Annotated in this window: 35 protein-coding genes and 5 pseudogenes; 7 read left to right on the top strand and 33 right to left on the bottom strand. The window is 55.1% G+C overall.

All coding sequences use genetic code 11. The features are described from left to right. Positions 1-80: 80 nt before the first annotated feature. The 10 genes and pseudogenes from J2X66_RS29405 to J2X66_RS29360 form a co-directional block, all read right to left on the bottom strand. Positions 81-1,079 (bottom strand): tetratricopeptide repeat protein, encoded by a 999-nt coding sequence (locus J2X66_RS29405; protein ID WP_310272012.1) that lies wholly within the window; start codon positions 1,077-1,079, stop codon positions 81-83. A gap of 150 nt (positions 1,080-1,229) precedes the next feature. Then, positions 1,230-1,664 carry a hypothetical protein gene (locus tag J2X66_RS29400; protein WP_310272009.1) on the bottom strand — a complete coding sequence of 145 codons (435 nt, stop codon included), beginning with the start codon at positions 1,662-1,664 and terminating at the stop codon, positions 1,230-1,232. A gap of 429 nt (positions 1,665-2,093) precedes the next feature. Beyond that, positions 2,094-2,408: a hypothetical protein gene (locus tag J2X66_RS29395; protein ID WP_310272005.1), complete on the bottom strand. Its 315-nt coding sequence runs from the start codon at positions 2,406-2,408 to the stop codon at positions 2,094-2,096. Between the two features lie 127 nt (positions 2,409-2,535). Further along, positions 2,536-2,781 carry a hypothetical protein gene (locus tag J2X66_RS29390; RefSeq protein WP_310272002.1) on the bottom strand — a complete coding sequence of 82 codons (246 nt, stop codon included), beginning with the start codon at positions 2,779-2,781 and terminating at the stop codon, positions 2,536-2,538. A 44-nt stretch (positions 2,782-2,825) separates the two neighbouring features. Continuing rightward, positions 2,826-3,635 (bottom strand): DUF2135 domain-containing protein, encoded by an 810-nt coding sequence (locus J2X66_RS29385; RefSeq protein WP_310271998.1) that lies wholly within the window; start codon positions 3,633-3,635, stop codon positions 2,826-2,828. 3 nt (positions 3,636-3,638) lie between these two features. Then, entirely contained in the window at positions 3,639-5,258 is a 1,620-nt protein-coding gene (locus J2X66_RS29380; RefSeq protein WP_310271994.1) for a DUF2300 domain-containing protein, read from the bottom strand. 1 nt (position 5,259) lies between these two features. Continuing rightward, positions 5,260-9,834, bottom strand: coding sequence for an alpha-2-macroglobulin (locus J2X66_RS29375; protein ID WP_310271991.1), 4,575 nt, complete (start codon positions 9,832-9,834; stop codon positions 5,260-5,262). Then, on the bottom strand, positions 9,831-10,481 hold the full coding sequence (locus tag J2X66_RS29370) for a DUF1175 domain-containing protein (protein ID WP_405046821.1): 651 nt from the start codon (positions 10,479-10,481) through the stop codon (positions 9,831-9,833). The genes J2X66_RS29375 and J2X66_RS29370 overlap by 4 nt, the downstream gene beginning before the upstream one ends. After that, positions 10,466-12,187 carry a DUF2138 domain-containing protein gene (locus J2X66_RS29365; protein WP_310271988.1) on the bottom strand — a complete coding sequence of 574 codons (1,722 nt, stop codon included), beginning with the start codon at positions 12,185-12,187 and terminating at the stop codon, positions 10,466-10,468. The genes J2X66_RS29370 and J2X66_RS29365 overlap by 16 nt, the downstream gene beginning before the upstream one ends. A 1,598-nt stretch (positions 12,188-13,785) precedes the next feature. Continuing rightward, a pseudogene (locus J2X66_RS29360) lies at positions 13,786-14,298 on the bottom strand (transposase); the annotation flags it as partial. 203 nt (positions 14,299-14,501) lie between these two features. Here J2X66_RS29360 and J2X66_RS29355 point away from each other — a divergent pair. Continuing rightward, positions 14,502-14,978, top strand: a complete 477-nt coding sequence (locus J2X66_RS29355; protein WP_310271985.1) for a hypothetical protein — start codon at positions 14,502-14,504, stop codon at positions 14,976-14,978. 279 nt (positions 14,979-15,257) lie between these two features. Beyond that, positions 15,258-16,268, top strand: a complete 1,011-nt coding sequence (locus J2X66_RS29350) for an AraC family transcriptional regulator ligand-binding domain-containing protein (RefSeq protein WP_310271982.1) — start codon at positions 15,258-15,260, stop codon at positions 16,266-16,268. 163 nt (positions 16,269-16,431) lie between these two features. Here J2X66_RS29350 and J2X66_RS29345 read toward each other — a convergent pair whose 3' ends face one another. The 19 genes and pseudogenes from J2X66_RS29345 to J2X66_RS29255 all read right to left on the bottom strand — a co-directional run bounded on the left by J2X66_RS29345 (position 16,432) and on the right by J2X66_RS29255 (position 38,353). Beyond that, positions 16,432-17,439, bottom strand: a complete 1,008-nt coding sequence (locus tag J2X66_RS29345) for a fimbrial protein (protein WP_310271979.1) — start codon at positions 17,437-17,439, stop codon at positions 16,432-16,434. A 20-nt stretch (positions 17,440-17,459) separates the two neighbouring features. Further along, positions 17,460-20,021 carry a fimbria/pilus outer membrane usher protein gene (locus J2X66_RS29340; RefSeq protein ID WP_310271976.1) on the bottom strand — a complete coding sequence of 854 codons (2,562 nt, stop codon included), beginning with the start codon at positions 20,019-20,021 and terminating at the stop codon, positions 17,460-17,462. Between the two features lie 115 nt (positions 20,022-20,136). After that, positions 20,137-20,880 carry a fimbria/pilus periplasmic chaperone gene (locus J2X66_RS29335; protein WP_310271973.1) on the bottom strand — a complete coding sequence of 248 codons (744 nt, stop codon included), beginning with the start codon at positions 20,878-20,880 and terminating at the stop codon, positions 20,137-20,139. 77 nt (positions 20,881-20,957) lie between these two features. Next, on the bottom strand, positions 20,958-21,497 hold the full coding sequence (locus J2X66_RS29330) for a fimbrial protein (protein ID WP_310271970.1): 540 nt from the start codon (positions 21,495-21,497) through the stop codon (positions 20,958-20,960). A gap of 157 nt (positions 21,498-21,654) precedes the next feature. Further along, positions 21,655-22,361, bottom strand: a pseudogene (locus J2X66_RS29325) (IS30 family transposase). A 168-nt stretch (positions 22,362-22,529) separates the two neighbouring features. Next, a complete protein-coding gene (locus J2X66_RS29320; RefSeq protein ID WP_310271967.1) occupies positions 22,530-23,297 on the bottom strand; it encodes a hypothetical protein in 768 nt (255 codons plus the stop codon). A gap of 573 nt (positions 23,298-23,870) precedes the next feature. After that, complete coding sequence (locus J2X66_RS29315; protein ID WP_310271962.1) at positions 23,871-25,931, bottom strand: DUF2207 domain-containing protein; 2,061 nt, start codon at positions 25,929-25,931, stop codon at positions 23,871-23,873. Between the two features lies 1 nt (position 25,932). Then, positions 25,933-26,208 (bottom strand): LemA family protein, encoded by a 276-nt coding sequence (locus J2X66_RS29310; RefSeq protein WP_310271959.1) that lies wholly within the window; start codon positions 26,206-26,208, stop codon positions 25,933-25,935. A 107-nt stretch (positions 26,209-26,315) separates the two neighbouring features. Continuing rightward, positions 26,316-26,474 (bottom strand): annotated as a pseudogene (locus tag J2X66_RS29305) (LemA family protein); the annotation flags it as partial. Positions 26,475-27,102: 628 nt separating this feature from the next. Continuing rightward, positions 27,103-27,714, bottom strand: coding sequence for a hypothetical protein (locus J2X66_RS29300; RefSeq protein WP_310271956.1), 612 nt, complete (start codon positions 27,712-27,714; stop codon positions 27,103-27,105). A 260-nt stretch (positions 27,715-27,974) separates the two neighbouring features. Further along, positions 27,975-30,185 (bottom strand): WG repeat-containing protein, encoded by a 2,211-nt coding sequence (locus tag J2X66_RS29295; RefSeq protein ID WP_310271952.1) that lies wholly within the window; start codon positions 30,183-30,185, stop codon positions 27,975-27,977. Positions 30,186-30,202: 17 nt separating this feature from the next. Next, positions 30,203-31,402, bottom strand: a complete 1,200-nt coding sequence (locus J2X66_RS29290; RefSeq protein WP_310271949.1) for an acyl-CoA desaturase — start codon at positions 31,400-31,402, stop codon at positions 30,203-30,205. Beyond that, positions 31,399-32,508 (bottom strand): acyl-CoA desaturase, encoded by a 1,110-nt coding sequence (locus J2X66_RS29285; protein ID WP_310271946.1) that lies wholly within the window; start codon positions 32,506-32,508, stop codon positions 31,399-31,401. The genes J2X66_RS29290 and J2X66_RS29285 overlap by 4 nt, the downstream gene beginning before the upstream one ends. Continuing rightward, positions 32,501-33,640, bottom strand: coding sequence for a sterol desaturase family protein (locus J2X66_RS29280; RefSeq protein WP_310271943.1), 1,140 nt, complete (start codon positions 33,638-33,640; stop codon positions 32,501-32,503). The genes J2X66_RS29285 and J2X66_RS29280 overlap by 8 nt, the downstream gene beginning before the upstream one ends. Next, positions 33,640-34,257 carry a phosphatase PAP2 family protein gene (locus J2X66_RS29275; protein WP_310271940.1) on the bottom strand — a complete coding sequence of 206 codons (618 nt, stop codon included), beginning with the start codon at positions 34,255-34,257 and terminating at the stop codon, positions 33,640-33,642. Before J2X66_RS29275 ends, J2X66_RS29280 begins: the two co-directional genes overlap by 1 nt. After that, entirely contained in the window at positions 34,254-35,537 is a 1,284-nt protein-coding gene (locus tag J2X66_RS29270) for a F390 synthetase-related protein (protein ID WP_310271937.1), read from the bottom strand. The genes J2X66_RS29275 and J2X66_RS29270 overlap by 4 nt, the downstream gene beginning before the upstream one ends. After that, positions 35,534-36,340, bottom strand: coding sequence for an MBL fold metallo-hydrolase (locus J2X66_RS29265; protein WP_310271933.1), 807 nt, complete (start codon positions 36,338-36,340; stop codon positions 35,534-35,536). Before J2X66_RS29265 ends, J2X66_RS29270 begins: the two co-directional genes overlap by 4 nt. Then, the gene (locus J2X66_RS29260; RefSeq protein ID WP_310271930.1) at positions 36,333-37,349 is read right to left on the bottom strand and encodes an NAD(P)-dependent oxidoreductase; all 1,017 of its coding nucleotides are present in this window, start codon (positions 37,347-37,349) and stop codon (positions 36,333-36,335) included. Before J2X66_RS29260 ends, J2X66_RS29265 begins: the two co-directional genes overlap by 8 nt. Then, positions 37,346-38,353, bottom strand: a complete 1,008-nt coding sequence (locus J2X66_RS29255) for a 3-oxoacyl-[acyl-carrier-protein] synthase III C-terminal domain-containing protein (protein ID WP_310271927.1) — start codon at positions 38,351-38,353, stop codon at positions 37,346-37,348. The genes J2X66_RS29260 and J2X66_RS29255 overlap by 4 nt, the downstream gene beginning before the upstream one ends. 295 nt (positions 38,354-38,648) lie before the next feature. On the opposite strand from J2X66_RS29255, the gene J2X66_RS29250 reads away from it, so the two are divergent. Continuing rightward, complete coding sequence (locus J2X66_RS29250; RefSeq protein ID WP_310271924.1) at positions 38,649-38,930, top strand: hypothetical protein; 282 nt, start codon at positions 38,649-38,651, stop codon at positions 38,928-38,930. Between the two features lie 54 nt (positions 38,931-38,984). Beyond that, a pseudogene (locus J2X66_RS29245) lies at positions 38,985-39,754 on the top strand (IS5 family transposase); the annotation flags it as partial. Between the two features lie 94 nt (positions 39,755-39,848). On the opposite strand, the gene J2X66_RS29240 reads toward J2X66_RS29245, so the two are convergent. Genes J2X66_RS29240 through tnpB (J2X66_RS29230) form a run of 3 tightly spaced genes read right to left on the bottom strand, consistent with a single transcriptional unit; the run spans position 39,849 to position 42,040 of the window. Then, positions 39,849-40,163, bottom strand: a complete 315-nt coding sequence (locus tag J2X66_RS29240) for a hypothetical protein (RefSeq protein ID WP_310271922.1) — start codon at positions 40,161-40,163, stop codon at positions 39,849-39,851. Continuing rightward, a complete protein-coding gene (tnpC, locus tag J2X66_RS29235) occupies positions 40,160-41,662 on the bottom strand; it encodes an IS66 family transposase (RefSeq protein ID WP_310271919.1) in 1,503 nt (500 codons plus the stop codon). Before tnpC (J2X66_RS29235) ends, J2X66_RS29240 begins: the two co-directional genes overlap by 4 nt. 18 nt (positions 41,663-41,680) lie before the next feature. Continuing rightward, positions 41,681-42,040, bottom strand: coding sequence for an IS66 family insertion sequence element accessory protein TnpB (tnpB, locus tag J2X66_RS29230; protein WP_310271916.1), 360 nt, complete (start codon positions 42,038-42,040; stop codon positions 41,681-41,683). A 171-nt stretch (positions 42,041-42,211) separates the two neighbouring features. Between tnpB (J2X66_RS29230) and tnpB (J2X66_RS29225) the strand changes: the two genes are divergently transcribed. From tnpB (J2X66_RS29225) to J2X66_RS29215, 3 genes and pseudogenes are all read left to right on the top strand, one after another. Continuing rightward, complete coding sequence (gene tnpB / locus J2X66_RS29225; protein WP_310271914.1) at positions 42,212-42,571, top strand: IS66 family insertion sequence element accessory protein TnpB; 360 nt, start codon at positions 42,212-42,214, stop codon at positions 42,569-42,571. Between the two features lie 18 nt (positions 42,572-42,589). Then, positions 42,590-44,122, top strand: a complete 1,533-nt coding sequence (gene tnpC, locus J2X66_RS29220; protein ID WP_310271912.1) for an IS66 family transposase — start codon at positions 42,590-42,592, stop codon at positions 44,120-44,122. 52 nt (positions 44,123-44,174) lie between these two features. Next, positions 44,175-44,393 (top strand): annotated as a pseudogene (locus J2X66_RS29215) (transposase); the annotation flags it as partial. A 628-nt stretch (positions 44,394-45,021) separates the two neighbouring features. Here J2X66_RS29215 and J2X66_RS29210 read toward each other — a convergent pair. After that, on the bottom strand, positions 45,022-47,865 hold a 2,844-nt coding region (locus tag J2X66_RS29210; RefSeq protein WP_310271910.1), incomplete at its 5' end, for an Ig-like domain-containing protein.

Genomic DNA, 47,865 nt, shown 5'->3' with positions numbered 1-47,865 from the left:
GGCGAAGGATATTTGCTTCATCGGGGCTCAACCGTTCAGTTCGTGGGGCAAGCGTATTTCAGCAGACTTGGGAGTCTTTTTCAGAGTTTCCCTAGAGCAAGCTGCGCCTCTCCATAGTATTGAAAAATCGCCTGACAGAGCCAATACAGCGCCTTGTGATTTTCAGCTACTAGTGCCACATCCCCCTCATTTATCCTGCCGTAAGCCTTCATCTGGGCCTGCTCGATTCCACGGGAACTCTCCCCGTACAACGTACCTAATGTAAATTGTGCTTTCGCATTACCGGTTTTGGCAGCTTGTTCATACCAATACTTCGCTTTTTTCACATCGTGTGCAATATCGGTTCCTTGAAGATAACTGGCAGCGAGTTCCATTTGGGCTAGATCCATACCCATTTGAGCTGCTTTCTGTAGGTAAAAAATCATTTTTTTTCGGTCCCGAAAACCTATATCACCATCGCGGCAAAGGTTTGCTATTTCAAGCGCAATACCCGCGTCACCCAATCCGGCGGCTTCGTCGAACCAGCGCAACGCGTTCGCGTAGTTCTGTTCCGAGTAAAATGTGTAACCTAAATCAAAAGCTGCGCGGGCATTGCCTTGGCCTGCCTTTTTAATCAATGCCCGCTTTTCTATAGGTACCAAGTTATTGTCGCTTATTTGTATCCACACGCGCCCATCCGTGGTTCGATATTTGCCACCTTCAGAGCAACAGGCTCCGGCTCCAAAAGACCACTCGCCAAGAATGACAGATACCGAGTCTTTTTCTGCGTTGAGATACTGCCTATGACAAGCGGAGATTAAATTAAACTCTGGCCTAACCACCATTACTGCCCTCATTCCTTCAGTCTGCCCGTCTATTCGATAGATTCTGCAGCCTTGAACGACAAAATGAACAAATGTCCCTTTAAGTTCGCCCTCGAAAGTGAGCTCTGGCGGAGTATCGCGAACCATAATTTGTGCTCGATTGAGTTCGGGCAACTCAACCCAAGAATACCCATACATTAAAACTGAACAACCAAATATCACACCCACGATAACAATTAATGCGCACCGTAAGGCAGTGCAAGCAACAAGCTTCATTCAAGACCCCCAATGCATCACATTGCCCCCTGTGATCTGTGGCCGATGCCAAACCTGATCGCGCTTATGAGCGCGGAGGGAGTTATTTTTCCACCCTATCCAACACCGCCCCAAAATGTACCGCGCGAGGTCGTACATTTATTTTAAAAATTAACGTGGCAAATCCAAAGCGATAATATCCACCATTGTTTTAATTAGAGGATTCGGATTATCAGCCACGGCAGAAGAATAGCGAATCTCCGTCACCACCAAGCCGACTTTCCTTGGTGCAATACCTGTGTGAGTGAAGTTAAAGTAATGTGAACTGCCCTCACAAGGCCTATCTTCGTATCCACAGTCTCCGGAATTCTCTGCGTCTTCGACGGCATACAGCGTCTTCACATTCCAACCGTCGAAAGCAACTACAGAATGCGAACGCTCCGACGTTCCACCGCCGGAGGCCACCTCGCTAATAATCACTATGCTGCTTGGCTCACCAAAGGGTACAACTTTGTTAGTTTGGCCACCAAAACCCTCAAGAACCCGAGCCGCCGCCCGTTTAGGGCCGAACCAAAATATAACCTCCCCATAGGTGAACCCCTGCATTCGCGTACCTTACGGCAGCTAAATACGCCTCTTCTCCATCAACAAGGATTACCGGATAGACTTTCTCAATTTGAATGTTCCGTTTATCGACATCTTCGTTTTCGATCCATTGGGAAATTTCCATGTTGGATGGGGCGAGAGCCTGTGCCGCAGTAGTAGAAAGCTGATTACAAGGATAACACTCAGAAATTTAAATACCCTCTTCATATATAAGCTCATTCGAAAATCCATTCAATTTATTTATCTTGCTAGTTACATCGACCAAACTTACTTGAGACCACATAAAACCCTGACACACATCCAAAAAAAATGCCAATCCAAAAAAAACCGGGAAATCCATTAAAAATCTGTATGTCGCATAGAGGAACGGACAATAGATATAACTATCCTCCACCACCAGCACCTCACCCTCAAACCACGAATTAGAGTTCACCGTATAATAATAACAATCCCGCCAAGCATTGCCACTCCTGAAGCAATAGAAAAAACTGCGATTTTGATGTTGTTTCGTAATGACAGCCATGAAGATAACACCACAGACAACCATACGCACAAGGCAATCAGAAAAAAGAACAGGGCCGCATATACGATCAAAACGTAATAATTAAAATTCGCATTAAAATGATTGATAATACGATCACAAAACCCAGAAAAATAGTAAACACCAAGAGCAAGCAAAACATTTGCAACCAGGATCCCGGGGATCATTATATACCATTCTAACTTTATATTTTTTACACTCACGACCCACTCTCCACTGAAAATTTCGCCAAGTTATATTCTGGCGAACTCGTAAAATCTAAGCTGGCTATTTGCGGCAAACTTTCGGTATACAACGAATATTCTCTCTTAGGCTCCGTTCCAGCTTCAATTACCGGCGGTTTGTCCGGCAATCCGGACGGAAGGAGTAGGAGGCTGCAAGAGCGACCGCTGAAATCCCCTTGTGCTTGTGTGTGGAAACGCTCAATGAGTTAATACCCACCGACCGCCCTTTAGTCGGCACAGAATTCGTATTGGCATAGAGCTCAAGTAAGGTGTGCAACCGTTCAATCAGTCCTAAGACAAACACACTCAACGTCAACCATTGGGCAGTCAAAAAAGGGATGGAGGCTTCCATGTTTACCCATCCCTTTCTGCTCAATCCCTTTCTCAATACAATTTTTAGGGGTAACTAAATGCTTTGACCAACGTCAACTCTCCGGCCGCGCGCATCGGTATCAGAAATGTCTCCACTTTCTCATTAGCTGTGCCTTCCTCCGAAATCACCGTCACCTGCGCCGTCGTCAGCGGCTGAACCGCATCCTCCTGCCCTTCCTCATCGCTGCTATACCCACCGCCAAAGTAATTCACATACACCAGATACTGCCCTTTGATCGGCGCCGGCATGGCAAAGATCTCCGGGCCATACCCCGTCGTCACATCCACATCCAGCGCTGCACCATTGGGCGCAACCCGATCGCCGTACCAGATGTGCGCCCCGTCCGGCGTAATCAAATGCAGGTCCAGGTCCGTGCCGTCACTGTCCCACGACAACAACACCCGCAACTTGGCCGGTGTCGCGCCACCACTGGCATTTAGGAACTGTGTGCGATGCCGCTGTTGCCCATCTGGGCTGCGTACTTCGACGCTGTTGCTGCCATTGGGAAACGAGAACGGGCGATCAAAGCGGCCTGCCGGATCGATCTTCAGCGGCATGCTCACGCCGTTGACGATCAAACGACCCGGCTCCGTCGACTTGGGCGTGGCTTTGATCTGGCCGCTGATGCGTGCGGTGTTGGCCTGTCCTACCGGTGTGTTAACCGATGAAGCGGGATAGTTGACAGTCTGGCGGAAGCTTTCGCCTTCGCCTTCAACCGCGCCCGTGCGCCAACCGCCGATAGGGGTGTCGATTTTAATGCCTTGCGCGCTAGCCAGCGGCAACGCGGTGAAGGACCAAAGCATCAGTAAAACTTGGGGATAACGGAGTTTCATGGCCTATTCCAGCAAGAGGTGGCGGGCGAGCCCTTCGATGTAGGTTTCATCCTGGCCGTTGGGGTGTGCTTCGAAAGCCAGGTGCAGGTATTCGTGGGTCAGGTCGAGGCGGTCCTGGAGGGACAGCACGCCGCGCACGTAGATGCGCTGGCGTTCGCGGTCGACATAGGGGCGGCCGAAGGCCAGGCGGCAGACGGCGAAGGTGTTGACTTCGTTGTAGCCGACTTCGTTTTCGAGGCGTTGGCGCCAGCCGCGGCGTTGGGTTTGCAGCCAGTCTTGGGCGGCGGGCAACGCTTCGCAGGAGGCGACGGGGTTGTCCCAGCGGCTGAGGCTGGCGCGCGGGTAGGCGTGCAGCAGGATGGCGTCGTAACGTTGGCCGGCGTTGGCTTGTTTGACGGCTTGTTGCCAGGAGAGTTTGTCCGGGCCGGATTGATCGGAGTGGTAGGTGACGGTGCTGCCGGCCAGGACCAGGTCGCTGGTCCACGCGGCAATGTTGCGCGATTCAGCGGTGGCCGGGCGTGGCGAAACGCGCTGACGGCTGCTGCTGTCGTCGATGCTCAGGCAATCACCGTGGCGCGTGGCGTTTTGCAGCAGGTAGGTGCGGATGGCGATGGCCAGGGCTTTGGCAGCTTCGGCGGGTTCGGGTTTGGCTTCGCGCTGGAGGACGCGGGCGACGTATTCTTCGCGGTCCAGGCGGGCGACGAGTTGGTCCTTGAGCAAGAAGAGTTCACCGTCGCTGTGGATATCGAGTTGGTTACCGTTGCTGAATTCGACACGATAGTCGCCCTGCAATGGCCCGGAAGAAACAACACGTTCCCCCGCCAGAACCCGCTCAATCGGATAGCGAGAAAACAGTCCGACTTCGACACAACGCCCTGAATCCGCTGGCCAATCAACCGGCAGCACTGTGGCCAATGCCTCAGCGTAATGACGCAGCACCATCTGACTGGTCCCGCGCCCACCTGCCCAGATCGGCGTGCCATCCGCCGTCCAACCGGCAAAACCGCCCTGACGTGACGACGGATCCTGATCCCCCAACCAGCTCCAGGTTTTCACCCGCAACCGGCCACCGAGTTCGCCCACCACGTTGCCATCGGCGGCATTGAGCACCACATCGAGCAACACCCGCCGCGCCTGATCCTGTGCTGGCATCACAGCCAACACCTTGAGCAATTCAGCAACGGACACTCGCGCAGAAGGTTTTAACGACGACAAATCCAGCAACCACTCCGGCGCCTGTCGCGCTTGCCAATACGTGCGCCAGCCATCGCCGGAAATGCCCAAACGCGCAGGCTCAAAATACAAACCGCACGATTTTACCAATGCCTGATCGCGCTCGATCTTGCCGCCAGCCGTGCAGCAATAAACCTCTTCCTTCGACTGCCCGCGACATTCATACGCAGGTTCTCGGGCGCCGGTATCCACCAGCCAACCGTACACAAACAACTTCCACAAACTGCCCAACGGCGCCTGTACATCAGCAGGCAACGGCTCGCGTGAAATCACCTGAGTCCGGTTCAACGAAATCAGTTCACCCTTGAAGCCCAGCCGCAGCGGTTCGTCCTGCGCTGTCGCCAGCGCAGGAATCAAACACAGCAGCAACCAGACCAGACGCCGGGTCATGTCAGTTGACCGTAACCTGACCGAGGGCCGGTTTCTGTTCCTGCGCTTGATGTTGCGGCGCATAAACCTGCGTGAAACGTACCGGCGGCAGATTGAACTGACCTTTCTGCGAGAAGCGCACCAGATGACGCAAGCGCAACTCACCGCTCAAGGCGTCCACCGGAATCGCGTAAGCCATCTGACCCGGCTCAAAACGCGCCTTCTCCAGCGCGGTCGGTTCGGTGCCGGCCTTGCCCATCAACTTTATGCCCCACGTCGTGCGTTCGACATCGGCGCCCGGCGGCAGCGGCACTTCGAGCATGCCGTAGCGCAGCGGTTTCGCGGCTTTGCTGGTGATGATTACTTCGTCCAGATACAGGCTGTCGCTGGACAACGGCTGGGTGCCGACCGCTTCGAGTTTGAAGGTGAAGGCTTCGTCACCCGGCACCAATCGAGACAAGCGACGTGTGATGGTCACGGCCATCGGATCAACCGCCGGTTGCCGGGTCTGGAAGCTCAGCGCGGCGCGCAATGGCCGCTCTTGCGTCCCGGCCAGTGACAACACCGCTGGCACCGACGGAGAACCCTGCCACGTCCAGTACATCTCACCGGTATCGCCGTACTGTTTCTTCCAGCCTTCACCCGGCGCCAGCGCGATGGTTGGCGAAGCTTGTTCGATGCTGCGCTGCAACCAGGTCAGCGCCAAAGCGCGTTCCAGCGTCGATTGCTGTGGGAGCAAGCGTTGCAGCAAGGCTTGAGCGTGGGCCTGATCGAAGGGTTGCAGCGACAGGTTCAGCGCTTCGGCGAACGGCTGCGAGCTGACCGCCAGACGCTGTTGCGCATCCGCCAGTTGACGAGTGAAAGCCTCCGGCAACGCCACCTTGGACTGACGCGCCAGCGATGCGGTCAACACGCGGGCAGCGGCCAGACCGAGCGCCGAATCCGGATCGCTCATGACGATGCTGTCTTCGCCATCCTCCATCAGGTTCGCGGCATTACCCTCGCCTGCTTTCGCCAGGTCGTCCATCAAGCCGCTGAGCAAGGTGTTCACCGGCAATTGCATCTGTTTGGCGAAGGACAGGATCAAGGCGCGCTGCAACAGCGGCGTGTTCTGGGCCTGCTTCGAATACACCTCCAGCACCCGCTGCCAATGCTCCGGCGGCAAGTTCAGCTCCAGCACTTTGCTGGCGTTCCAGTCGGCGTAGTAGACGTAAGCCGTGAGGAAGGCATCCGGCTCGCCGTCCATGCCCCACCAGGTGAAACTCGCGGAAGGCCCGGCCATTTGCACCAGGCGCAGACGGCTGTTTTGCATGATCAGGCGCAAGCGATCGCGGATTTGCGGGTTCGAGGCCAGCGTCGGATAGGCGATGCTCAGCGGCAGCAAACGACTGGCGGTCTGCTCGACGCCGCCGTACGGATAGCTCAGCAGATCATCCAGTGCCGAACGGAACAGCGCTTGCGGACTGTCATCCAGACGCAGGCGGATATCCGTCGCATCGGCCGGCAAGCTCAGCGGCGTATCGCCACTGGCCACGTCCAGACTTTGGCTTTGCGTGACCTGCCAACCTTCGCCGGTGGCAGTCAGGCGCACGGCCAGCGCGTCAGCGGTTTTGCCGTCCTGCACCAGTTCGGCGGTCCACTCGCCACTGGCCAACGAGAACTCAGGCAACGCGATGTAGTTGATGCCGTTGTTCAGGGTCACTGGCACACGCTGATCGGCGCCGCCGACATGAATCACCAGCTCCGCCTTGACCGGTTTCTCGGCCTGACTGAAGGCGAACACCCCGAGACTCGGCTTGTCGCCGCTGCGGAATTTGCTCGGGCCGCTCCACTTCAAGTACAGCGGTTTTTCCGAACGCACGAACTGCTTCTTCTGCCCGACCTGCCCGTCATCGGCGATGGCCCGGGCGGTGATGCGCCAGCGGGTCAGCGAGTCGGGCATCTTGAAGGTGAAGCGGGTTTTGCCGTTGGCATCAGTCACCAGTTCCGGCTGCCACGCGGCGGTATCGACGTCTTCACGACGCGGCCGCTCCAGCACTTTCACTCCACGCTCGCTGCGGTTGGCTTTGCCCGGCGCGCCAGGGCTGCCCGGCAGTGCCACGTCGTAGCTGATGAACGACAGGCTCGCGCTGGTGCGCACGTTGTTGCGGCGCGGGTGGTAGAAGAACTGGTCGATGCTCGGCGCGACTTCCGGTTGCAGCGCGTAGACCATTTCGTCAACGACGCTGACGGTCAGGTGCGCCGGAATCGGCTTGCCGGCGAACTGCGTGGTCAAGTCGACCGACACGGTTTCACCGGGTTGATACGTCTCTTTATCGGTGGCAATGGCCACGTCGATTTGCGGCGCGACGACCTTGATCCCGGCGTTCTGGAAGCTGTATTGACCACCCTTGGTGTAGAGCACGGAGAAGGTCAGGTTCGGCGCGAAATTGTCTTTCACCGGGATGCGCGCGCGGTATTGGGTGTCACTGAGTTTTTCCATCTTCAGCCAGTCACCACCCTTGGACAGCAGCGCGGTGGCCTCGACCTTGTCGCGTTCAAGCGACAGCAGTGCATCGCTGATCGGCTCCGGAAAAGTGATCAGGGCCAGTGCTTCATCACCGGCCTTGTACTCGGGTTTATCGAGGACGATTTCCACGGTGCCCGGCACGGCTTTGACGCCATCACCAGTGACCGAATGACCGGTCGCACCGACCACGCGACCATGGTCATCTTTCAAGGTCAGGTTGTAAGTGCCGGGACGCTCGAAGGCGACGGTGAAGCCTTTATCTTTGGCGGCCAGTTTGCCGTCGCCGGTGGTCTGATCTTCAAGACGCACCCAGCTGTAGCTGCTTGGTGTCACGGTTTTGCTCTGCTCGTTGGCGCCTTCATTGATGTAGCTGAACGCAACCTTGTCGCCCACCGCACTGAACCGCTGCGGCGCGCTCAAACTGAAACTCGCCGCGCCACGGTCGATCAGGATTTCCTTGGTGGTCTTGACCCGATACGCCGCGCCATCGCTGGCAAACACGGTGAGCATGTAGCGGCTCGGTTTCTCGGCGGCCGGCAGCTCGAGGGTCGCGTTGCCCTTGGCGTCGGTGGTCAATTCGGTGCTGGTCAGCTCGACCGGGAATTGCCCGAGGTATTGCAGTTCGTTGTCGACCATCGACAGTTGCTGGGCGCGCAGGCTCAGGCTCAACTTGGCGTTGGCCACCGGTTTGCCGTCCGGGTACAGCAGCACCAGGCTACCTTTAACCGGTTCACCGGTGCGGTAATCCTGCTTGGCCAGGTTCAGCGAAATTTCGAAGTGCGGCTTGATGTATTCGGCCACGCGGAACGCACTGCTGTAGGCCTGATCCTTGTAGCTGAAACGCAGTTCATAACCGCCCGCTACCGCGTTATCCGGCAACTGGAATCGGCCTTGGGTACCGGCCTTGGAGTCCAGCTTCAGCGCCAGCGATTGCAGCGCCGTGCCGGTGGCATCGAGCACGGTTACGTTGACGTCGGCCGCAGTCGGTGCGACGGAATCCCGGGCGTTCTTGAACTCGCGCCCGACGATTTTCAACGACACCCAATCGCCCGGCCGGTACAGCGGCCGGTCGGTGAAGGCGTAGAGTTTGGTGTCGTAGATTTCGCTGTCGTAGTAGAAGTTCTCGGAGACAAACACCCCGCCCTCTTCGTCCTCGCCAATCACGAACGAACGTTCCGGGCTGACGTGTTTCAGGCGCAGCAACCCATCGCTATCGGTAGCGCCGCTGCTCATCACGCCGAGGCCATCGGTCCACAGCACATTCACTTTCGGCACCGAACTGCCTTCGTGTTTGTGCGCGGCCCAGACCACCAGTTCATCACCGGCGATTTTGCTCACGGCCACGGTGTTCGAAACGAAGACCATGGTCGTCGCGCGGTACTTGCCGATCAACGCTTCCACCAGGTACAGACCCGGTTTCAGGTTACCCAACGGAATGTAGACGTTACCCGGCGCGACGCTGACGAATTCGCTGGAAGAACCGGCCAGGTTCACACCCTCAGGCGGCTGGATCGGTTTGGCTTGCCACAGCGGATAGCGGAATTGACTGACCACCGGCAGGCCCGGGATCAGGGCGAATTGCGGCTGTGCATCGTAAGGCGTTGGCGCGGCGATGGCGGTGCCCATCTTCAGTTCCGGCACTTCCTCGGTGACTTGTTGACGGGACTCGTAGGAAAACGCCCGTTGCATCACGCGACGGGATTTTCGGTACCAGTTGTCCCACAGGTACGCGAGGGTATTCGACAGGCCTTCGCCCTTGAACTGGCCATCGCTGACCACGCGATGCAGGTTCTTCTGACGCTTGAGGAAATCCAGTGGCTTGTCGATGCGGTACACGCGAATGTCGGCGCCGCCATAAGGCTCCATGCGGAACCGGCGATAGTCACGGCCCGGCGCTTCGAGGCGCACCATCGCCTGTTCGTCACTGGCGAAACTGCTGTCGGCCAGCAGGAAAAAACTTTCTCCGGCCAATGGTGTGTAATCACTGGACGGCACCGAGTCTTCAGCATTGACTGCGGTAATAGGTATCAAAAGGGCCAGCAACAGAGGGATTTGAAAACGAATGCGCAACATACGAGCACCGGTCATTGGGTGAGAAAATTCAGTCGATAAACACCGATGAAATTGGGGTTGGTTGCATCGGGGACCCATCGGGTGTCCTTCCATGTCATGAGTTGCTGCAGGCTCGCGGATCGCATGCCGTTGTCAGTGGGGGTGGTGGTGCCGGTGTGATAGGCGATGTAGCGGCCCATCCAGATCATCAGGTGCTGGTCGTCGCCCTGATCGAAAAACATCAGGTCGCCGGGCCGGGCTTGCGCCACGTCCCGACTCACCAGATGGCTGTTGAACTGAATCAGTTTGATCGCGTTGACATACGGCCCGACCTTGCCGCCGCCCTGCTGCCATTGCTGGGCGAGACCGCGTTGCGCCTCGCTCAATGGCAGTTCCGGTGGCAGGTAGCGATTGGACAGGCCGTTGCTGCGCAGCCATTTATCGTCATGGACTTTCAACGCTTCGTTGGCGGCGAACCGCACCAGTCCCGCGCAGTCCTGTTGATACCAGCGCGGGCTCGGGCCTTGGGTCAGTTGTTCCTGGGCCATGCGCACGAACCAGGCGCGGAACACCTGGGATTGCTGCGGATCCAGCGGCGCTGCCTCAGTGGCAAAGGCGCGACTGCCCAGCAACATCGCCAGCAGGCCGAGGCTGCGGATGAGTGCGGTCACAGGGCTTTCCATTCCAGCGGCAGCCATTGCCAATGGCCGTCGGGTTCGCTGCCTTCGGGCAAGGTCAGGGCGTACTTGCCATAACCGCTAAGCTTGCGCAGTTTTGGGACAAGGAAAGCTTGTGCGGCGTTGTAAAACACCGGTTCCATGTCTTGGGGTAGGCTGTCGAAAGTTTCCTTTCGCATGAGTTGCGCCATGGAATCTGGACCGAAATAGATCGGCATCAGGCGGTCATTCGGCACCACCTCGGCCATCGGTGGAAAGCGCTTGTCGAGAGTGCCGAGCGCCTTGTCCACGAGTTTGTCGTCAAGAGAGAACAGCAGCGTCGAGCCGTGACGCGCAAGGCTGACTTTCATGAAGGCCTTGCCGGAGATCGCGTCCGGACTTTCAGCCTCCGTGGCTTTATAGGGACCGAAGTTGGAGCTGACCTGACGCTGCCACTGGTGAGTCGGGCCATCCTGTTTCTCGATCACCGGGAACGCGTGTTCTTCGACATTGGGCTCATAGGCGCCGACCATCGATCCGAACAAGCTGCCGAGGTCGCCATCGAGTTTCGCGCTGTCCTTGTCGTTCAGGCTGGCCACCAGCAACGGTGTGTACAGACGCGAATCGGCGTACCAGCACAGGCCCGCCGCGCCGGCCATGTGTTCGGTCAACGCCTGGGCCACCGGCTCTTCGGCGCCGAGTTTCACCAGTAACGGCTTCTGCTGTTCAGCCGCCAGCGGCAAGGCCACGCAACCACTAGCCCCCATGGGCATGGCTTGCCAGATTGGCTTGAAATCGAAGTCCCGCTGATTGTCCAGTTCATCCATGGCGAGGAAGCTGTGCCAGCCCTTGTCGTCCATGTCAAAACGCAGCCCGGCAAAGTTCGGAATGAAACGCTGATACCCCATGGCCAACACACTGGAATTGACCGACAGGCGTTGCTTCACTTCCGGTGTGCGCGGTGGCAGGCCGAAGGCTTCGGGGAGCAGTTTGTCACCGTTGAGCAACGCGGCGATGGCCGTAGTCGAGACACTCCCGCGCTCATCGCTCGGGCCGCTGCTCGGGTCGTAGAGTTTGGCGGGATTGGACAGCACCACCAATTTGTCGCCATGGGAGGCGAACACCAGCGCTTTGCTGTTGTTGTAGGTGAGTTGATACAGCGGCACGTCGTCGGCACCGACTTTCACATCACTGAGGTGGGTCAACTGCGAATCGTCCAGCGCCACTTTGGCCAGTGGCTCCAACATTTTGGCCAAACCACCCCGATCCATCACCAACAGGAAATCCTTGAGCCGACCGTCCGCCCCGCGCCACAGTGCCACGTCGCCCGGCTGATCGAACAACTGCTCGATCAGGCTGTCCTGTAACTTGAGATCATGCTCGTAGATAATCCGCCGGAGACTACCGACCAACCCAAGCCGATCGGCATGGGACTCATAATAAAAAATAAAATCTTCGGTTAGAGTATCTTTAAGGAATGGCACCGCGAGCAAGTCTTTAGGCAATTGACTCAAGGAATGAGTTTCCAGCAGGCCATCGGGCCGACTCATGCCCAGTTTGTCACTGACAAGTACGACAGGGGGCATCTTGGGCTGATGAATAAGCCAGCCCACACCACCCGCCACAGTCGTGACGCCCACCACCAGGCACGCCCCCCAAAAAACCGCTGACCAACGACGAGAAGTGTTGGGAACAAGCGCTTGACCGTTAGCAGAAACAAAATTGCCGCTCATATTCTTCAATGCGTAATCAACCAAGATACAAAAAACATCGAATGTTTTTTTGGGTTAGTAGTAAACCAAAGCCGCGACCTAGAGGGCTTTACGGGCACCAATCAATTTTCCGTGAATCAAATAACAAATTCACATGGGACACCCTTTTATAAAACCCAACTCACACTCACGAACACAGACATAAACGACCAGGCAAAACCTCTGAAAAAAACAAACTCATGGAGCCGTTATTATTTAACTTGCAAAGAACACTTGCGGCGCAATAGAAACCAACACTTATTCACATAGAGACATCGGCACTAACCACAAAGCGACAATGACAGAATAGCGACTAAGATCACCAACAATTTACAGACTGCGCAACATATTAAATCTCCGCAAAACAACGTATATCTATTCACCATGCGGCCAGCGTAAAATTCAGACCTCTGCAAATATTATAAATGCCTACGTCGCACCCAGGATCGCCCCAACGCGCCAAGCCCGAGACTCATTGCGCCAATCGGCCATGCGACTACGCACGTCCAGCCTTCAGTTAAAACATAACTTTCAACTGGGACGACAGTAAAGTGATGACCCACCCGACCAACCCATCAACGGACCGGGACAGTCGCAATGAACCCGACCAACAAAAAGCACCAAACACACACCGCCGCGGACGCCCCCTCGCCCGGGAAAAGGCCCCTCGCCACCCAACCCATAAAAAACAGAAACCAGTCGCCGAATCGAGAACCAGTCTTACCATGAACACTATCCCCCTACTCAGCTGGCAGAAGTACGATAACAAGGAGCACAGCGGCCAGGACTTGACGGATAGAATTGTCCTTACAGTTCGGTCCCCAACGCGTCGACGCCTCACCTCTTCCAACCTGCCCCCCCTCACGTTTAAACGCTGGGTTTTTTATTAGCCATCGCCCTGAGAACAGCCACAGGCATGCGCCTGCGCGCCCTGTACACACATTTCTCAAACCAAGCGACTGCTTCATGAGGTGAAGCCTGCCTAAGCGGCCCCAGGCGATAAAGCCGGCCTGCCCTGGCCTCCGGCGACCCTACGGTAAGCGTACACTGAAGTTACTTTGCGTGATTACTTGAGCATCGACCATGCCGAATATGCACAAAGAGGTTGATCGCACTATGATTAGACAAGTTCAAGCCTGATAATGGCTTGGATATCGATACTTTAGATAGGATCTATAATGCGCAGCCATGTAACTTGCTATGTGTTACTTGTTTCACCCCTTTTCATGCTGTGCCAGCCAGTACACGCATCCGCGTGGGAAATCTGCAGTTTGGAACTTCGTATCACTGATGTATTAAAGCGTCCATACCCACAGTTACAGGCCCAGATCCTGACGGTAAGCCACACATCGGTCACGGCGGAATGTCCAGAAGCGGGGGCAATCATCACTTTCAAACCGGAAACTACTGACTACCAAAGCGAACTCCCACGCCGGCAGTGGCCCAGAAATGGCCAAACGGTGCACATTAACTACCGGTATTTGGATGGTGTATGCATGGGAGATGGTCATGATTATGGGTGCCGTATTAAACTTTACCCATTGGTTGGCACTTGAATGGAAAGCGCTTATCTAGTTAGTTTACGCAAGTTGAGCGGGCACCCACTGATGTGGCAGCCCCCCCCCCGATCTCACCGGCCCGCTGCGTTGGGAAGCGCGTCGGCACATTTTTGAGATAGGCACACGGATCCCGTGCTGATTGGATCAAACTCATGATCGCGGCTGCCCGCTTGTCGCTGAGCAGTGACCCGGCGAACAACCAATTCGATCGTCCATGCACCCACAGCTTTATTTGATTTTCGACCGTATTATCATCTATGGGTACAGCGCCGTCCTCGATATATTGAGTCAGTGCTATCCAGCGCCCGAGGCTGTAATCCAGCACTTTGGTCATAGCCGCCCCTTCAGGCACCAATTCACGCTGTACCAGCGCCCAAGCATGCGGCGCTTCGCTGAGAGAGGCGCTTTTTCTTGGCGTATTCGCCAACGATTTGCATCGCCCATCTCCTTCACTTGCCGTTCAATCTCGTACTACCCGCCAATTGAGTGCAACGCCTGCGCTACCAGTTGGCTTTTGTTCGTCGCGTGCAGATCGCGCATCGTTCAGGCTAGGGCGACTGTGTTTGGCTTAGCGGCTTAGCGTACCTTGCAATTCCTTTTCTGAGCCGCCCCCGACAATGTACTGGCTAAGCTCGCGGGGGGGGCAACGGCACACATTACGGATACGCGCACAAGAGCAAGGTAGGGGACTGACTGTTACACTGGCAGCCCCTCACGTGCATGGCGCATGCTTGAACATGCAATGGAATGACCTGGTTATCAACGGTAAGACATTGAGCATGTCGCACATGCAGCCGTTCGAGTTGACGTTCGAGGTCGCTGCTGAAGCCTTAACGGTGAAATTCGAGTTTGGCTTCCATTGCTTCACTGATGAAAAAGGCTACGGTGAAAAGCTCAATCACAAAGGCGAGCAGCGCTATTTCTGCCCGTCACGCTATCACTGTAGCAACCAGTTGCGCGACTACATCGAACGGCGTTTTTTCAAGGGGGGCTGTGCCCCCACAACAGTAAAAACGGCGGTGGTCAACGCTATTTCTGTTTGGATCTGCACGACAACGCGATCTTTTTTTCGATCAGCAAACGGGGTTCGGGGAGCAACGGAACCGAAAGTGCACTTAAGCCTAGCGCCTACCCGAAAACCCTTGTGCTGTCTGGGTAGTTCGATCAAACCACCGTTTTATCGGACCGCTGCAGGAATAATTTGGAATGGCTGAAAACACTCGAAAAAGAGGTGTCGAAAACTCGTTTCGCTAATCAAAGTCTGTAAATCCAAAGCTTTGGATGAGCAAGTAGAACTTTAACCATGACTTACGTTGGTTTTTGGGTCCATTGCTCCCAAACCCTCTAAAAATAGTCCGCTGGTATTGCGAAACCTCTTAGAGTGTCATTTCGCCCCGGGCGGGACCGCCCCCTGAAAGGGCTCGGTAGCTCGCGCCCTCTTTGGTCATCGCTATAGTTAGTCCTTATCAGCACGGCCAGGGGCAATTGATCAGATGTCGACAGACACGTTTCTTGCGAGCTTCGGCATGGTCGGAGTACGGATTATCGACTCGTACGGCCTCAACTCGCGCCGCTTTGCTTCACACTTGGAATTGCCACACCAGGCGGACGCTAGTAACAATACGCGCTTGCCGACCGACCTCGTTGACGCCGGCTTTATGCGTGCCTTGGCGTTGATCCCCGATCCAGCGTTTGGCCTGCGCGCTGCCGAGTGCTGGCACCCTTCCGATTTGCAAGCACTGGGTTACGCCTGGCTCTCCAGCGGCTCACTGCTCACGGCGCTTAATCGTCTGCAACGATACATAGGTATTTTTGCCGGCCGGGCCGCATTGGCGTGTACCGAAAACGACGAAGGGGTCTGTCTAACCTATGACAGCGGTCGGGGCAATACCGAGTTGGGGCATGCCATGGCCGATTTTGCCCTTTCGCTGATTATTGGCATGTGTCGGACAAACCTTCGCGGCCCATTGCCTCTGTGCTCGGTTCACCTCAAGCGCCCCTGCCCTAGCGACCGTTCACCCTACGAACGCTTTTTCGAGTGTGAAGTGGTTTTCGAGGCCGACAACGATAGCTTTGTCTTACCCTGGAACGTGCTGAATCGAACACTGCCCACCGCGAATGCCGAATTTGCTCAATTCTTTGATGACATTCTCGTCAGTGAGTTAACCAGGTTGTCAGGTTCCGACTTGCTGATGCGCTGTCGGAGGTTTCTCCTGGAGAACATGTCGTCAGGTGAACCCAGTGAGGATCGTTTGGCCGAGGCGATGGCCATGAGTCGGCGAACGCTGCAACGCAAGCTCGCGGAACGTGGCGTGAGTTATAGGATTCTTTTAGACCGGCTTCGTCACGACCTGGCGCAGCGACACCTCATGACGTCGTCAATCTCGGTGACGGAAATTGGATTTCTACTTGGGTTTTCCGAGCAAAGTGCATTCGCGCGGGCCTTTAAACGATGGCAGGGAGTCTCCCCGTCGGATTTCCGTGCCCAGCAGGAGTCTCAATAGGATCACAGAAGTTGAGTTTTGAGGGGGTCATCAACTAACGTCATCGGCACCAGATCACGGAGGTATCCGTAGGGCGCTTTATCGGCAAACGGCGGGTGAAAGATCTTAAGGAGCTGGTGAAGCGCTCTACGATTCGTACTCACATCACAGTTCCATACAACGATCACTCGTAATACATCGAAAATGTTGCGAGAGCCTGAACCTGCCCAGGGGAGTTGGTGGTCGCGGTTTTGTAATACTGCGCCACCAGTGGGATGCTGACCGGTTGGTTGTTGCTAATGCTTGTGGCTACCAACGTCTTGGTAGACAGGGGTAGGGGCGATTTGGCCCCGGCGCCGGCTAGGATCTGGATACCCACGCCCGTTGCCATCCCAGAGCCAGTGGAATTGTTCAGTACGCCAGCGGGTTGCGAGTACACCGACGAGATCCCATCGATCTGGTAGGACACCTTAATGCCAGTGTTGCATGTTAACGCAATGTTAAATTCGGTCGGATTAAAGGTGGCACCCACAGATTTACCGGTGAGAGAGGCCATAATTAGACTAGGTAAAGCCACAGCCACGTTTTGAGTGTCAACAGTACACGCACTGGCAATGATGCTGGTAGTTCCATTGATTTGCAGGTACTGATATGAATAAGGATTCTGAAGGATGCCGGCTCCGGAGTCGCTCATCACCGCCCTTGCTACGTTAGCATTTCCGAATGTTAATGCCCCAGTGTTTACGGGGCCGGTGATCACGAGGTCAAACCCAAACCCTTGAGAAATTGGTACATTATTATAAGGGCCTTGTTTATTGTTTAAGTTTGGATAGGCGGGAATATATTGTGAAGTACCGGCATTCGCCCACATGCGAACGCCTATGCCCGCGACATTCGTTGCATAGGCATTCGGCACCGCGGTTGAAGTCATTGCATTAACAAGTTGGACATACGTGTAGAATGAAGGTGAACAGTTCGACGCGCTAGCATAGGGGCCGCCGGAATTGTTCCAGGGCTGGGTATAAATCACGGTGCCCACCGCGGCATTACGCTTTACCGACAGTGTCGCCGGCAGCGCCCATACTACGGGACCTGAAACAGACGGACTTATAGTGCAGGATGCAGACACTTTGGAGCTCAATACCCCCATAATAACTAGGGAAAGCGCGATATAAAGAGTATTATTTTTCATCGTTCGACCCCTTAAACACTTCATTCAATACATCTTGCCTGAGAAACAATAATTTCCGTCGATCCAGGGTTATTTTCCGCTGGCAGTTGATAAGGTAACTGGCATAACCGCTGATTCTCCTTGGTCAAAGCCGCGGTCAACATTCCACTGCTGCCCTTCAGTCCGCGTGCGAGAACCCGCCCTCCTTGTGCGACTGTGCCCACAATCTGACCAGCGGCATCGCGTATTTCAACGCCAAATGGCAGAAACTTTCCGTCGGCCTGTCGAGTCTCAATAATAGCGGTACGTCCTGTGTTTTCGGTTTCGAATTTCAGCTTGACCACCGCTCCGACGGTCGGTGCCACTTGTTGCATGGTAGATTTCAAATCGATGTTGACCGGCAACCCCTGCGGGTCAATTTCAATTCTATTCCGCGCAAAGGGTGTCAAATTGGAAACCACCGCATGTCCCCACGGATCAACCCGCAACCCACTGCCATTGACCACACGAGCGCCGACGGCGTCCTTAGCTTCCACCACGGCTATGGTATCGCCCATGCTCGGGGTAAGCACTACGCCACCATCATAAGCCAGCACTCCGCCGGACATGCCAACACTCATTTGCCTGTAGTTACTGTTTTTGCTTGCACTGGCACTCACGGTCGTCATGGGTGAGACATAGGAGGCATTTCCCCCAAGACTCGTTGCGCGCGAGGTGTCGCCTCCGCCACTACGGCCTGTGTTAACGCCATAGGAAAGCTGGTTATCCTTGCCCAGAGTGCCTGTCAGTGTTTCCTGTAAACTGCTTGCCCCTGAAGAGTCGCGCTGCACTTGTGTCGATGAGTAAGGTGCACGCGGGCTATTACCCAGCGGAACGGCGACGGTAAACAGTACTTGGTTGTCCCAATTCGAAGTATTCACGTTCAACTGGCGGGACAACGCGACGCCATAATTGACGCGCTTATAGTGGTTGTTATACCCCGCCTGAGTCTGTGTATCACGCCCGCTGCGATCCCAGTAGTTCTGGGTCGAGCCCGAAAGGTAAAAACTGCCCCATCCTGGAGCCAACGACTGGTTGATGGTGGCCTGTAGCTTTCCTCGCTGGACTCCCCCGAGAGCCCCATCCAAATCGTGATCATCAAAATCTTGTAAACGCGCGGCATCGGCAAAATTCAGATAGCCCTCACTGGAATATCGATAAGCCGCCACCGTCAGGTTCGTATTGGTGGGCTCGAGCAGTTTGCTGTAGCTCACCCGCGCACTTTCGCCTTTACGGCTGGGCTCATTGGTAAGCTGCGTGTTGGCATGCGTGATATCAGCACTGATTGCGCCGTAGTCGGTGTTCAATGCTGCGCCAACCACCGCCGCCCCATAGTCAGGGGACAGAATTGAGCCAGCGTAGCCAGTCAGCAAATTGGTGAAGCCGTGTTGCAGGGTACCTTGAAGCATGGGCGGGGTACTTTGCACGCTCGGGTTGCGATATTGGCCAGCCGCGACACTGTAGCGCGTGACACCAGGTCTCAATGCATTGACCGCCGCGGCATAGGGCACACGGGAGGCCCGGACAGTGCCGTTCGCTTCGGTCACAGAGACCTCCAAATCGCCGCCATAACCGGTTGGATAGAGATCAGTTATTTCGAAAGGGCCGGGAGCGACCGTGGTCTCGTAGATAACGGTGCCGCTCTGGCGAACTTGGACCCGTGCATTGGTCTGCGCTATGCCACGCACGGTAGGAGCGTAACCGCGCAGTGACTCAGGATACATGCGATCGTCACTAGACAATTGCATGCCTCGAATACCGACGCTGTCAAACATGGCACCATCGGTAAAGGAGTCGCCAATCACGAACTGGCTCTCCAGCGATGTGATAGATCGCTGCAGATTCGACTGCAGACTTTGATAACGACTACCCATTGTCTGATCGTATGTCATGCTGCCCTGATGATTGAAACGCCAGACTCCAAAGTTCAGGCCTGCGGCCAAGCCCAAATAACCATTAGTTGATGTTTCTCCTTGACTTTGACTTTGATAGGCATTGGCGTTGTAGCGTAAGCGGCCGGCAGTGATCCCTTCATCCCAGTATTGTGGGTCCACATAGTCGCGGTTTTTCCGAGCCATAAACGCTTGCGGAATGCTGGTATCCAATCGCTGCTCGGCGTTGTCAAAATCGGCGATCGCGCCGTCAATGAGTGCCGACAACGGCGTGCACATATCCGTATTTTTTTGCAGTTTCGCATTGATTTCCGGCTTAAGCTTGCCGAGATCCACGCCCATACGGTCAAGTAAGGCACGATCAAAACACGGCTGCACATTGTGGCCATCGCTGCTGACTGGGCGAAGCGTCATCTCAGTGCGTCCGACCCAAATTTGGTTAACATACAGGTCAGAGTGATAGGTACCTGCAAGAGCGGCGTTGTCCTGGTTAAACCGAGTGACATCAATCAGTTGACCGGGAACCTGTCTCAAAAATACATCATTGAACTGGGTTTCAACGGCTCCGGTACCTTCTACAGACCCAGCGAACACCGCACCACTGACAACCAAAACGCCTGCCGCGACACTGATTTGGCTGCGGAAGAGGGCGGATAAGAAAGATTTACGCATTTGGACCTAGCTGAATTCGGGCAAAGCTTCGCCCGATCGGCAAATCACACAGTTAGCCGATCGCCAGAAAATAAGCCTTAAGAGAGAACCGCTAAATATTAAGCGGGCTGAGATCTCACGGGGTTACGCGCAGCGAAGCTTCGCCATCTATGGCGCCACCAAAATCACTGATGGCGTGATACCGAATCTTCAGTCCTGAGCTTGGAACGACCTGACTATGAAGTAGGAACGCCTTGGTTTCGCCCGGCCCCACCATGCCGCCATCATCAAATTTTGAGGCCTTCCCCTTCGTGTCTACTTCGAAGGCAGCGAAAGAGACAAAGTAAGGTGTCGGATTGCGCAATTCTACGTGCTTGCCATCCTGCAACAGTCTCCATTCAATCTTGGCAGGCGCTTCCTGCGCCGTGCCAGTAAGGTCGGCAGGTCGATAAAAAAATTTGATGCGAGAGCGGAACGCCAATTGAAGCTTATTAAGTTGCGCATTTCCTTCTGGCGGAATCTCTAAGACGTTGAGCCAGAACACGGACTCCTTATCTTGTGGCAATGGCTCTTTCGTATAAAAAATGCGGAGCGTTTGGCCTTTGCCCGAATCGATACGCGTCACCGGAGGCGCAACTGTAAAAGGGACCGAAATGTCGGCAGGCGCTGCCTTGTCATCTCCCTTATCGAGCCACACCTGAACGAGTGCCGGCAAAGCCCCCTCGTTGGTCAACCTGATGGTCACTTCGCGCTCCGTCGAGTTGTACACCACACGCGTACCGGCAATGACTACCGATGCGCTAGCGTGAGAAGCCCCAACGCCCCCCACAATGAGCAAAACCAAGCCCATCACCGCTCGAAGAACCAGTTCGCGCTTCATGACAACTCCTGGAGTATCAGTCCAAATTACAGCTAAAGGATCGCAGAGCTTTCACAGCCGCTACGACCCGTACGAGATCAATTGTAGGAAATGGTATACATCACGCTTGAGTTAGCAGGGCCGGGAGTGGCGACGCCAGTGGCGTAGTATTGAGCGTAGTACGACAACGTAGCACTACCGGCAACCACTGGGACGGACTTGGAATTCTGCGACGATTCTGCAAAACCAGCTTTAATGTCTGTCAGATCATTATTCATCAAGCCAATTTGTACGTTAGACGCGCCACCGCCGGCGAGCACCAGACGCCCTGTCGTGCTATCGGTAGTCGCACCTGCTTCGAAGAAGGTGTGTACATTGCCTCCAGTGGGAGTGCATCCGGACAGTTTAATCTCAAACGGCGTACGCCCAGTGGTCTGACCAGCAGCGGCCAAGGCGTTCGCTGAAACAGACGGCAGTGTGACGGTGAAGTCCTTCTGGCCACCGCCATTGCCGTCAATGGTACATGTGTTGGCAGTTACTTGGCCGTTAATGGTGATGGTACCATCCGCTGCCATTGCGAACTGAAACGAACCAATGAGAGCGGCAACGGCAAGAGCAGAAATAACATTTTTTTTCATGATATATACCCAAGTAAATTTAAAACATAACTAAAGAGATCTGGCTAGCCAAGAACTATTTGAGTTGCAATATAATATATGTACCAACCTTAATTAGCTGTGCCGTTTGCGCCAAACGTATTGACTTGTTGCGCCAAATTTGTTTGCCTGCATGAATTCAATACATAAGTGCAACGCTCACCCCTGCATAGACTTCATACGGTGTCTTCCAGCCCAGGCGTTTACGAGGCCGTAAATTTATCTGCGCGACCACGCGGTTTACAGCAGCAACAGTCAGCTTGCTGAAGTCGCTACGCTTGGGAAAATACTGGCGGAGCAAGCCGTTGGTATTTTCATTTGTACCGCGCTGGCAGGACGAATACGGGGCGGCGAAATACACGTCACAACCGCTCTCAGGGCGATCCGCTCATGGCCTGCAAACTCCTTACCGTTGTCCAGGGTTAGCGTGTGTGCCACATGCCCCTTGAGTTGCACGTTGATCGCCCGAGTCACCTGTCGGCGTGTTCTGCGCTTCACCGGAGAGGCGCCTAAGTAACCACTTTTTCGGTCCACCAGTGTGACTAGATTCCCACCTAAACCATGTACTGTGTCACCTTCCCAGTCACCCAGCCGTTCGCGGGTTTCGACCTCAGCAGGACGCTCGTTGATCGACACCCGATTTCGCAACTGCCCCCGCTGGTCATGGCTTCCATAGCGTTTACGGTAGCGCTTTCGACGGTGCCTTAGGGCGTTTTCCGGGTTCTTCTCCACGTACAGGGCAAAGGCGGCCAACAGATAGTCATATAGCGCCGGTTGCTTAGCGAATGCGGTTTTTTTCTGCTCCAGGGTTTTACGAGCTAGCGTGAATTGCGGCTGGGGGCGCATGCGCATCAGGTCGTTGAATGCCTGCAGCAGCGACACCTGCGGCATGTCGTCGGTGATATCCAGCAATTTGATGTCAACCTCCTCGACCAAATCGTCGAGAGACACATTGCGTTGTGACTTCTGGCTCTGGGTGAGTTGTCAGGCGAAGTGTTCGCCGAGCTTGCCCGTCTAGCCACCGAGCCAGTGCACCCGCCGCATCAGCCCTTTGGCCGAGGCGGCGTAAAGCCCTTGTGGGTAACGGCTCAGGCAGGCATCGAAGCCGGTCTCAGCCAGCAGCAGGTGGGACTTGTCCATATGTTCGCGTGTTAGCACATCGTATTCGTCGAAGGCGCACTGCTGGGAGGTATTGAGCGCTGTGCGGGCCTCTATGTAGAGCGCGGTCTCCTTGAGCGAGGCTTGAGCGCTGTCCTTGAGAGCAGCGAAGCCGGAACTGGTTTCATTGAACTGGCCACTGTAGAAATCCGCGGCAGCTTGCAGGTACGTTGCGAAATCCCTGCCCAGCGGGCTCTGGATATCACCCGACAAGTCGATGTCGTCTCGTGTGCCGTCCTCGTTGCAGACTTCCAGCAGTTGCATCCGGCGATAGGCCTGTGCCAGGCGCTCAGCAGGTGCCAGGTCACTGTCTACCAACTGTTGGAGAAAGTCGCGAGCGCTGTCATACGAGTTGCTGCGGCAACGGCTGCCTTCGCCGGACAGAAATGCATCGCCAGCGATTTCGATTTGGTCAGTGACCTGGGTGACACCGAGTTTTCCCAGTATTCCGGTCAATGTAGCCGCGGTGGCGGGCACCTCGCCTGTGCGCTCTGGCTCCGTCGGGTGCAGGCGGTATACCGCGAACGGCACTGGCCCGTAGCCCTCTTCTAGGTGATGGCTATCTAGCGCCTTAGGCGTCAGGGGCAGAACGCCCTTGTCCGCCAACAGCAGGCGCAGATTCACACGGTTGTCGTTGCCCGAACTCAGAAATGGCAGGTTGTTGCAGACATCTAAGGAGCCGTTGAGCACCCGCCAGTTGGGGTTACAGAAGTCGTCGAAGCTAGCTTGGGCCTGACTGGGCGGTATTTGCCAGTGTCAGTGATGGCGAGACCGATTCGCATGAGCTGTCCTAGAGTATGGTTGGAGTAGACGACTTGGGTTTGAAGAGTTTCGGGGGCGGATCAAAATACGCGGGCACAATCGTCCTTATTGGCCAGGCTCGGAAGGTGTGTTCGCCGAGCCCTTACATCCGCTCGCCAACCGCCAGTTTGTGGCTGATGTACTCCGGACTGTTGTCGCTGCGTATTACCCCTGGCTTTCCACGCCACTTTATGCAGGACACGCTCGATTGGTAGTGACAGGTCTGAGGCTCCCCCAATTTCTAAGACTTCAACCTGATAGCCAAGGGTTTACCGTTCGATTGCTTCCGAATCCTGTGATCGATCGTCCCTTCAAGACTGTCGCAATTTTCCGGATTTATCATTGACCCACGGTGTCCATATCGAGGTCGGCATAGTCTGCTGCGACGAAACTCTTTTACCAACCACCCCCACCTCCTCCACCCCCACCACCCCCAGACTCTCCCCCACCAGAGGAGCTGCTATCAGACGAGCTGCTACTCGAACTAGAGCTTGCCCCAGACGACGGGCTCGGCGGTGGCGTTGATGCGATAACGGCGGCAGCGGTCAGCGCGCCACTGAGCTCGCTCGGCGTGCTGAAGCGACTGCTATTGCGGTACCACTCGGGACGATAGTCGGGTTCGGCCAACTCGATAACGCCGGACTCAATCGCCGCGCTCAAGCGCGCCGTCCATTGCTGTTCAACCCCAAGGGCCATAGCGTAGGGCAGGTGCTGCTCGTAGAGGGCGATGGTCATCGCAGGTGCATGGGCGGCGCCGGCCAAGGTGCCGCTTTCGGCCAACTGCAAGTACTCTCGGTAACCTTCCAGAGCATCTAAGATCTGGCGCCCTTCGACTGTTGGCGCTTCTAAGAGGCGGCGGAAGAGCACAATCTGGATAACGATCAAGGCCACGCAAACGCCCGCAATTAATGAGGTCGCCACGATGACGCGAAGCCCGACCAAGGCGAACGGCAAACCAAACAGTATCAACACAATCCCCATCAGTCGGGATCCGTATCCGCTTTTGGTAGGGGTCGCCCAGCCGAAGACCATCAGGCCAACTCCCAAGATAAATGGAAAGAAGACGGAAAGCATCACCAGCGCATCGCCCAAAAAGCCCATCACCACATACGCAATCACCGCGCCCAGCACACCGAGGCACCAAGGTTTTCGGTTTTTTCTAAAAAGCTTGTCGCCCCACTCGATGAGTTCTTTACTGTGGGCCGCCAGCGCCTTACTCATTGCCTTGACGTATTTATTGCCGACGCGAATCTCAGCTTTGCCGCCGCTGAACAAATGACCAAACAAGGCCTTTTCATGGGCCTGGGCGTTTTTGTCCAGCTTGCCGGCAGTGATGATAAACGCGGCGCTTTTTGGCGCATCGGCAATGCTGAGCACCTTGCGCCGAGCCAGATCGGTGACGGTAACTGTCATCGCCTCGACATCGCTAAAGCGGCCGCTGAAACCCTCGTTCCAGACATAGCCGGCACGTGCTGGACTCACCTCTTGAGGTGCTTCGTAGCGCGGGAAAATCATACCCTTGGCAGGGGCGGCGCCGACCTTTCGCCACCAATAAACGTAGTATGCGAACAGCGTCAGCACAGTAAGTAGGCCCACCGCGGGGCGGGGGTTATCCCAGAGCAAGCGCAGCAGCTGCATCACCGCGCTGGGATGTTTGATCAAACCAGACGGCCAGTCCAAGGCAATGGTGAAGCCTTCATTTGCGCTCAGCGGTCGGGTGGTAACTAGCTTCACGACGTTATCGCCGCGGCTTAGCACCTTGTAGGCGCGGCCGGTGGTCGAGCCAGCGTAGCCGGTATAGCCGGCCATCTGGTCGATGAGCGCGCCTTCGGGCAACTCGATGGTGGCCGTGGCTTGGGTGATGGGGAACGACCATTGGTTGCCAGTGAGGTTCCAGTACAGCTCATCCTTATCAGCGGTGAGGTGCAGTTGGCCATCCATACGGTATTGCAGTTCATATAGATGTGAGCCTTGCTCGACGTCAGAATCTGGCGAACCGATGTAGTAACGCACGCCCCACTCGGTGCCTTCTTTTTTAAAGGGCTCAATCTGGCCGTCGCGAGTCACACTGAGCAGGTCGATAGGTGTTTTACGCACAAAGCCGCTAGGCAAACTGTAGGTGGTGGGAATCTCGCGGTATATGCCGTGCCTGATCTTGTTGCCAGCGGCAGTCACCTGAATACGCTCGGTAATCAGCAGATCGCCGCTGGGCTGGACCTTGAGCAAGATGTCGAAGTGATCAATGCGCTCTTCATGTTTGTAATTGGCGGCGTCGCCCACGTAGTCGCTAGAGTCAATCGCCTGGTCATCGTTATCTTGCAGGACCATAGTGGGAGCCGGTGCATGCTCGGCGTGGGTGTCCAGCACCTCGATGTACCCTGCCAAGGCATGGCTGATGGACAGTGCGGGCACTAGGCAGAGCATCAGTCCTAGGGCGTATTGCAGTTTTCTAGGCATCTTAAAACTCCATTTTTGGCGGCTCGGCCTGCCCGGCATCGTCCAGCGTAAAATACGCCACCCGGGTGAACGCAAACGCGTAGGCGAGCAGGTTAGTGGGCACCGATTCGACCAGAATGTTCAGCTCGCGCACCGCGCCGTTGTAGTAACGCCGGGCCATTTGAATGCGGTCTTCGACGTCGCTGAGATTTTTCTGCAGGTCGAGGAATAACCCGTTGGCCTGAAGTTCAGGGTAGGCCTCGGCGCGGGCAAATACCTGCTTGAGGGTATTGGACAACGCCCCTCTACCTCGCCGCGTTCGACGGCGTCGCTGGCCTGATGCTGCTGGGCAACGTTGCGCTGAACGGTCAGCGCGGTAAGGGTGGCGCTCTCATAAGCCGCATAGAATTTCAGGCACTCAACCAACTGTGGAATTAGACTGGAGCGGCGCTTGAGCTGCACGTCAATATCGCTCCAAGCCGCCGCCACCCGAATGCGATTGAACACCAGCCGGTTGTAGCCCCAGATCACGCCAGCTATCAGAAGTACAACTACCGACACCATGCCCCATATTATGAGTCCCTGCATGCTATCCCCACTGTTGTCTCGATGCCGTCTTAAGTTGAAAATTTTTGTACGGACTACTAGCAATACAACGGTGATATTTTCCATCACGACTTGAGCGAACAGCCACCAGTCAATCCCCACGCTATGTTCATGCTTATCACGCAGCAGTACAGTCATCACAATGCTGCTCATGACTATCAGCTTCAATACGCATCGGTCATAAGCAAAACAAAGCCTCGCTGAACTGCCCCTTCAAAACTGGACACTAACTCCCATTAAATTGAAGCCATTGACAAGCACCTGAACGCCCTCGATGAACGGTAGTTCAGGGATCCGTGCGGATGCTGTTCGTTGTAGTGTTCGAGCGCAATTGCCAAGGTATACAGCGCCGTTACTTGGCGCATCAGGCAACCCGCCTTCCGTCGAACACCGCCAGCTGGCGATGACAATCATTTGAAGCTTCCATTTGATTCGCACCAACGGAGAAGGCTAGGCTATTAGAAAGCAGGACCTAATGTGCAATCACAGCAATTCACTACAGTCCTTCATGGGATTTTTGTAAGCAAGTATGGGGAACCGAAAAGCACGTAGTTCATGGAAACCCCCTGGTCCTAGATTGCCCATATTATTTCACCAGAGCTAAATCCCTTCCAAATAAACGTATAGATTGGATATGTTTCGCTGCGCTCTGATCAAAAAGAAAACTCTGGCGCACCCCAGTATTGGCCGGGATGGTCACCTCGTCAGGATTAATCAGATCGGGAAGTAATGCACTGGAGTAACCGCCCTCTTCGATCACCAGCAACGCGCCTGTTTGCCTGAGATTGATCAGGCGTACTGGCTTATTGGTGTTGTTTTTGAAGCCAATCAGGACTTTCAGTCCAGTGTCATTTACGACACCATTGTTGAGCAGCTCAACAGTGAGCATCTCTGCCATTGGCTCAAGACCAGAGAGAACTACCGCACCATCACTGCTTTCAGTGGATTCACGGCCTTTGGTGACACCCTCAGCAATGCCGCCCGCCAGATTCTTGCCCGTACTTATTAACGAAGACATTACCGAGCTGGCAGAGTCCCTCAGCGTGTTTGGCTCAGGCGCGGATATATCTGCAAAGGATGCAGCAGGCAAAAAACCCGCCATCAATAACGCGGAAGCCCATAACGCCTTTTTTATCATGTTCTCTTTTCGACCTGATTTTTTAGTGAGGATTAGTCCCCAATGATGAACGAGCGCCATTAACGGCGCTTGACCCCTTACGCCAATAAGGCGCTTGGGGACGCCATTCGAAAATAAACAGGACATTTTTGAGATGCGATTTTCTTACGCCGGTGGGCCACCCACCTTTGAATCTAATAGGCCAATTGGTGTTTGCCGAAATCCTGCTAATGCGGGATCAGGGGCACTCTCCAAAAAAACGCAATTCAGATTTACACACCCATCGACTGAAAATCTGAAGGTCTAACTGACACCGATGCGGCAAGCTCTTTCGCCACAGATCAGTTCTCATTTGGTACATAACTCCCCGTTTGCTTGCCGTCCGCATCAAACACATTGACTCGGTTTTCCTCCTCTTCATCCCACACCTGATAGCTAGCTTCATTGCTATCGGACCCTATCGCGTACGAACGCAGTCGACCTAGTTTTTTCACCACAACGTTGTCTTTGTCGATCAACACCAGCCCATAATCAAGTTTGCTTTCTACCACGCGGCCTTCGTCAGTCAACTCCATTCCTTCGCCCCCTTCAATCTCTGCGGCGGCGAGGTTTTTCTGGAACGAATGGAGCGTCTTGTAGGTGGGCGGCACCCGCACCTTTCCGGCCAGGTCAATGGCGCCGTAAAGTTCACCCTTCTTGATCACGGCCATACCATTGGAAAAACTCTGGACCTCATCGTACGGCAGGCTGATGGCCAGGGCTTTGCCTTGGGTATCAATAAACGCGTACTTATGGCTTTTGCGATTCTGGACCAACAACGGCTGATCGTTGGCAAACTTACCGAGTGCAGTGAAGCCCGGAGGGTTGATTTTGTTCAGACTCAGGTCGTAAACATCGCGCTGTAGTTCATCGGTAGAAGTGGTGTAGATAAAGCCATCCGAGGCACTGATGGACCCGTAGCGTGGCGCCAACAACTCCTTACCAGAAAGGGACCAGATGCCATAGTTGGAATCAATACGGTAGGTCTTGGTGCCAGGACGGGCAATGAATAGTGTGCCCACCACTTCCGGGTTGACGTATTGCATCGGCACCACGATCTGTTGCTTTTTTAAGTCGTAAACACCGTAGGGACCGTTGGTGTGCTGCTGGACCACGATCATGCTGTCATTGATTTGTTGCTCGATGCCATCGAACGGCAGTTGCTTGAGCGTGTTGGTGCCGGAGGCAAACGTAAAATACTTCGTGATGCTCTGTCGCCACCCATCGCGATCACCATCGTTGATATAGCCCACCACCATGCGGTAAACGCCGGGCACCTCGGTGTAATCGATCCGCTCAAAACGTGGCGCCACCACCCATAGGCCATTCTTGTCAATGAAGCCGCTCTTGTCCGTCTTGTTGTCGAAAGCGATGTAGCGCTCCTGCGTGGATTCAGCATTGGCCATTTGCAACTCGACCGTTTGCTTTTGTGGCGCTTGCAGCACATAGATCACCACACTGGCTGGGGTGGCGTCGAAACGATAGCTGGCAGAGGAATAGGCTAGCGTCTCGGGTATTGGGGACAGGTTCTTGGTGAACATCGTCAAATGTTCTTGCAGAGCCCGGGGGGTTTTAAATTCAGTGAAATTCCTACGGATGCGCAACAATTCAGCATAGTAAGTGCGCAGGTTGGCGACCTGGGTCGGGCTAATAACGCTATTGGAGTTACTACCGTTGTTGTACAGGGCCTTGCCGTCGTGGCTCATCCCCTGGATCACGTAGGTTGTTCCCTTAGGAGTGGCCAACGTCAGGGAAGCCTCTGAGCCTCCCAGCGCTGTCAGTTGGTAATATTCCCCACCACCGAAAGTGACTTTGGAATGGTCTTTGTCCAACACAATTTTTTTGAAACCTGGGTAGCCCTGGTACGTGACTGCTAGGTCAACGTGCTCCAGCGGCTTGTTGAGCTTCAGTTCGACTTCTGTGCTGTCCTGAGAGCGGTCTTCGGTAGATGTGATTGGAGTTCCCACGTCGTTGAAAGGCAGTTGCGTACCATCATGCCAATATAGGGTTTTAACCTGATAATGCTCCTGAACATACTGCTCCGGTGTGGCTGCGCGCTTGAATACCTCCTGTAACGGCTCGACATTCAGCCTGATACCGGACTGGTTGTCGAAATACAATTGCTGAAAAGTCAGCGATGATTTGAGTTGCGCCAGCGCCTGCTTTACCTCTTCGGTGGGCAAGGGCACAAAGAGCGGATCGTAGCGAAGCTCTTTCTGTTCCTCGGTTTTCGCATTCTCGACTGACGTAATTTCCAGCTTAAGATTCTGAAACCTATGGTTGAGGTTTACCGTATCGCGCACGTCGAGAATCAGGTAGTTAATGCGCTTTTGGGCTTCCGACAAAGAGAGCTCACCGATGTCAGCATCACCACCTTCATTGAGTTCTTCAGCGCTGTAGTTTTCGCCGCTGAGGGGGGTATTCTCCGCCCGCCAGTCCATCAGGTAGTAAGTCGAACCGCCAATGACTGTGACGATGGTCAGGGTACTGGCAAGAAGCTTGATTCGGTTCATGGCTATTTTCACTGTGATCAAATTCGAGACTGGGGGCTCAATGGGCTGCTAGCAGAGCATGCGTCTTGGGCATCTCCGACTGGTTGTTGGCTTTGGATCTTCGCGCTTTCAGGTAATCCCCGAAGGGCTGGATACTCATCCGCCCCTTTGTTCGCGCCCATCGCGCTTAGAAACTGCTGTTGGAGCCTCAGCATTTCACCGGGACCTATACGCTGGTACTCAAGACCGAAACGTGGAGCAACCTCGCTGATAATCTGGCTTAAAGCTGGATAATGCCGATGGCTCCAGTGCGGGAACAGGTGGTGGGTCAAGTGCAGGTTGGCTCCGCCGAGCCAATACCCCAGCCAGCGCGGCGTGGTCGTCCAGTCGATGGTGGTAGCAAACACATGGGAATACCGACCGCTGGGTAAAACGCCGCTTTCCGGCGCCTGGTAAAATTTCGCCTTTGCCCAATGAGTGCCGATGATCAGCATCACGAACAGCAACGAGGAGAGCATTTGGCAGCCCAAGTAAATGAGGACGATGTAGAGCGCACTGATCGTCGATGGCAAAACGCAGAGCGGGATCAACAGCGCCAATAGCAGGTGCATGCCTTTGCCAAACACAAACAAACTCCACCCGCGCGCGCCTTGCAGCGCCATGCGCCTGGCAACCGGCGTTTGCCCCGCACGGTCCAACCAGTCGAACAGCCAGATGTAATAAGGGAAGGTCATGGCCGCGACAAGTGGCCAGTAAAAGCGCTGAACCCGCATAAAGGGTTTCCAGCGCTGGAATGGGGTCTGACGCAGAACGCCATTGGGTTCAATGTCGAGGTCGTATCCCTCAACGTTATTGTACCCGTGATGAAAAATAACGTGACGCACTCGCCAGCATTCAGGATCAAGACCTAGCGGTATGCTGACCAGGCAATTGAGCCAACGATTAGCCCAGCGTCGTTTGAAAAACGCATTGTGGGACGCATCATGGACCACGTTGACGGTGATAAACATTGCCGTAAAAATGAAGCCAAAGTAATAACCGAAATATGTCCACCCGGTGGATTGCTGCAGGCTCATGCCGTAAAACCCGGCACAAAAAAGCGCCAGCCCTAGTAGCTTGGCGATCATCCCGGTATCGGCGAAACGATGGTCCTGATGCGCCGCCAGATAGTTTTTGGCTGCCTGCATCAGTGCCTTATGTACATCAGCGTCATCACGCTGGAACGTTAGCGGCTTCATTGTTGGAGCACCCTGTCCATGGACGGCTCCTGCCCCATCTGGCGTAGGAACTGTTGCTGTTGTCTCAGTAGTTCACGATAGCCAATACAGCGATAGTCCATACGGTGGTCCACCGCCAACTGTTCAATGATTGCCGCCAGCGCTGGGTAATGACGATGACTCCATCCGGGAAACAGATGGTGGGTCAAGTGGTAATTCAACCCTCCGGTGAAATGGCGCAACCAACGAGGTTTGGTCAGCCAGTCGCAAGCCGTAGAAAAGTTATGTCGATACCATCCATGGGGCATTACCGCCGTATCAGGCGCACGATAAAACTGCGCCTGCGCCCAATGCGTGCCCAGCAGCAGGTAAACCACCAATAAAGACGCGCACATTTGGCTCAAGGCGTACGCCAACAGCACCATCGGCCAGCTGATGCCATTGAGCTGACAAACAATCAATGGCCCCCCCAGCACCAACATCAAATGGGTGACCTTACTGACGACAAACACAGCCCAGCCTCGCCACCCTGGCAACACATGTTTTGACTTGAGTGGCGTTTTTCCTAATCGATCCGACCAGTCAAATATCCAGGCGACATAGGGCAGCGACAACGCCGCGATCGCCGGCCAGTAAAGGTGTTGATAGCGCATGTGTGCACGCCAATGCTGGAACGGAGTCTGCCGAAAGATCCCGTTCTCTTCCGTATCGAGGTCGTACTGTTCGATATTGGCGTAGACGTGGTGGAAGTCGACGTGTCGCACTCGCCAGTAATCCGGATCCACACCCAACGGCAGCGTGACCAAGCGCCCTACCAGGCGGTTGGCCCAAGATGCACGGAAGAAGACGTTGTGAGAGGCGTCGTGATTGACGACCACGTTGAGCAGCATTCCCATCATCACAAACAGGAAGTAGCAACCTACAAACTCCCACGCTTTGTGCTGCATCAGGCTCATGATATAGAACCCCGCGCACAGCATCAGCAACACCGCGGCCCTGGTGAGCAGCCAACCATCGGCATAACGGTGGTCATCCGCCAGATATGTGCGAGCCGCGCGCTTGAGTGCTTGATGAAAGGCCTGCTCGCCATCGGCGGGAAAGACTAGATGCCTGAGGATTTCAACCATGAGGCTGTTCCATCGCAACAGGAGCGTCTGATCGTCGCCGACTGCAAGACCACAGCACCGCTACTCCATGCGCACCCAGCGAGACAAGCACGACCTGCCAATACGCCTGTGACCAACCCAGCAGCCCGAGAAACAGCAGCGGCAGCCCCAGCGTAATCCCTCCCCAGATCATCACGCTCCAAACACGGCCTTGCACCATGCCCGCCAGCGCCACCGGCCCCAGTGCCAACAAGGTGAAGAGCGTGACTTGTGGCCAACGCACGTTGCTATAGCCGTAGCCATACTCATAGACATACGCAATCACCCCGGCAAACACCAGCAGCGCACCACTGAAAGCCGTCAAGTTCGAGCAAGGCCAACGCCCAACCTTATCGGACAGTGTCACCGGCAGGCGAAAATAGTGCAGCAATGGGGCATTGCTCGCCCAGAATGGGTTAGCAGATGGTTTCGCACCGCTCACGCCATAATCGAACGGTGCGCGCGGCAGACTGGGGCAAAACGTTCCGAACAGTTTGTCCCAGAAGATAAAACTGCCGCCAAAATTCTTGTTCGAGTAGGCCATGTCTTTGACATGATGGACCCGATGATGGGCAGGCGTGACCAACACCGACTCCAAGAAACCTAATTTGGGCGTCAGTGCACTGTGATTAAACAGTTGAAGTGTGTAATGCAGGATGGATACCGTGACAAACACCGTTAACGGGATACCCAGCACGGCCAATAGCAAAAAGAATGGGACGGAGGTTAGGGACGAGTACCAAGAGTTGCGCACCCCCAATGACAGATTGAAATGCTCGCCCTGATGGTGAACTACGTGCACCGCCCACAGCACGCGCAAGAAGTGGTGTGCACGGTGTAACCAATAGAAACTGAAATCCCAAGCAAACAGAGCAAATACCCAAACCAGCGTTGGTGACCATGATTCAAATAGCGAGAGGCTGAAGTGGGTAACGACATAGCTATAACAGGTGATTTCCAGCCCACGGAACAACCACAGCATGAGATGGCCGGAGTTCAGGTTGAACATTACGTCATGCCAGTTGACCGATTCATGCCGGTGCCACCGCACGACTAGCATCTCGCCAATCACCACAAGCAACATGAACAGAATGGGGAACGCCAAGTCAATCATCACGCTTCTCCTCTGACCGCACGGTAGCGAGTCAAAGCCATACGCTCGACCAACCATGCGGCCACCAACGCCAATAACGCACCACTGACCAAGTCAATCGACAGGTGACGGCGTAACTGCAGAATTGAAAAGGCAATCGCCGCCGCCCAGAGGATGAACAACACCGTTCTCACCTTGTGCCTTGCATTGCGAACTGCCCATACGGCCAGGACCGTCAGCGCCATGTGCAATGACGGTAAGCAATTTTGCTTGGAATCGTACTGTGTCAATGTACTCAACACATCAGAGCTGAGGGTGGTGCCGTGATCCAGCGGATAGACCATGGTCGTCGGCCATAACACATAAACGCCCCCTGCCCCTATCGCCGTCAACTGCATGGCCAGGGCCAAGCCCTTGACCCGCTCAATCGGAGCAAGCAGGTAAGCCAACGGAATCATGATGAAGAACGACAGGTACAACCAAATAGCGTGTGGACTGAATGGAATTAGTCGGTCGATCAGTGAGGGTGAGATGACTGTTCCCTCACTTTGAAAACGGTCAGTGAGGTTATAAACAACACCCACACATCCCCAGCCCAACAGCATGTGCCACAACCTTGGAAGGATTACCTTGATCATGGGTTCGCCTTCCGAATGATTCTTCGTCTTTTCTGATCAAACGCCGGCATCACGGCCTGAACCGTCAACTGCCACTCCAGTGAGTCAGTGGCAATCCCCTGTTGCTCGAACGCTGTCACGAGTTGTGCGTGACACTGTCCCAACTGCTGTTGTGAACAGTCGGCTACGAGGTGCAAACGATGCTCCGTGTGCTGAATCAACCGATAGTCACTGCTCAGCGGCAACGCATTGGCAATGACCCGCGTGCACAGGTCGGCGAATACGATCTGCGGCCTGCCCTGCAGATTGAGCAAGAGCAACTGGTCATCGCAGCGGCCTTCTATGCGCTCAATGGCCATAGTCGCCTGCCCGCAGGGACAGGGCTCGACCTTCCTGACCAGTACATCGTCGAGCCGATAGCGCACGATGGGTTGTGTGCTACGGGTGAAATCGGTAATCAATGGTGTAAAGCGGTGTTCATCTATCCACTGAGGCTCGATGTACAGAAATTCTTCATTCAAATGCAGCGTTCCATGGGAGCAGGAAGCTGCCAGAAACCCCTCGGTGGCCTGATACACCTCACCAATGTCAGGAAACACCTGTTCCAACACCCGTCGATCATGCATGTCCAGGACTTCGGCCACCGAGATCACTTTTTTGACGTCCAGGACCAACTTCTTATCGAGCACAGCGAGCGCAAGCGCCCTCAACACCTGGGCCGGAGCGACAATGATCGTCGGTGCCTGCTGCTGCAAACGTGACAGTTGTGCCGGGAAAGGCGCAAACAGATCGTAGAACTCCAGGCTCAGCCAGCAGTTGTTCACACTGTGGTAAAGGTTGTTGTCCGCACGTAAAAACAACGCAACACGTTCACCGGCAAAAATGCCGTCAGGCAACATCTTTGCCAGCATGCCACCGGCCCAGACCTGTTGCTCCCGCTCACTGACGACAAAAACACCGCGTTGCCCCGACGTGCCAGACGACAACCCTACACTGTAGGTGCCGACCTTGGGGGTGAAGTCGCGTTCGGTTTCGCTGCGTCGGGCGCACGCCAGTAACTGATCGCGCTGCAATTGGGCAGTGTTCATCTGGTCGAACTGCACCATCATCAGCGCCTTATCCATCAACGGCCATTCGGTCACTGGCAATGCGCTGTAAGGGCGAAAATAGGCACTCTGTGCAAGGACCTTCTGAGCGAAGCGCTTCAACTGCTGTGCCTGATAGGCTTGCAGCACTGCGCGATCGGTGAAGGTCAGGCGCTTGGTACGAAAGTAGTGCCAGAGGGTCTTCACCGGGATCATAGGTCGCCCTCATGACACAGCCGGATGTTGACATGACCAGCCACCCACAATTGGTTCAGTCGGCGGAGCGTGTCGTAATAGACGCAGGAATCATCCATCAGCAAATTGGCCAATACCGAGGGGCCGCGCAAGGTTTGATAGCTCTGAGGAGACCATCCGGCGTCACTGGCCAACAACGTCCAGCCTTTGTCGGTTTGAATGAACGCGCCGATATGCCCCACCGCATGGCCTGGCAAAGACACCAGAAAGATCTGCCCCTGACTTCCCGGCAGTTCAAAACCGTGATCGAAAGGCGCCAATTGCTCAGGCAAGCCCACCCGCGCAAAGCTCTCAATAAACTGCAGTCGTGCTTCAAAACTCTCCGGGATCAAGCCGGGTATGAAGGCTTGCTTCAATGCCGAAAACCCACGCAGCGTCCGGATTTTTTGCCACCCCTGCCCCGAGCAGATGAAATTGAGCTGGTTGAAGTCGCGCAGCCCAGCAATATGGTCGGCATGAAAATGCGAAAGGATCAGCCCCTCGATGTCATTGCCTACCAAGCCTGCGGTGCGCAGTTGCTCGACCAGTGACTCACGTGGGTCGAAGTACACCGGAGTGACCTGGCGGTACACACGAAAGAGGCCGGACTGCGTCTGCTCCTGGAAATGCGTCGAGTAGCCGGTATCCCATAGCCAGCGACGACTACCGACCTCCAATAGATAAGCCCGGGCCGGGAACTTACACACGCGCAGACCGGCCCCTTGTTGTGCCATGCAGGCGATGTGGGTGCAGTAGCCCACCTCGAATGTGGTGACTTTAGCCATGAGCGGCCGTTCCCTGTCGCCTGAACCAAGCACCTGTTTGCTCAATCCCCTGCTCCATCGTGTAGCGTGGCGAGTACCCCAGTTCCTCAATGGCGCGCACCTGGCTGAGCGTCATATCGAAATTCAACGCGGCGACGCTGTAACGCGTCAACTGCGGCTCTTTGCCCGTAGCGCAACTCAGTAGCTCCAGCCCGCGGGCTAGTGCATGCAAGAGTGGGTAGGGAATCCCCTGCAACTGATACTGCAGGCCCAACTGCCCACGCAGCAAAAGATGCAGCGTGTCCGCCAAGCGCATCGGCTGGTGATTGGTGATGTTGTAGGCAGCCCCGGAAGGTAACGAGTTGCCGCGGCTCGCCAGGTCCATGGCATGCACCACGTTGAGCACAAAGGTCAGGTCCAACAGCGCTTTGCCGCCGTCAGGAAGACGTAATACTCCACGATCGCGCTCAAGTCGACTCAGCACCCTGGGCAGGATCACCCGATCATGTGGACCGAATAAGCCACGGGGTCGCAAGATTACGTAAGTGGTGTTCGGATAGCGCGGCACCAGCGCCTGAATGCGCTGCTCCGCCGCGTACTTACTACTGGCGTAGTGGTTGGCAAAGCGTGGAGCTCGATAGCTTTCAGAGACTTCGTGATGGTGCTGAAAGTTGAAATAGATCGCTGGCGTGGAAATATGAACAAATCGCCGTACACCGGCACGCCCCGCTGACTCAGCCATTTTTTGCGTGCCGACAACGTTAGCCTGATAGAAGTCCTCGATACGTCCCCACGGGGAGGACTTTGCTGCACAGTGCCAGACGGCATCACACCCGCCCATCAATTTCTGGCATTGCTCTAGGGTGGCGCGCGTCAAGTCCAGAGAGGTAAATTCCGCGCCTAACTCTTGTAGTACTTCACCGACCTGACAGTCACGACCGGTTGCATGCAACTCATGACCTTCCTCGAGCAACCAGTGCGCGGCGTTCAGCCCTAATCCACTGGTGGCACCTGTAAGCAGAACTTTCACGGAAGCAGGACCATGCCAGCTAGTGACAGACCCGCAGCGGTCCCAATGAGCATCACCGGCTCGCCTCGTTTGTACTGTCCACCGACGACCGCTGCGTGCAACGCCGTGGGTATCGACGCGGCTACCTGATTGCCGTGATGACGATAAATATCCACCAACACACTGGGAGAGATCTTCAATCGCCGGCGCATATGCTCCAACGATAGATGACTGGCCTGGTGTGGAACGACAGTGGCGATTTGCGCCAGCGTCAAACCACTCGCAGCCAACAACCGAGCAAAGTAATCCTCAATTAGTGCAGAAGCTTGCCTAAACAATTGTTTGCCACGCATATGGAACAAGAAATCGCTATCAGTCATGCCCGCACGAGGATTGCGCCTTGTACCACCCGCTTGTATCTCGCAAAGTTCACTGCCTGAAGGGTAGGTTTCGACCAGGCTTCCAAGTATGCCGCTATTCCCATCACCCTGTTCAACGATGGTGCACGCTGCGCCATCGCCTAAAATCAATGAAGATTCTTCGTCGCCCCAGTTAATTCCGCGAGAGGCCAAATCAGCCGATACAATAGCGATGCGACGGTAGGTACCGGCATTTAGTAATGCTGCAGCCACTTGTAGTGCCGAGATAAAGCTCACGCAACTATTGTTGATGTCGAAACCGGGGGTTCCAAGTGTCAACCGAGAGACTTTTAAAATATGCACCGCAGTACACGGCAACGCCTGCACTGAGATCGCCGACGCCGAGATCAACAAATCGACTGACGCAGCCTCAATACCATGTCGATCCAAGGTGTCGTGAAGGGCTGCGGCAGCCAACTCCGCTTGACTGGCATTGTCCGAGGCATGATAACGATAGCTAATACCCGAGTGCTTTTCGACATAACCCGCAGGCTTATTGAGCGACCTATCCAGGGATGCTGATGTTACGCGGTTGGGCGGCAAAGCAACGCCAGTAGCAATGACCTTCAAGGGAAGCAAAGCAAGCGGTGGAAATGACGACATCATCTATGTTTTACCTTGTAGTGTGTGTGTAAAGGCCCGTTGGTCCAACACATATGGAAACTGTTGAAAAATCTCTAAATCTAGAGGTTTCGACGATGTCGCATCTATTAAGGAAATCCTCCCCCCTGCAAGCGGCCTGCCCCCCATGAATGCACAACAAAAAATTGCCAAAAAGTTGCTGCGCAGCCCTTAGCATAAAAATTATGCTCCTCGAATACTGGACACTTCGCGCCATTAAAATGGCCGCAGGCGCCAACATGATCAATGGCAGCCCAAATGACCGAAGCCCGAAACCGACGTGAATGACGCGCAGTGGATAAAACGACTCCATGCCTGCGGGCTGTTTCAAGCCAGCTTTCACCCGGATCGTGAGATTTCGGCTTTGTCCAGCTATCTGCGGCTGCGGGAGAGTCATCTCGATTATGCCGCAGCGCATACTCAGCACATGCAAAAAGCTCTCACGCACATGAACCTGCAATTGCATCACGTCGTGGCCGATATCACCGGCTTATCGGGGATGCGGATAATCCGCGCTATCGTCGCCGGCGAGCGCAGTCCTTCCTCATTAGGGAAACCCTGAAGAAGACTTCCAGATTTTGGCAAAATACCCAGATTCCACCCTACGAGTTTTCCGATGAAGCAGATGACCTTCGCCGACGCCGAGTGCGCTGGCAAGCCTAAGCAGACCCGTAAAGAGTTGTTCCTAATCGAGATGGATCGGGTGGTGCCCTGGAAGGGACTGATTACTCTGATTGAACCGCATTACCCGAAGGGTGATGGCGGTCGTCCGGCCTATCCGCTGATGGCGATGCTGCGTGTTCACCTGCTGCAAAATTGGTTCGGCTACAGCGACCCAGCGATGGAAGAGGCCCTGTACGAGACCACGATTCTGCGCCAGTTCGCGGGGCTGAACCTGGAGCGCATCCCCGACGAAAACCACCATCCTCAACTTCCGGCGCTTACTGGAGAAACACGAACTAGCCGCCGGAATTCTCGGTGTGATCAATGGCTATCTGGGCGACCGAGGGCTGTCGCTGCGCCAATGTACGATCGTTGATGCAACCCTGATCAATGCTCCAAGTTCGACTAAGAACAAGGACGGTAAGCGCGATCCAGAAATACACCAAACGAAGAAAGGCAACCAGTATTACTTTGGCGCGAAAGCCCACATTGGTGTCGATGATGAGTCGGGGCTGGTGCACAGCGTAGTGGTCACCGCGGCCAATGTTGCGGACGTTACGCAGGTCGACAAACTGCTACACGGCGAAGAGAACGTGGTGGTGTGCCGATGCCGGTTACACCGGGATCGAGAAGCATCCAGAGCATGACGGTCGCGAGGTCATCTGGCAGATCGCGGCCCGGCGCAGCACCTACCAGAAACTGAGCAAGCGCAGCGTTTTGTACGTAACTGCTCCATAAACCCCACCTACCCAAACAGGCGGCGCCTGAGGTGGGGAGGAATCAAATCATGCTGGCGCGGAGGCCATTCGCGGCGCAGCTACTTCATTTTTTGTGGCTTGATATCCACCACCGTCCCCGCTTGTACGTTTTTGATCGGTGACAGTAAATGCGGCGAAATATTCCAGCGCTGGCTGGTGTCGGTTACCACTGTGACGGTCTTGCGATTGAACTTCATGACGGTACCGGACAGGCGCTCACCACTGGATGAGTCGAAGCTTACCCGTGCTCCTGGATGGAACTGCATCATCGATTTATGAGCTTCCAACGACTCCAGCATCTTCAGCCGTTCGATAATGTGATGATTCAATGTCACTAACTCATCGACACTCAGATGATCAATATTGATACTCATGATGCCCTCCAATTCCAGGGTAGTAGCGCCTCAACGTCTTCAACCGACTCAGCCTGCGGTAACCGCTCCAGTACATGGCGCAGCCACGTATAGGGCTCCAGGCCGTTGGCTTTAGCCGTTTCGACCAGGCTGTAGATCTGCGCACTGGCGGTGGCGCCCTTGGGCGTGTCACTGAATAGCCATGCTTTGCGACCGATCACAAACGGTTTGATTGCTCTTTCGGCGGCATTGTTGTCGATCGGTAAAAAGCCGGCCTCTATATAACGCTCCAGCCGGCTCCAGTTACTGGCCAGATAATTGACCGCTTTTCCCAAGGCGCTTTGCGCAGTGACCTGCGGCTGAGTTTTCTCCAGCCAGTTTTTTAACTGGCTGAGCACCGGCAAGCTCTGTTCCTGGCGACCGGCAAAGCGCTGCTCATCTGTCATCTCTTTCAACCCACGCTCGATGCCGTACAACTTGTTGATCATCGTCAGCGCAACATCGGCTCGACCGGCTTTGCCCTTGGGCTGCACTTTTTGCGCATCTACGAACTTGCGCCGTACATGGGCCATGCAGGCCAAACGCTCGATACCTGTCTGCGCGCCCAAAGCGTTATAGCCGGCGTAATCATCGGTCATCAGATAGCCGCGATAATCGGCGAGCAGCCGCAACGGCACCTCCTGCGCTCGGCTAGTGGTGTAGTCAAACAGGATGACTGGGCGCTCCGGTGGGCCACTGGCTTGTACCCACATCCAGGATTGGCTGGTCGGGTCTCGGTTTGGCTCTTTCAGCACCTGCACTCGCGTTTCATCGCAGTGAACAATCGGACTCTCCAGTAACCGATCACGCATCAGATTCAGCAGTGGCTGGAAGTGTTCGCAACACTGGATCACCCAGCGCGCCAAGGTTTGACGCGGGATATCGACACCGTGACGAGCGAGGACTTTTTCGAAGCGGTGCAGTGGCAGGCCATCGACGTACTTGGTGGTCAGCAGCATCGCCAATACGCTGGGGCTGGCCATGCTTTTTTCGATCAGTTGCGCGGGTTTGTCGGCGGTGACCGGTGCTGTTTCACAGCCTCGGCAGCCGTAGACCTTGCGGATATGTTTGATCACTCGGATCTGCATCGGCACGATCTCCAGCTGTTCGCTGGTTTCTTCACCGATGGCGTGTTTGCGGCAACCGCAAGCGCAGGTCAGTTCGTGCTCGGAGAGTTCGTGGATGACCTCGATGCGTGGCAAGTCAGCCGACAGTGGCTTGCGTTTGCCACGGCGCTTGGTCGGGGCGACAACTTCTTCGTCAGCTTCAACGGGCACTGCCGTGTCGATACTTTCGGCTTCATTAAACAGCAGCAGTTGTGGCGTCGCTGGATCAGCGGTTTGCTCTAACTTGCGCCCGAACAGGCGCTGACGAAGTAGCGCATTCTCTTCTTCAAGAAGAACGACCTTCGACTGCATCTGAGCAAATAATTGCTTGAGCGCAGCCAGGTCATCGGGAAGGTTGTCGGGCATGGAAATCATGGCCCGGATTATACCCAATCAAGCAACAAATCGCGGCGTCAAAACCTGATGCGGACGGTTGCGCCAGAGATCAAAACCGTCGAGCAGCCAGTTCAGTTCCTGAACCGTCAGCACGATGGCTTCGTCGGCGGCATCGGGCGAGGTTTTAAAACGCTCGGACTCCAGGCGCTTGAGCCAAAGGCAGAAGCCGTTGCGCTCCCAGTACAACACTTTGACGCGATTACGGTGGCGATTCAGAAAGACGAAAAATACCGGGTCGAATACAGCAACTTTGATATCCAACTCGACCAGCGCAGCCAGGCCATCGATAGACTTTCGAAAGTCGACAGGTTTGGGGTAGAGGTACACTTTTTCGACGCTGGCGTTGGGACGCATCATGGTGATGGGCTCCTGATGGAAATCGGGAGCACAGCATCAGCCGTCAGCTATTCGCTTGGAATGTGGGGTTCGTGGAGCGGATACTTTGTAAGCGCTCCATAAACCCCACATTCAAAGCGCTTAGCTGATCCCGGATGCTGTGCTCCCGATTCCCTCAGGAGCCAGCTCGCCATGATGCGACCCGATGCCAAAGTCGAAAAAGTGTATCTGTACCCCAAGCCGGTCGACTTCCGAAAATCCATCGACGGCTTGGCTGCGCTGGTCGAGCTGGATATTAAAGTCGCAGTATTTGACCCCGTGCTTTTCGTTTTCCTCAACAGGCCCCGCAACCGAGTGAAAATTTTATACTGGGAGCGCAACGGCTTCTGCCTTTGGCTCAAGCGCCTCGAGTCCGAACGATTCAAAACATCGCCTGACGCCACCGACGAGGCGATCGTTCTGACCGTCCAGGAACTCAACTGGATGCTCGATGGCTTTGACCTCTGGCGCAACCGTCCTCATCAAGTTTTGACGCCGCGATTCGTAGCCTGATTCGGTATAATCCAGGGCATGAGTTCCTTGCCCGAAAATCTTCCAGATGATCCCGTTCTGCTCAAGCAAATGCTTGGGCAGATGCTTGACGAGCGTCAGTTGGATAAGGGAAAGATTGTTCGGCTAGAAGAACAGAATGCCCTCCTGCTTCAGCGTCTGTTCGGACGTAAGTCCGAGCAAACAGCTGATGCGGCAACGCTGCAACTGGCCCTCTTCAATGAAGTAGAAAGCGTCGCCGAGCCTGTGGACGAAACCTCAGATGAAGAGGTCGTTGCCCCGACCAAGCGCCGCGGCAAACGCAAGCCACTGCCCGCCGATCTGCCGCGCATCGAGATCATCCACGAACTTCCCGAACATGAACTGACGTGCGTCTGCGGCTGCCGCAAACACACTATTGGCGAAGAAGTCAGCGAGCAGGTTGAAATCGTGCCGATGCAGATCCGTGTGATCAGACACGTTCGGAAAGTTTACGGTTGCCGCGACTGCGAGATGGCGCCGGTCACTGCTGACAAGTCGGCTCAACTGATTGAAAAAAGCATGGCCAGCCCAAGTGTTCTGGCGATGCTGCTGACCACCAAGTACGTCGATGGACTACCGCTTCACCGTTTCGAAAAAGTCTTGGGCCGCCATGGCGTCGATATCCCGCGCCAGACGTTGGCACGCTGGGTTATCCAGTGCGGTGAACACTTCCAGCCGCTGCTGAATTTAATGCGCGATAGCCTACTGGGCAGCCGTGTTATCCACTGCGATGAAACACGGGTACAGGTGTTGAAAGAGCCTGACCGAGACCCAAGCAGCCAGTCCTGGATGTGGGTGCAAACCGGCGGCCCGCCAGATAAACCAGTGATCCTTTTTGACTACTCCACCAGCCGCGCGCAGGAGGTGCCGACACGCCTGCTCGATGGCTATCGTGGCTACGTGATGACCGATGATTACGCCGGTTATAACGCGTTGGGCGCGCAGGCCGGAGTCGAACGTTTGGGCTGCTGGGCGCACGCAAGGCGCAAGTTTATTGAGGCGCAAAAAGTGCAGCCGAAGGGCAAGACGGGACGCGCTGATATCGCACTGAACCTGATCAACAAACTCTATGGCGTAGAGCGTGATCTAAAGGATGCGTGCGACGACGATCGTAAAACCGGCCGTCATGATCGGAGCCTGCCAGTGCTGGCTCAGTTAAAAAGCTGGATGGAAAAGACGCAGCCACAAGTTACGTCTCAGAACGCCTTGGGCAAGTCCATCGGCTATCTGGCGAGTAACTGGAACAAACTGGAACGGTACGCCGAGGAAGGCTATTTGCCGATCGACAACAACCCCGCCGAGCGTGCGATCAGGCCCTTCGTCATCGGAAGAAAGAACTGGTTGTTTAGCGACACACCCAAAGGCGCGACGGCCAGTGCTCAACTTTACAGCCTGGTCGAGACTGCCAAAGCCAACGACCAAGAGCCCTATGCGTGGCTGCGCTACGCATTAGAACGGCTGCCACTGGCGACCTCGGTTGAAGATTACGAAGCGCTGTTGCCGTGGAACTGCTCGCCGGCATCGCCTAGCTAGGCGCGTTACCCATCTTGAAGTCGGTGGGGTTTATGGAGCGCTTACGATACTTTTGTACAAAGCCAAGCGCAAAAACGAAAAAGCCAAGGCGCAGGTACGGGCGAAGGTCGAGCACCCGTTCAGAGTGATCAAACGCCAGTTTGGTTATGTGAAAGTGCGCTTCCGTGGCCTAGCCAAGAATACGGCGCAGATGATGACGCTGTTCGCGCTGTCGAATCTGTGGATGGCTCGTCGGCATTTACTAAGCAGTGCAGAAAAGGTGCGCCTGTAATGTGGGGAATAGCGGGCGCGAGGTACTCCGCAGCGGCAAAAAGACAGGAATGAGTGCGTGACCTGAGCGTTTTGGATCGACTCGTCACTTTAAAAATCGGCGGTGGCCGAAGGTAGCCAAAAATACATGACTACTTCAGACCAACCCTAGCGGTTTATCTCTGCCTTTGAGATCAAATCGATCACCAAAACTGATGCTTCGTCAAGTAGACAGTACTCTTCGTGAGCGTCGCGCAACCTCATAAAGACGTTGTCGTCAATTAGCATTGTTTCTCCGGCACGTTGGGTTGAGTCAACCAACAATACATGTCTATTCAGAGAACGCTCACATCTTTAAACTTCATTAGCATCCAGGGCAATAAATATCGATGGACTCTACAGACCTAAGCTGTAGGCAGAACGAACATCGGAGTATTCTCCCTTGGTCCGCACCTCGCTTCGTGATTAAGTCAAATCATCCCTTGCTAGTAAAATTAGTACGCGCAGACTTTTCAACGAACTGTATTTTGGTTTTATATTCATTATTTAATCCATAGGCTATAGATCGTTCGATCGGGTCGAATTAAGCGAGACAAAAGGGCAGGGCTTGCCATGCCGGCCAAGCCCTGCCCTGCCCTGCCCTGCAACCTTTAAGCAGTGACCCCTGTACGATTAACGTTGATATCGATCAGCAACTGGGCCATATCCGCACCCACACTAGCGTTATACACCACATAGGTGTGGCCCCCGCCTGACAGAAGCTGGCCGCTGTTCGTCCAGCCGGTGGAAACCACCGTATCGCCGGCGTTACCGTCAATCAGCATCTGGTGAGTTCCCGCCGAGGCAGTGATACCAGCCCATCCCTTGGCGGCGGTGAAACGGTCGGTATCACTCACGCCCAGCACGTCGTTGACACTCAGCTTCAAGGTGTTGTCGCCGCTGCCAGTAAGATCGATACGTTCGATCGAAGTTACACGGAGCACTCCGCCTGGATCGGCGACCGACTTGGCGGCGACGATGCCGAGGTCCAGTTCACCACCGCCCCCGGCTATATGCAGACTGTCGACCGAGCCCGCGATACCGTGGTAACCGGCCACCGATGAATTACCGTGCAATGCCGCGAGCGCCGAGCCATTTAACACATAAGCTGTGCCCTCTACTGCATGACCCGCGCTGTCGTAACGCTGCTGCGCGATATTAAATCCACCATTGGTTATTAACCCCGCATCGGGGGTAGTCCAGGATACCACCCAGCCACCATCAGCCAGCGCTGTCACGAACGGCTGTCCATCGGCACTTGCATTTCCGACTATGGTTTCGCCCCCTAACGCAGTTCCCACTTTGTCGTAACTCTGCTGGTAGATAGCATTCCCACCTAGCCATGTTACTACCCAGCCACCATCAGCTAGCGCTGTCACCGACGCATAAAACTGATCATCGTCAGTAGTGGTGTTTACCCGCGTTTCGCCCATTACTGCAGCACCCAGTTTGTCGTAGCGTTGTTGGTAGATACCGAAACCCGAATCGTCCTGCCCACTGCTTTCCCACGTTACTACCCAGCCACCATCAGCTAACGCTGTTACGGACGAGGCTTGCTGACCAAACGGAACATAGGTATTTACTCGGGTTTCGCCGCCTACAACAGCGCCCAAACTGTCGTAGCGCTGCTGATAGACGCCATTGTAACCGCCACCACCGTCCTGAAGTACGCTAGACCAAGATACCACCCAGCCACCGTCAATCAATGCGGTTATGGACGGATCCGTCTGATCATTAGGGATGTAGGTGTTGACACGAACTTCGCCCCCAACCATAACACCCGTGCGGTCATAGCGCTGTTGGTAGATATTAAATCCCCCAGCTTCCTGACCTTTGCTTTGCCACGTTACCACCCAGCCACCATCAGCCAATGCTGTCACAGCCGGATACGACTGCTCGCCTGGGGTGTAGGTATTGACGATGATTGCGCTAGCCGCCACATTGCCCGCACTGGAGTATCGCTGCTGATAAACACCAAATCCCGAACCGTCCTGATTCAAACTTTGCCACGTTACCACCCAACCACCATCAGCCAATGCTGTAACGGATGGATTCAACTGGTCGCTTAGAGTATTGATATTGACGCGAGTTTCGCTCCCCGTCGCTTTGCCCGCACTGGAGTATCGCTGCTGATAAACACCATATCCAGAACCGTCCTGATTCAAACTTTGCCACGTTACTACCCAGCCACCATCTGCCATCGCTGTCGCGGAGGAGTGCATCTGATCACTTGTGAGGTAGCTATTGACCGTTTGAACCAGATTGACATCTTGGTAGATGGTATAAATGTTTCCCGCCAAGTCGCCCGCGGTGACTGTCATGGGGACTTTCGTTGCACCGCCCCGCACTAAGGTTTCCGGCGGCAGCGTTAAACTCCAGGCGCCGACGGCATCGGCCGTGGTGTTAAAGGTATAGCCATTGAAGATGAGGGTGATGGATGCTCCCCCCTCGGCACTGCCCGTCACCAACAGGTCTTTCTGGGACTCGCTCAAGGTGACTACAGTAGCCACGGAGAAGCTATTCGGCGGAGGAATTTGATCCAATTCATAAGTCTTGGTGCTCGAGGCGGACGAGACGTTGCCCGCCAAATCGGTTTGGCGTACCGCATAGGTGTGGCTGCCATTGCCAAGAGTGAAACTTGTGCCGGTGCGCGTCTGCCAGATCCCACCGTCGACCTGATACTGCCAGGTCGCATTGGTTTCCAGACCATTGACGTTCACCATTGCGTTGTTGGTGATCCCGTCCGTACTGCTGGCACCGGTGTCGTTGGCCAATGCCAGACTTGGCGCTGCCGCTGCCGTGTCCAGCACATAGGTCTTGGTGCTCGAGGCGGACGACACGTTACCCGCCGCATCGGTCTGGCGCACCGCATAAGTGTGGCTGCCATTGCCAAGAGTAAAACTCGTGCCGGTGCCCGCCTGCCAGATCCCACCGTCAACCTGGTACTCCCAGGTCGCATTGGTTTCCAGACCACTGACGTTCACCTGCGCGTTGCTGGTGATGCCGTCCGTGCCACTGGTGCCGGTGTCGTTGGCCAGCGCCAGACTCGGCGCGACCGCTGCCGTGTCCAGCACATAGGTAACCGGTGCGCTGGCCGTCGAGACGTTGCCCGCAGCATCGGTCTGGCGCACTGCATAGGTATGGCCGCCGTTGGCGAGGGTAAAACTCGTGCCGGCGCCCGCCTGCCAGGCGCCACCGTCAACCTGGTACTCCCAGGTCGCATTGTTTTCCAGACCACTGACGCTCACCTGCGCGTTGCTGGTGATGCCGTCCGTGCTGCTGGCACCGGTGTCGTTGACCAGTGCCAGACTTGGCGCTGCCGCTGCCGTGTCCAGCACATAGGTCTTGGTGCTCGAGGCGGACGACACGTTACCCGCCGCATCGGTCTGGCGCACCGCATAAGTGTGGCTGCCATTGCCAAGAGTAAAACTCGTGCCGGTGCCCGCCTGCCAGAT

Origin of the sequence: Pseudomonas sp. 3296, from assembly GCF_031456615.1 — a bacterium.
GTDB classification, from domain to species: domain Bacteria; phylum Pseudomonadota; class Gammaproteobacteria; order Pseudomonadales; family Pseudomonadaceae; genus Aquipseudomonas; species Aquipseudomonas mucoides.
The sequence above is the reverse complement of the archived record's forward strand: the minus strand, read 5'-3'. Positions and strand labels throughout refer to the sequence as shown.

Excerpts from the sequence above, each read along its gene's own strand:
- J2X66_RS29405 (WP_310272012.1), bottom strand. The coding sequence starts at position 1,079 with ATGAAGCTTGTTGCTTGCACTGCCTTACGGTGCGCATTAATTGTTATC.
- J2X66_RS29400 (WP_310272009.1), bottom strand. The coding sequence starts at position 1,664 with ATGCAGGGGTTCACCTATGGGGAGGTTATATTTTGGTTCGGCCCTAAA.
- J2X66_RS29390 (WP_310272002.1), bottom strand. The coding sequence starts at position 2,781 with ATGGAAGCCTCCATCCCTTTTTTGACTGCCCAATGGTTGACGTTGAGT.
- J2X66_RS29385 (WP_310271998.1), bottom strand. The coding sequence starts at position 3,635 with ATGAAACTCCGTTATCCCCAAGTTTTACTGATGCTTTGGTCCTTCACC.
- J2X66_RS29380 (WP_310271994.1), bottom strand. The coding sequence starts at position 5,258 with ATGACCCGGCGTCTGGTCTGGTTGCTGCTGTGTTTGATTCCTGCGCTG.
- J2X66_RS29375 (WP_310271991.1), bottom strand. The coding sequence starts at position 9,834 with ATGACCGGTGCTCGTATGTTGCGCATTCGTTTTCAAATCCCTCTGTTG.
- J2X66_RS29370 (WP_405046821.1), bottom strand. The coding sequence starts at position 10,481 with ATGGAAAGCCCTGTGACCGCACTCATCCGCAGCCTCGGCCTGCTGGCG.
- J2X66_RS29365 (WP_310271988.1), bottom strand. The coding sequence starts at position 12,187 with ATGAGCGGCAATTTTGTTTCTGCTAACGGTCAAGCGCTTGTTCCCAAC.
- J2X66_RS29355 (WP_310271985.1), top strand. The coding sequence starts at position 14,502 with ATGCAATGGAATGACCTGGTTATCAACGGTAAGACATTGAGCATGTCG.
- J2X66_RS29350 (WP_310271982.1), top strand. The coding sequence starts at position 15,258 with ATGTCGACAGACACGTTTCTTGCGAGCTTCGGCATGGTCGGAGTACGG.
- J2X66_RS29345 (WP_310271979.1), bottom strand. The coding sequence starts at position 17,439 with ATGAAAAATAATACTCTTTATATCGCGCTTTCCCTAGTTATTATGGGG.
- J2X66_RS29340 (WP_310271976.1), bottom strand. The coding sequence starts at position 20,021 with ATGCGTAAATCTTTCTTATCCGCCCTCTTCCGCAGCCAAATCAGTGTC.
- J2X66_RS29335 (WP_310271973.1), bottom strand. The coding sequence starts at position 20,880 with ATGAAGCGCGAACTGGTTCTTCGAGCGGTGATGGGCTTGGTTTTGCTC.
- J2X66_RS29330 (WP_310271970.1), bottom strand. The coding sequence starts at position 21,497 with ATGAAAAAAAATGTTATTTCTGCTCTTGCCGTTGCCGCTCTCATTGGT.
- J2X66_RS29315 (WP_310271962.1), bottom strand. The coding sequence starts at position 25,931 with ATGCCTAGAAAACTGCAATACGCCCTAGGACTGATGCTCTGCCTAGTG.
- J2X66_RS29300 (WP_310271956.1), bottom strand. The coding sequence starts at position 27,714 with ATGGCGCTCGTTCATCATTGGGGACTAATCCTCACTAAAAAATCAGGT.
- J2X66_RS29295 (WP_310271952.1), bottom strand. The coding sequence starts at position 30,185 with ATGAACCGAATCAAGCTTCTTGCCAGTACCCTGACCATCGTCACAGTC.
- J2X66_RS29290 (WP_310271949.1), bottom strand. The coding sequence starts at position 31,402 with ATGAAGCCGCTAACGTTCCAGCGTGATGACGCTGATGTACATAAGGCA.
- J2X66_RS29285 (WP_310271946.1), bottom strand. The coding sequence starts at position 32,508 with ATGGTTGAAATCCTCAGGCATCTAGTCTTTCCCGCCGATGGCGAGCAG.
- J2X66_RS29280 (WP_310271943.1), bottom strand. The coding sequence starts at position 33,640 with ATGATTGACTTGGCGTTCCCCATTCTGTTCATGTTGCTTGTGGTGATT.
- J2X66_RS29275 (WP_310271940.1), bottom strand. The coding sequence starts at position 34,257 with ATGATCAAGGTAATCCTTCCAAGGTTGTGGCACATGCTGTTGGGCTGG.
- J2X66_RS29270 (WP_310271937.1), bottom strand. The coding sequence starts at position 35,537 with ATGATCCCGGTGAAGACCCTCTGGCACTACTTTCGTACCAAGCGCCTG.
- J2X66_RS29265 (WP_310271933.1), bottom strand. The coding sequence starts at position 36,340 with ATGGCTAAAGTCACCACATTCGAGGTGGGCTACTGCACCCACATCGCC.
- J2X66_RS29255 (WP_310271927.1), bottom strand. The coding sequence starts at position 38,353 with ATGATGTCGTCATTTCCACCGCTTGCTTTGCTTCCCTTGAAGGTCATT.
- J2X66_RS29240 (WP_310271922.1), bottom strand. The coding sequence starts at position 40,163 with ATGAGTATCAATATTGATCATCTGAGTGTCGATGAGTTAGTGACATTG.
- tnpC (WP_310271919.1), bottom strand. The coding sequence starts at position 41,662 with ATGATTTCCATGCCCGACAACCTTCCCGATGACCTGGCTGCGCTCAAG.
- tnpB (WP_310271916.1), bottom strand. The coding sequence starts at position 42,040 with ATGATGCGTCCCAACGCCAGCGTCGAAAAAGTGTACCTCTACCCCAAA.
- tnpB (WP_310271914.1), top strand. The coding sequence starts at position 42,212 with ATGATGCGACCCGATGCCAAAGTCGAAAAAGTGTATCTGTACCCCAAG.
- tnpC (WP_310271912.1), top strand. The coding sequence starts at position 42,590 with ATGAGTTCCTTGCCCGAAAATCTTCCAGATGATCCCGTTCTGCTCAAG.